This window comes from Pseudomonas arcuscaelestis (assembly GCF_016881005.1).
GTDB lineage: Bacteria > Pseudomonadota > Gammaproteobacteria > Pseudomonadales > Pseudomonadaceae > Aquipseudomonas > Aquipseudomonas arcuscaelestis.
Window position 1 is genome coordinate 1 of record NZ_JACOPV010000006.1, and the last position, 56,355, is coordinate 56,355.

A 56,355-nucleotide genomic window follows, 5' to 3' on the forward strand; every position below is an offset into this window, starting at 1 on the left:
CCCTGAAGGGCCGTCGAAGACTACGACGTTGATAGGTTGGGTGTGTAAGCGCTGTGAGGCGTTGAGCTAACCAATACTAATTGCCCGTGAGGCTTGACCATATAACACCCAAGCAATTTGCGTCGAATGACCAGATTGCGGTGTTGTGAAGACGAAACGAACCGAAAGTTTGCAACTCACAAACATCACATACCCGATTCGCTGGAGTGTCTAACAAGACCTTCTGGCAACAGAATTTCTTGACGACCATAGAGCATTGGAACCACCTGATCCCATCCCGAACTCAGTAGTGAAACGATGCATCGCCGATGGTAGTGTGGGGTTTCCCCATGTGAGAGTAGGTCATCGTCAAGATTAAATTCCGAAACCCCTATCTGCGCATGCAGGTAGGGGTTTTGTCTTTTCCGCGATCGAAAGTCCCGCCACTGTGGCGGCGGGCGTGCCCGCGATACCCACCAAATCAGCGCCTCTAACCTCATCTGTTTTCTATGCAATCCCCACCTGCATGGCTATCATGCCAGCCTCATCACGAGTCGAGATTGGCATGCTGAAGTTGTTAGAGCTCCTCAAGGATGGCCGATTCCATTCCGGGCAGGATCTGGGGGTTGCCCTTGGCATAAGTCGCAGTGCTGTCTGGAAACAGTTACAGCACCTTGAGGCCGAGTTGAATCTACCTATTCATAAGGTGCGCGGCCGTGGCTATCAGTTAGCCTCGCCCCTGGTTCTACTGCAAGAGCAAGCGATAGCTGAGCACTCGCAGGGCGAACCGTGGCCAGTGATGGTCTATGAGTCCATCGACTCAACAAATGCTGAAGCCTTGCGTGCAATTGCTGTAGGGCGACGAGCGCCCTTCCTGGTGGTCGCCGAGCGTCAAACTGCAGGGCGGGGTAGACGCGGGCGCCAGTGGGTAAGTCCATTTGCAGACAACCTCTACTACAGCCTGGTTTTACGTATCGAGGGTGGCATGCGCCAGCTCGAGGGCTTGAGCCTGGTCGTAGGGCTTGCGGTCATGCGGGCGCTGCAGTCATTTGGTGTTTCGAATGCCGGTTTGAAGTGGCCAAACGATGTGCTGGTCAATAATCAGAAAATTGCCGGGATTTTGTTGGAGTTGGTTGGTGACCCAGCTGATGTCTGTCATGTGGTGCTGGGTATAGGTATCAACGTCAACATGCAGGCGGCCAAGGAGGTTGATCAGCCGTGGACCTCCGTACGCCGTGAGGTAGGGGGTTCAATTGACCGCAACTTGCTAGTGGCCAGGTTGAACCACAATCTGCAGGTAGACATGGAGCGCCACCGTGAAACCGGCTTCGCAGGATTTCAGGCCCAGTGGGAGCAAGCGCACCTGTGGCAAGGTCGGGCTGTATCGCTGATTGCCGGGGCCAACAAGGTCGACGGTACTGTTTTGGGGGTCGATGGCCAAGGTGCATTGCGCCTTGAGGTCGATGGAGTAGAGAAGAGCTTCAGTGGTGGTGAGCTCAGTTTGAGGTTGCGTGATGATTCTTGAGCTCGATTGCGGTAACAGCTTTATCAAGTGGCGCGTAATTCGTGACACAGACTTGTTTATTGTCGGTAGCGGCGTGGTCGATTCCGACATGGCCCTGGTCAATGCGGTCAGTGCGCTTGCAGTGCCGCCTAAGCAGTGTCGTTTGGTCAGTGTGCGTAGTGAGGAGGAAACGATAAGTTTGTCCGCACTGTTGCATCAGCACTTCGGGCTTCAGGTGCTAGTCGCGCAGCCGGCCAAAGAGGTTGCAGGTGTGCGCAACGGGTATGAAGACTATCAGCGTCTCGGCTTGGATCGCTGGCTCGCTGTATTGGGTGCATATCGTCTGTCGGGTGGAGCGTGTCTGGTCATGGACTTCGGTACTGCGGCCAAGGCGGACTTTGTGGCGGCGGATGGAGAGCACCTGGGTGGCTTTATCTGTCCGGGAATGCCATTGATGCGCAGCCAGTTGCGTACCCACACTCGCAGGATTCGATACGACGATGTGTCGGCAGAACGAGCGCTGTCGAGCATGTCTCCTGGTCGCTCTACGGTCGAAGCGGTTGAGCGTGGGTGTGTGCATATGCTTCAAGGTTTCGTGCGTTCCCAGCTCGACCATGCAAAAGAATTGTGGGGTGAAGATTTTTCGGTGTTGCTGACCGGCGGTGATGCACCGCTGGTGCAGGAAGCTGCGCCAACTGCACGGGTAGTGCCTGATTTGGTGTTTGTCGGCCTGGCGATGGCCTGCCCCCTGGACTGAGGTGACTATGCGTTGGTTGTTTCTGTTGTTGGTGGTGCTAAATGGTGTCTATTACGTGTGGCATCAGCAGGAGGCTCCTTTAAGGGTCAAGGAGGTCGCGCCACTTTCGCTTTATAAGGGCAACCAGCAAGGCATACGACTGTTGAGAGAGTCGCATCAGAATGCGCAGGTTCCATCGGGTGGTCGTGAATGTCTTTACGTAGGCGGGCTGAGCGGTCAAGAGCAGCTCGGCGCCTTGCGTCAACGGCTCTTGAGTTTGGACGTAGCCTCGGTTCCTGTGACTGGCAGACTTGGGGATGAAACTGGGCTTTGGTTGCAAATTCAGCCTGATAGCCAGCGTTTGCTTGATCAATCCCTGCTTGGAGCACTTTCTCGAGATTTCAAAGACTTAAAACATAAAATAAAGTTGTGCGAGGGTATTGCAACTGGTGAATAGCTTGATAGAATGGCGCCCGCTTCACAGGGATGACCACTAAGTGGCGACACTGTGAAGTAGCTGTCAAATTAGCTAACCTCAAGATTTTAATGAGAAAAAGCTTGACAGTAGGACGGCAAGAGTTGAAAATGCCGCCCAGCTCAGGAGGGGTTCCCGAGCGGCCAAAGGGATCAGACTGTAAATCTGACGTCTACGACTTCGAAGGTTCGAATCCTTCCCCCTCCACCATTTTAGCGAGAGCTGCAAGCTCCGCGGGTATAGTTTAGTGGTAGAACCTCAGCCTTCCAAGCTGATGATGCGGGTTCGATTCCCGCTACCCGCTCCAAGTTTGCTGTTGTTGCACGGTGTTACGCTCTTGTAGCTCAGTTGGTAGAGCACACCCTTGGTAAGGGTGAGGTCAGCGGTTCAAATCCGCTCAAGAGCTCCATATAACAAGGCAGATATGAAAATATCTGCCTTTGTTTTAATGGTCGTATTAACTTGCTTGTTTCTTCTTGCTGAGGATTGTCTCGATGGCTAAGGAAAAGTTCGATCGTAGTCTGCCGCACGTTAACGTCGGCACCATTGGTCACGTTGACCATGGTAAGACCACTCTGACTGCTGCTCTGACTCGCGTCTGTTCCGAAGTGTTCGGTTCGGCTGTTGTTGACTTCGACAAGATCGACAGCGCCCCGGAAGAAAAGGCTCGTGGTATCACCATTAATACCGCACACGTCGAGTACAACTCGAAGATCCGTCACTACGCTCACGTTGACTGCCCAGGTCACGCTGACTATGTGAAGAACATGATCACCGGTGCTGCCCAGATGGACGGCGCAATCCTGGTTTGTTCGGCCGCTGATGGTCCGATGCCACAAACCCGTGAGCACATCCTGCTGTCCCGTCAGGTTGGCGTTCCGTACATTGTGGTCTTCCTGAACAAGGCTGACCTGGTAGACGACGCTGAGCTGCTGGAACTGGTTGAGATGGAAGTTCGCGACCTGCTGTCCACCTACGATTTCCCAGGCGACGACACTCCGATCATCATCGGTTCTGCTCGTATGGCTCTGGAAGGCAAAGACGACAACGAGATGGGCACCACTGCCGTCAAGAAACTGGTTGAAACTCTGGACAGCTACATCCCAGAGCCGGAGCGCGCTATCGACAAGCCGTTCCTGATGCCAATCGAAGACGTATTCTCGATCTCGGGTCGTGGTACCGTTGTTACCGGTCGTATCGAGCGTGGTATCGTCCGCGTTCAGGATCCACTGGAAATCGTTGGTCTGCGTGACACCACCACCACTACCTGTACTGGTGTTGAGATGTTCCGTAAGCTGCTCGACGAAGGCCGTGCTGGCGAGAACTGCGGCGTTCTGCTGCGTGGTACCAAGCGTGACGACGTTGAGCGTGGTCAGGTTCTGGTTAAGCCAGGTTCGGTTAAGCCGCACACCAAGTTCACCGCAGAAGTTTACGTTCTGAGCAAGGAAGAAGGCGGCCGTCATACTCCGTTCTTCAAAGGCTATCGTCCACAGTTCTACTTCCGTACTACTGACGTGACTGGTAACTGCCAGCTGCCAGAAGGCGTAGAAATGGTAATGCCAGGTGACAACATCCAGATGGAAGTTACCCTGATCAAGACCATCGCGATGGAAGACGGTCTGCGTTTCGCTATCCGTGAAGGCGGTCGTACCGTCGGCGCCGGTGTAGTAGCGAAGATTATCGAATAAGTAGTTGATTTTTCTCGATCAGGCCGGCATAATGGCCGGCCTGATAAGCTTTTAGGTCAGTAGCTCAATTGGCAGAGCGACGGTCTCCAAAACCGTAGGTTGGGGGTTCGATTCCCTCCTGACCTGCCAGATTCACCTCGTGTGTCTGGCTTTCTTTTCACAGGATCTTCCTAGATGACTCCCAAGGCTGAAGCCCAAGACTCTCGTTTTGATCTGCTCAAGTGGCTGGCTGTTGTCGCTTTGGTGGTTGTAGGTGTTGTAGGTAATCTTTATTACTCTGCTTCGCCGATTCTGTATCGCGTACTCGCATTGCTTGCTCTTGCTGCAGTTGCTGGCTTTATCGCTCTGCAAACTGCTAAAGGCAAGTCGTTCTTTACGCTGGTAAAGGAAGCGCGCACTGAGATTCGTAAAGTCGTATGGCCAACCCGCCAAGAAACCATGCAGACCACGCTCATCGTAGTGGCGGTTGTTCTGGTTATGGCGTTGCTGCTGTGGGGTCTCGACTCCCTGCTCGGTTGGTTGATTTCCTTGATTGTTGGCTAAGGGTGTCCCGTGGCTAAGCGTTGGTACGTTGTGCATGCTTACTCGGGTTACGAGAAGCATGTAATGCGCTCGCTGATCGAGCGCGTAAAGCTGGCTGGCATGGAAGACGGGTTCGGCGAGATTCTGGTCCCCACTGAAGAAGTGGTTGAGATGCGCAATGGCCAGAAGCGCAAAAGCGAACGCAAGTTCTTTCCAGGCTATGTGCTGGTGCAGATGGAAATGAACGAAGGGACTTGGCACTTAGTCAAGGATACCCCTCGCGTCATGGGCTTCATTGGTGGTACCGCAGATAAGCCTGCGCCTATCACTGACAAAGAAGCCGAGGCTATCCTGCGTCGCGTTGCTGATGGCAGTGATAAGCCCAAGCCAAAAACTCTATTCGAGCCGGGCGAAGTCGTCCGTGTTACAGATGGTCCGTTTGCTGATTTCAACGGCACTGTCGAAGAAGTTAACTACGAGAAGAGTCGGATCCAAGTGGCCGTGCTCATTTTCGGTCGCTCTACTCCGGTGGAGCTCGAGTTCAGCCAGGTCGAAAAGGTCTAGCCGAACAACGCATCCCATTACCCCGCAGCCCTATGTGCTGCGGGGTTTTGTCGTCACTGGGATAAAACGCAAGTAATCCGGGGAGCCTTTTTGGCGTTCGTACCCGATATTGGAGTAGCTCATGGCTAAGAAGATTCAGGCTTACATCAAGCTGCAAGTAAAGGCCGGCCAGGCCAACCCAAGCCCACCCGTTGGTCCAGCTCTGGGTCAACATGGTGTGAACATCATGGAATTCTGCAAGGCCTTCAACGCCCGTACTCAGGGTCAAGAAGCCGGCCTGCCGACTCCTGTGATCATCACTGTTTACAGTGACCGCAGCTTCACCTTCGAAACCAAAAGCACCCCAGCTTCGGTTCTGCTGAAGAAAGCAGCTGGCCTGACCAGCGGTTCTGCGCGTCCGAACACCGTTAAAGTCGGTACTGTGACTCGTGCTCAGCTGGAAGAGATCGCAAAAACCAAAAATGCTGATCTGACCGCTGCTGACATGGATGCAGCCGTGCGTACCATCGCCGGTTCTGCTCGCAGCATGGGCCTCAACGTGGAGGGTGTGTAATGGCTAAGCTGACCAAGCGCCAAAAGGCCATTGCTTCGAAAATTGAAGCTGGCAAAGTCTACAACTTCGAAGAAGCAGCAGTGCTGCTGGCCGAACTGTCCACCGTGAAGTTCAGCGAATCCTTCGACGTTGCTGTCAACCTCGGCGTTGACCCACGTAAATCTGACCAGGTTGTTCGTAGCGCTACCGTGCTGCCACACGGCACTGGCAAGACCGTACGTGTTGCTGTCTTCACCCAGGGCCCAGCTGCTGAGGCCGCTCTGGCTGCCGGCGCTGACCGTGTTGGTATGGACGACCTGGCTGCTGAAATGAAAGCCGGCGACCTGAACTATGACGTCGTTATTGCTTCCCCGGATGCAATGCGTGTTGTAGGTCAGTTGGGTCAGGTTCTGGGTCCTCGCGGCCTTATGCCTAACCCGAAAGTTGGTACCGTAACTCCAGACGTAGCCACCGCGGTGAAAAACGCCAAGGCTGGTCAGGTTCGTTATCGCACCGACAAAAACGGCATCATTCACACCTCCGTTGGCAAAATCGGCTTTGAAGCCGGCAAGCTGAAGGAAAACGTTGAAGCCCTGATCGCTGATCTGAAGCGTATCAAGCCAGCTTCTTCGAAAGGTATCTACGTTAAGCGCGTTACCCTGAGCACCACCATGGGTCCAGGTCTGGTCATCGACCAAGGCTCGCTGAACGCGTAAGACAAAAATCGACGCGAGCGATCGCGTCGGTTTAAAAAAATTGGGGTCCCTGCCTGGCGGGGGCTATCCAAGACCGTAGGCGACGAAAGTCTTAAACCACAAGCCTACGCAGATGGTGCCCCTGGTTCTTCACCGAACCAGACACCAAAACGACATTCAGTCTCGGCTGAATGAAACGGTAACAAGCAGGAGTTTTACCCGTGGCAATTAAACTCGAAGACAAGAAGGCCATCGTCGCTGAAGTCAACGAGGCTGCCAAAGTCGCTCTGTCTGCTGTCGTGGCTGATGCCCGTGGCGTGACTGTAGGCGCAATGACCGGACTCCGTAAAGAGGCTCGTGAAGCTGGCGTTTACGTACGTGTTGTACGTAACACCCTGCTCAAGCGCGCCGTTGCTGACACTGAATTCAGTGTTCTCAACGACGTGTTCACCGGCCCTACCCTGATCGCGTTCTCTAACGAACACCCGGGCGCTGCTGCCCGTCTGTTCGCTGAATTCGCCAAGGGTCAGAGCAAGTTCGAGATCAAGGCAGCTGCGTTCGACGGCAAGTTCCTTGCCGCAAACCAGATCGACGTGTTGGCTTCTCTGCCGACCCGCGACGAGGCCATTGCGAAGCTGATGAGCGTGATCCAAGGCGCTACCAGCAAGCTGGCTCGTACTTTGGCAGCCGTTCGCGACCAGAAAGAAGCCGCTGCTGCCTAAGGCACAGAAAGCTCTTTCGAAATCATATGTTTAATTTGATGGCTGCGTAGGCTGTCACCCCAATACAGGATTTAAGTCATGTCTCTGACTAACGAGCAAATCATCGAAGCAATCGGCCAGAAAACCGTTCTGGAAGTTGTTGAGCTGATCAAAGCAATGGAAGAAACCTTCGGCGTTACCGCTGCTGTTGCCGCTGCTGGCCCAGCTGCTGCTGCTGCCGTTGTTGAAGAACAAACCGAGTTCAACGTTGTTCTGGTTGCTGCTGGCGACAAGAAAGTAAACGTGATCAAGGCTGTTCGTGAACTGACCGGCCTGGGCCTGAAAGAAGCCAAGGAAAAGGTTGATACCGCTCCTCAAGTCGTTGCTGAAGGCGTTTCGAAAGAAGCTGCTGACAAAGCCAAGGCTGACCTGGAAGCAGCAGGCGCTACTGTCGAACTGAAGTAATTTCGACTGTGCGTCTCCAGCCCGAGCGATAAGCGAAAGGCTGATGGCTGGTGGCTCTTGCCACCGGCCTTTTTCCGTTATTGGTTGCCGACCAGGTCGGGGCCAGTGACGAGCGGTAACCACCGATGACGGTGGCGCAAACCAAGGGGTTTGCACGATTTTCTGGCTGCTCCCGTCGGGAGAAGCCAAACAAGCAGGTGACCAAGCTGGGGAACGCTGATGGCTTACTCATACACTGAGAAAAAACGTATCCGCAAGGACTTTAGCAAGTTGCCGGACGTCATGGATGTGCCTTACCTCCTGGCCATCCAGCTGGATTCGTATCGTGAATTCTTGCAAGCGGGAGCGACCAAAGATCAGTTCCGCGACGTGGGCCTGCATGCGGCCTTCAAATCGGTTTTCCCGATCATCAGCTACTCCGGCAATGCTGCCTTGGAGTACGTTGGCTATCGTCTGGGCGAACCGGCTTTTGATGTCAAAGAATGCGTATTGCGTGGCGTGACCTATGCGGTTCCGCTGCGGGTAAAGGTCCGCCTGATCATTTTCGACAAAGAATCGTCGAATAAAGCGATCAAGGACATCAAAGAGCAAGAAGTCTACATGGGTGAAATTCCCCTGATGACGGAAAACGGTACCTTCGTAATCAACGGTACCGAGCGTGTTATCGTTTCCCAACTGCACCGTTCGCCGGGCGTGTTCTTCGATCACGACCGTGGCAAGACGCACAGCTCTGGCAAACTGTTGTACTCGGCGCGGATCATTCCTTACCGTGGCTCGTGGTTGGACTTCGAATTCGATCCGAAAGACTGTGTATTCGTCCGTATCGACCGTCGTCGCAAGCTGCCTGCATCGGTATTGCTGCGTGCGCTTGGTTACAGCACAGAAGAAGTACTGAACGCTTTCTATACCACCAACGTATTCCATGTCTCGGGCGAGAGCCTCAGTCTGGAGCTGGTGCCTCAGCGCCTGCGTGGTGAGATCGCGGTCATGGATATCCATGACGAAACCGGCAAGGTTATTGTCGAGCAGGGTCGTCGTATCACCGCTCGTCATATCAATCAGCTGGAAAAAGCCGGCGTCAAGCAACTGGACGTTCCGCTGGAATACGTCCTGGGTCGCACTACCGCCAAGGCGATTGTGCACCCGGCCACTGGTGAAATCCTGGCTGAATGCAACACTGAGCTGACTACCGATGTCCTGGTCAAGATCGCCAAGGCTCAAGTTGTTCGCATCGAGACGCTGTACACCAACGACATCGACTGCGGTCCGTTCATTTCGGATACCCTGAAGATCGATTCCACCAGCAACCAACTGGAAGCGCTGGTCGAGATCTATCGCATGATGCGTCCTGGCGAGCCGCCAACCAAGGATGCCGCTGAGACCCTGTTCAACAACCTGTTCTTCAGTGCCGAGCGCTACGATCTGTCCGCTGTAGGCCGTATGAAGTTCAACCGTCGTATCGGTCGTACCGAAATCGAAGGTTCGGGTGTGCTGAGCAAGGAAGATATCGTCGAGGTTCTGAAGACCCTCGTGGATATCCGTAACGGCAAAGGCATCGTCGACGACATCGACCACTTGGGTAACCGCCGTGTACGTTGCGTCGGTGAAATGGCCGAAAACCAGTTCCGTGTGGGCCTGGTGCGTGTTGAGCGCGCGGTCAAAGAGCGTCTGTCGATGGCGGAAAGCGAAGGCCTGATGCCTCAGGACCTGATCAACGCCAAGCCGGTTGCGGCGGCGGTGAAAGAGTTCTTCGGTTCCAGCCAGCTTTCGCAGTTCATGGACCAGAACAACCCGCTGTCCGAGATTACCCACAAGCGCCGTGTTTCTGCACTTGGCCCTGGTGGTTTGACTCGTGAGCGTGCCGGCTTCGAAGTCCGTGACGTACACCCGACCCATTACGGCCGTGTGTGCCCGATCGAGACGCCTGAAGGTCCGAACATCGGTCTGATCAACTCCCTTGCTGCATACGCTCGCACTAACCAGTACGGCTTCCTGGAAAGCCCGTACCGAGTAGTGAAAGAGGGTGTGGTTACCGACGATATCGTATTCCTTTCTGCGATCGAAGAAGCTGATCACGTCATCGCTCAGGCTTCGGCCACGATGGACGAGAAAAAGCACCTGATCGACGAATTGGTAGCTGTTCGTCATCTGAACGAATTCACCGTCAAGGCGCCAGAAGACGTCACCTTGATGGACGTATCGCCGAAGCAGGTAGTTTCGGTTGCAGCGTCGCTGATTCCGTTCCTCGAGCACGACGACGCCAACCGTGCGTTGATGGGTTCGAACATGCAGCGTCAGGCTGTACCAACCCTGCGTGCTGATAAGCCGCTGGTCGGTACTGGTATGGAGCGCAACGTAGCGCGTGACTCCGGCGTTTGCGTCGTGGCTCGTCGTGGCGGTGTGATCGATTCCGTCGATGCCAGCCGTATCGTTGTTCGTGTTGCTGATGACGAAGTTGAAACTGGCGAAGCCGGTGTCGACATCTACAACCTGACCAAATACACCCGTTCGAACCAGAACACCTGCATTAACCAGCGTCCGCTGGTGAGCAAAGGTGATGTGGTTCAACGTAGTGACATCATGGCTGACGGCCCGTCCACCGACATGGGTGAATTGGCGCTGGGTCAGAACATGCGCATCGCGTTCATGGCGTGGAACGGCTTCAACTTCGAAGACTCCATCTGCCTGTCTGAGCGTGTAGTTCAGGAAGATCGTTTCACCACGATCCACATTCAGGAACTGACCTGTGTGGCTCGTGACACCAAGCTTGGCCCAGAGGAAATCACCGCGGACATCCCGAACGTCGGTGAAGCTGCGCTGAACAAGCTGGACGAGGCAGGTATTGTCTATGTAGGCGCTGAAGTCTGTGCGGGTGACATTCTGGTCGGCAAGGTCACGCCAAAAGGCGAAACCCAGCTCACTCCAGAAGAGAAACTGTTGCGTGCGATCTTCGGTGAGAAGGCGAGCGACGTCAAAGACACCTCCCTGCGCGTGCCTACCGGCACCAAGGGTACTGTCATCGACGTACAAGTCTTCACTCGTGACGGCGTTGAGCGCGACAGCCGTGCTCTGTCCATCGAGAAAATGCAGCTCGACGAGATCCGTAAGGATCTGAACGAAGAGTTCCGTATCGTTGAAGGCGCAACCTTCGAGCGTCTGCGTTCTGCCTTGAACGGCCAGGTCGTCGATGGTGGTGCAGGCCTGAAGAAAGGCACTGTAATCACCAACGAAGTACTGGACGGTCTGGAGCACGGTCAGTGGTTCAAGCTGCGCATGGCCGAGGACGCGCTGAACGAGCAACTTGAGAAGGCTCAGGCCTACATCGTTGATCGTCGCCGTCTGCTGGACGACAAGTTCGAAGATAAGAAGCGCAAGCTGCAGCAGGGCGATGACCTGGCACCGGGCGTACTGAAAATCGTCAAGGTTTACCTGGCAATCCGTCGTCGCATCCAGCCGGGCGACAAGATGGCCGGTCGTCACGGTAACAAAGGTGTCGTCTCGGTAATCATGCCGGTTGAAGACATGCCGCACGACGCCAACGGTACTCCGGTCGACGTAGTGCTCAACCCGCTGGGCGTACCATCGCGTATGAACGTTGGTCAGATCCTCGAAACCCACCTGGGCCTCGCGGCCAAAGGTTTGGGTGAGAAGATCAACCGCATGCTCGAAGAGCAGCGCAAAGTCATCGAGCTGCGCAAGTTCCTCACTGAGATCTACAACGAGATTGGTGGCCGCCAGGAGAGCCTGGAAGACTTCTCCGACCAGGAAATTCTGGATTTGGCGAAGAACCTCAAAGGTGGTGTGCCAATGGCTACTCCAGTCTTCGATGGTGCCAAGGAAAGCGAGATCAAGGCCATGCTGAAACTGGCAGACATGCCAGAAAGCGGTCAGATGCAGCTGTTCGACGGCCGTACCGGTAACAAGTTCGAGCGTCCAGTGACCGTTGGTTACATGTACATGCTCAAGCTGAACCACTTGGTGGACGACAAGATGCACGCGCGTTCCACTGGTTCTTACAGCCTGGTTACCCAGCAGCCGCTGGGTGGTAAGGCGCAGTTCGGTGGTCAGCGTTTCGGGGAGATGGAAGTGTGGGCGCTGGAAGCATACGGCGCGGCATACACCCTGCAAGAAATGCTCACAGTGAAGTCGGACGATGTGAACGGTCGGACCAAGATGTACAAAAACATCGTGGACGGCGATCACCGTATGGAGCCGGGCATGCCCGAGTCCTTCAACGTGTTGATCAAAGAGATTCGTTCGCTCGGTATCGATATCGATCTGGAAACCGAATAACACGTGACGCGAATCGGGAGCGTGGCTGAAAAGCCCGCTCCCTGCTCCGCCAGGAGGAAAGGCCTTGAAAGACCTACTGAATTTGCTGAAAAACCAGGGTCAAGTCGAAGAGTTCGACGCCATCCGTATCGGACTGGCCTCGCCTGAGATGATCCGTTCGTGGTCGTTCGGTGAAGTAAAAAAGCCGGAAACCATCAACTACCGTACGTTCAAGCCTGAGCGTGACGGCCTGTTCTGCGCCAAAATCTTTGGCCCAGTCAAGGATTACGAGTGCCTGTGCGGTAAGTACAAGCGCCTGAAGCACCGTGGTGTCATCTGCGAGAAGTGTGGCGTTGAAGTCGCCCTGGCCAAGGTTCGTCGTGAGCGCATGGCGCACATTGAACTGGCCTCTCCGGTTGCCCACATCTGGTTCCTGAAATCGCTGCCGTCCCGTATCGGCCTGCTGATGGACATGACCCTGCGTGATATCGAACGTGTTCTCTATTTCGAGAGCTATGTCGTTATCGATCCGGGCATGACCACTCTGGAAAAAGGCCAGCTGCTCAACGACGAACAGTACTTCGAAGCGCTGGAAGAGTTCGGTGATGACTTTGATGCCCGTATGGGTGCCGAGGCTGTCCGTGAGCTGCTGCACGCTATCGACCTGGAGCACGAGATCGGTCGCCTGCGTGAAGAAATTCCGCAGACCAACTCGGAAACCAAGATCAAGAAGCTGTCCAAGCGTCTGAAGTTGATGGAAGCCTTCCAGGGCTCGGGCAACCTGCCTGAGTGGATGGTTCTGACGGTTCTGCCGGTTCTGCCGCCAGATCTGCGTCCATTGGTTCCGCTGGATGGTGGTCGCTTCGCGACTTCCGACCTGAACGATCTGTATCGTCGGGTAATCAACCGTAACAACCGTCTGAAGCGCCTGCTCGATCTGTCCGCTCCGGACATCATCGTGCGCAACGAAAAGCGCATGCTGCAAGAAGCGGTCGACGCCTTGCTGGACAACGGCCGTCGCGGACGTGCCATCACTGGCTCGAACAAGCGTCCTCTGAAATCCTTGGCCGATATGATCAAGGGTAAGCAGGGTCGTTTCCGTCAGAACTTGCTCGGTAAGCGTGTTGACTATTCTGGCCGTTCGGTAATTACCGTAGGTCCGACCCTGCGTCTGCACCAGTGCGGTCTGCCGAAGAAGATGGCTCTCGAATTGTTCAAGCCGTTCATTTTCGGCAAGCTGGAAATGCGTGGTCTGGCGACCACCATCAAGGCTGCCAAGAAGATGGTCGAGCGCGAGCTGCCAGAGGTTTGGGACGTTCTCGCCGAAGTAATTCGCGAACACCCAGTGCTGCTCAACCGTGCACCGACCCTTCACCGTCTGGGTATCCAGGCTTTTGAACCGGTACTGATCGAAGGTAAAGCTATTCAGCTGCACCCGCTGGTCTGTGCTGCGTACAACGCCGACTTTGACGGTGACCAAATGGCCGTTCACGTGCCGCTGACGCTGGAAGCCCAGCTCGAAGCGCGCGCGCTGATGATGTCGACCAACAACATTCTGTCGCCAGCCAACGGTGAGCCAATCATCGTTCCGTCGCAGGACGTTGTACTGGGTCTGTACTACATGACCCGTGAAGCCATCAATGCTAAGGGTGAGGGTCGTGTATTTGCCGACCTGCAGGAAGTCGACCGCGTGTTCCGCGCTGGCGAGGCTGCACTGCATGCCAAGATCAAGGTTCGTATCAACGAAACCGTTAACGATCGTGATGGTGGCAGCGTCAAGAATACCCGTATCGTCGACACCACTGTCGGACGTGCGTTGCTGTTCCAGGTTGTTCCACCAGGTCTGTCGTACGACGTGGTCAACCAGCCAATGAAGAAAAAGGCGATCTCCAAGCTGATCAACCAGTGCTATCGCGTGGTTGGTTTGAAAGAGACCGTGATCTTCGCTGACCAGCTGATGTACACCGGTTTTGCCTACTCGACCATCTCTGGTGTTTCCATCGGTGTTAACGACTTCGTTATCCCGGACGAGAAAGCCCGCATCATCGGTACTGCTACCGACGAAGTGAAAGAGATCGAGAGCCAGTACGCCTCCGGCCTGGTAACCCAGGGCGAGAAGTACAACAAAGTTATCGACTTGTGGTCCAAGGCGAACGACGAAGTTTCCAAGGCGATGATGACCAACCTCTCGAAAGAGAAGGTCATTGACCGCGATGGTAACGAAGTCGAGCAAGAGTCCTTCAACTCGATGTACATGATGGCTGACTCCGGTGCTCGGGGTTCGGCAGCTCAGATTCGTCAGTTGGCCGGTATGCGTGGTCTGATGGCCAAGCCGGACGGCTCGATCATCGAGACGCCGATCACCGCGAACTTCCGTGAAGGTCTGAGCGTACTGCAGTACTTCATCTCGACTCACGGTGCTCGTAAGGGTCTTGCGGATACCGCGTTGAAAACTGCGAACTCCGGTTACCTGACTCGTCGTCTGGTAGACGTTGCCCAAGATCTGGTTGTGACCGAGATCGACTGTGGCACCGAGCAAGGCCTGCTGATGACGCCGCACATTGAAGGTGGCGATGTTGTTGAGCCGCTGGGTGAGCGTGTTCTGGGTCGAGTTATTGCCCGTGACGTATTCAAGCCAGGCACCGACGACGTTATCGTGCCGGCTGGCACCCTGGTCGACGAGAAGTGGGTTGAGTTCATCGAGCTGAACAGCATCGACGAAGTTATCGTGCGTTCGCCGATCAGCTGTGAAACTCGCTTCGGTATCTGCGCCAAGTGCTACGGCCGTGACCTGGCTCGTGGTCACCAGGTGAACATCGGTGAGGCAGTTGGCGTTATCGCGGCTCAGTCCATCGGTGAGCCGGGTACCCAGCTGACCATGCGTACGTTCCACATTGGTGGTGCTGCAAGCCGTACTTCGGCCGCCGACAGTGTCCAGGTGAAGAACGGCGGTATGGTCCGTCTGCACAACCTGAAGCAGGTTGTACGTGCCGACGGTAACCTGGTTGCCGTGTCGCGTTCCGGTGAATTGGCTATTGCCGACGAATTCGGTCGTGAGCGTGAGCGCTACAAGCTGCCGTACGGCGCCGTGATTTCGGTGAAAGAAGGTGACAAGGTCGACGCTGGCGCTATCGTGGCCAAGTGGGATCCGCACACCCACCCGATCGTTACCGAAATGAAAGGTACCGTGACCTTCGTGGGCATGGAAGAAGGCATCACGATCAAGCGTCAAACCGACGAATTGACCGGCCTGACCAACATTGAGGTTCTGGACGTCAAAGATCGTCCGGCTGCAGGCAAGGAAATCCGTCCTGCAATCAAGATGGTCGATGCCAGTGGCAAGGATCTGTTGCTGCCAGGTACCGACGTACCTGCTCAGTACTTCCTGCCGGCTAACGCCCTGGTTGGCGTGGCTGACGGTGCGCAGATCGGTGTTGGTGACGTTATCGCACGTATTCCGCAAGAAACGTCGAAGACTCGCGACATCACCGGTGGTCTGCCGCGGGTTGCTGACTTGTTCGAAGCCCGTCGTCCGAAAGAAGCCTCGATTCTGGCTGAAGTCAGCGGCACCATCGCGTTCGGTAAAGAGACCAAAGGCAAGCGTCGCTTGGTCATTACCCCGAACGACGGTACTGACCCGTACGAGGAGCTGATTCCGAAGTGGCGTCACCTGAACGTCTTCGAAGGCGAACAAGTGAACCGCGGCGAAGTTATCTCTGACGGTCCAAGCGATCCGCACGACATCCTGCGTCTGCTGGGTGTAAGCGCATTGGCCAAGTACATCGTCAACGAGATTCAAGACGTTTACCGTCTGCAAGGCGTGAAGATCAACGACAAGCACATCGAAACCATTCTGCGTCAGATGCTGCGTAAGGTTGAGATCTCCGAGTCGGGCGATTCCAGCTTCATCAAGGGCGACCAGATGGAACTGACCCACGTACTGGTAGAGAACGAGCGCCTGGGCGCTGAAGACAAGTTTGTCTCCAAGTTCACTCGTGTATTGCTGGGTATCACCAAGGCCTCGCTGTCCACCGAATCGTTCATCTCGGCGGCTTCCTTCCAGGAAACCACTCGAGTACTGACCGAGGCGGCGGTAACCGGCAAGCGCGATTACTTGCGCGGCCTGAAAGAAAACGTGGTTGTGGGTCGTCTGATCCCAGCCGGTACTGGTCTGGCATACCACAGCGAGCGCAAGCGTCGCCGTGATGCAGACAAGCCGCTGCGCGTAAGTGCCAGTGAGGTGGAAGCCGCACTGACTGAAGCGCTGAATTCCAGCGGTAACTGAAAGTAGGGCAGGGCCCCGGCTGACCCGATCTGATCATTGGCGACATACATTGTTGCCGATGACTGGAGAGGGGAGGCTGGGGCCTCGTCTTGACTGGGGGCAAGATCCTCTTTAGACTCTTGTACCCCTAAATTTGGTGGGACTTCGTCCTGCCAATTTTTGCTTTTCTTGCAAGACAATAGCGTCGCAAGACAACAGTGGAGCTAGTAGATGGCAACTATCAACCAGCTGGTACGTCAGCCGCGTAAGCGTATCGTCGAGAAATCCGACGTTCCTGCGCTGCAGAACTGCCCGCAACGTCGTGGCGTGTGCACCCGTGTGTACACTACTACGCCGAAAAAACCTAACTCGGCACTGCGTAAAGTATGCCGTGTGCGTCTGACCAACGGTTTCGAGGTTTCCTCGTACATCGGTGGTGAAGGCCACAACCTGCAAGAGCACAGCGTCGTACTGATCCGTGGCGGTCGTGTAAAAGACTTGCCAGGTGTTCGTTACCACACCGTTCGCGGTTCCCTGGATACCTCCGGCGTTAAAGGTCGTAACCAAGGTCGTTCGAAGTACGGTACCAAGCGTCCGAAGTAATCGGTCGTTTGTAGCAGTTTGCAGTTATTCATTTTATTGAGTCGATAAGAGTAAGGTCGGGCACGAACCCTGTGGGTTCACTGTCCCGGGCTAACCTGAAGACCGTTTGAGGGCTTATCAATGCCAAGACGTCGTGTAGCAGCCAAGCGTGAGATTCTGGACGATCCAAAATACGGAAGCCAGATCCTCGCCAAGTTCATGAACCACGTGATGGAAAGCGGCAAGAAGGCCGTTGCCGAGCGTATCGTTTACGGTGCGCTGGACAAGGTCAAAGAACGCAAGAACAGCGACCCCCTGGAAATCTTCGAGAAAGCTCTCGACGCCATCGCTCCGCTGGTCGAAGTTAAGTCGCGCCGTGTTGGCGGTGCCACTTACCAGGTTCCTGTTGAAGTTCGTCCATCCCGTCGTAACGCCCTGGCAATGCGCTGGTTGGTAGACTACGCCCGTAAGCGTGGCGAGAAGTCCATGGCTCTGCGCCTGGCTGGCGAGCTGCTGGATGCCGCTGAAGGCAAAGGTGCTGCAGTCAAGAAGCGTGAAGACGTACACCGTATGGCCGAAGCCAACAAAGCGTTCTCGCACTACCGCTTCTAATTCAAGCATCAATCTTTTTGCGAGGGCTCTATGGCTCGTACTACACCAATCAACCGCTACCGTAACATCGGTATTTGCGCGCACGTTGACGCGGGCAAAACTACCACTACCGAGCGGATCCTGTTTTACACAGGCCTGAGCCACAAAATGGGCGAGGTGCATGACGGCGCCGCGACCACCGACTGGATGGTGCAGGAGCAGGAGCGGGGTATTACCATTACCTCCGCTGCTGTTACTACCTTCTGGGAAGGCTCCCGTGGCCAGTATGGCAAATACCGCGTAAACGTCATCGATACTCCGGGCCACGTTGACTTCACCATTGAAGTAGAACGTTCGCTGCGCGTACTCGATGGCGCTGTCGTTGTATTCTGCGGTACTTCTGGCGTTGAGCCGCAGTCCGAAACCGTATGGCGTCAAGCCAACAAGTACGGTGTTCCACGTGTTGTCTACGTGAACAAGATGGACCGTGCTGGCGCTGACTTCCTGCGCGTTGTTGGTCAGATCAAGAACCGCCTGGGTCACACCCCGGTTCCTGTTCAGCTGGCCATCGGTTCGGAAGATAACTTCCAGGGTCAGGTCGACCTGATCAAGATGAAGGCTATCTACTGGAACGACGACGACAAGGGCACAACATATCGCGAGGAAGAAATTCCTGCTGAAATGCTGAGCCTGGCTGAAGAGTGGCGCGCCAATATGGTCGAAGCCGCTGCAGAAGCCAACGAAGAGCTGATGAACAAGTACCTTGAAGAAGGTGAGCTGAGCGTCGACGAAATCAAGGCAGGCCTGCGCGCGCGCACCCTGGCCAGCGAGATCGTTCCGGCTGTCTGCGGTTCTTCCTTCAAGAACAAGGGCGTTCCACTGGTTCTCGATGCTGTTATCGACTTCCTGCCTGCTCCTACCGAGATTCCTGCGATCAAGGGTATCCACCCTGACTTGATCGAGAAGCCGAAGGAAGAGCTGACCGAAGGCGACTACGACGAGCGTCATGCTGACGACAATGAGCCGTTCTCGGCTCTGGCGTTCAAAATTGCTACTGACCCGTTCGTGGGTACCCTGACTTTCGTGCGCGTTTACTCGGGCATGCTGCAGTCTGGCGACTCCGTGATCAACTCGGTCAAGGGCAAGAAAGAGCGCGTTGGTCGTATGGTGCAGATGCACGCCAACCAGCGTGAAGAAATCAAAGAAGTACTGGCAGGCGATATCGCTGCTCTGATCGGCATGAAGGACGTCACCACCGGTGACACCCTGTGCAACGCCGACAAGCCGATCATCCTTGAGCGTATGGACTTCCCGGAGCCTGTGATCTCGGTAGCTGTTGAGCCGAAGACCAAGCAAGACCAGGAAAAGATGGGTATCGCACTGGGCAAACTCGCTCAGGAAGACCCGTCGTTCCGCGTCAAGACCGACGAAGAAACCGGCCAGACCATCATCTCCGGTATGGGTGAGCTTCACCTGGACATCCTCGTTGACCGTATGAAGCGAGAGTTCAACGTCGAAGCCAACATCGGTAAGCCGCAGGTTTCCTACCGCGAGCAGATCACCAAAGACAACGTCGAAATCGAAGGTAAGTTCGTTCGTCAGTCTGGTGGTCGTGGTCAGTTCGGTCACTGCTGGATTCGCTTCTCGCAGCCGTCCGTGGATGCGCAAGGCAACATCACCGAAGGTCTGGAATTCACCAACGAAGTTGTTGGTGGTGTGGTTCCTAAGGAATACATCCCGGCGATCCAGAAGGGTATCGAAGAGCAGATGAAGAACGGCATTGTTGCCGGCTATCCGCTGATCGGCCTGAAGGCTACCGTGTTTGATGGTTCTTACCACGACGTCGACTCCAACGAGATGGCGTTCAAGGTGGCGGCCTCCATGGCGACTAAGCAACTGGCTGCCAAAGGCGGCGGTAAAGTGCTTGAGCCGATCATGAAGGTAGAAGTTGTGACCCCTGAGGACTACATGGGTGACGTGATGGGTGACCTGAACCGTCGTCGTGGTCTGATCCAGGGTATGGAAGATTCGGTGTCCGGCAAGGTTGTCCGTGCTGAAGTTCCGCTCGGAGAAATGTTCGGTTATGCGACCGACGTTCGTTCCATGTCTCAGGGTCGCGCGAGCTACTCCATGGAATTCTCCAAATACGCCGAAGCTCCGTCGAATATCGTCGAAGCGCTCGTTAAAAAACAAGGCTGATTCAGCCCCTTTAGGCTAGGAGTTCACTGTCGTGGCTAAAGAAAAATTTGATCGTTCCCTCCCGCACGTCAACGTTGGCACCATCGGTCACGTTGACCACGGTAAAACCACTCTGACTGCAGCTCTGACTCGCGTCTGCTCCGAAGTTTTCGGTTCGGCCGTTGTTGACTTCGACAAGATCGACAGCGCTCCAGAAGAGAAAGCTCGTGGTATTACCATCAACACCGCGCACGTCGAGTACAACTCGAAGATCCGTCACTACGCTCACGTTGACTGCCCAGGTCACGCTGACTATGTGAAGAACATGATCACCGGTGCTGCCCAGATGGACGGCGCAATCCTGGTTTGTTCGGCCGCTGATGGTCCGATGCCACAAACCCGTGAGCACATCCTGCTGTCCCGTCAGGTTGGCGTTCCGTACATCGTGGTCTTCCTGAACAAGGCTGACCTGGTAGACGACGCTGAGCTGCTGGAACTGGTTGAGATGGAAGTTCGCGACCTGCTGTCCACCTACGACTTCCCAGGCGACGACACTCCGATCATCATCGGTTCTGCTCGTATGGCTCTGGAAGGCAAAGACGACAACGAGATGGGCACCACTGCCGTCAAGAAACTGGTTGAAACTCTGGACAGCTACATCCCAGAGCCAGAGCGCGCTATCGACAAGCCGTTCCTGATGCCAATCGAAGACGTATTCTCGATCTCGGGTCGTGGTACCGTTGTTACCGGTCGTATCGAGCGTGGTATCGTCCGCGTTCAGGATCCACTGGAAATCGTTGGTCTGCGTGACACCACCACCACTACCTGTACTGGTGTTGAGATGTTCCGTAAGCTGCTGGACGAAGGCCGTGCTGGCGAGAACTGCGGCGTTCTGCTGCGTGGTACCAAGCGTGACGACGTTGAGCGTGGTCAGGTTCTGGTTAAGCCAGGTTCGGTTAAGCCGCACACCAAGTTCACCGCAGAAGTTTACGTTCTGAGCAAGGAAGAAGGCGGCCGTCATACTCCGTTCTTCAAAGGCTACCGTCCACAGTTCTACTTCCGTACTACTGACGTGACTGGTAACTGCCAGCTGCCAGAAGGCGTAGAAATGGTAATGCCAGGTGACAACATCCAGATGGAAGTTACCCTGATCAAGACCATCGCGATGGAAGACGGTCTGCGTTTCGCTATCCGTGAAGGCGGTCGTACCGTCGGCGCCGGCGTCGTAGCCAAAATCATCGAGTAATCGTTGATCGCTTAAAAAGGCCCCCGCTCAGCGGGGGCTTTTTTATTGGGTTGACACTCAGTGGGGGCCTCTATAGAATCACGCCTCCTTTTAACGGGCGTAGTGCGCCCGGTGGGAATAGCAGCCTGGAGTCTGAAATCCAATGCAAAATCAGCAAATCCGTATCAGGTTGAAGGCTTTTGACCATCGCCTGATCGACCAATCCACCCAGGAAATCGTGGAAACCGCGAAACGTACTGGTGCTCAAGTGCGTGGTCCAATTCCACTGCCTACCCGTAAAGAGCGGTTCACCGTTCTGGTCTCCCCGCACGTCAACAAAGACGCGCGTGACCAGTACGAGATCCGTACTCATAAGCGCGTTCTGGACATCGTCCAGCCAACGGATAAAACCGTTGATGCTCTTATGAAGCTTGATCTTGCGGCCGGTGTGGAAGTGCAGATCAGCCTCGGCTAAGACACGGTCTTAGTCGTGTAACGCTCTGAAATGGGCGGCCATAGCGGGTGAAAGCCCCGTACACTCATGAGGTTTACAACATGACTATTGGTGTAGTCGGTCGTAAATGCGGTATGACCCGTATTTTCACCGAAGAAGGTGTCTCCATTCCGGTCACGGTCATTGAGATCGAGCCGAATCGCGTCACCCAGTTCAAAACTGAAGAAACCGATGGCTATCGTGCAGTGCAAGTCACTGTCGGCGAGCGTCGTGCTTCGCGTGTGACTGCTGCTCAAGCAGGTCACTTCGCTAAAGCGAACGTTGCCGCGGGTCGCGGTGTCTGGGAATTCCGTCTTGAAGAAGGCGAGTACCAGGCTGGCGACTTGATCAACGCTGAAATCTTCGCTGCTGGCCAAATGGTAGATGTTACCGGCCAGTCCAAGGGTAAAGGCTTTGCCGGTACCATCAAGCGTTGGAATTTCCGCGGTCAAGATAACACCCACGGTAACTCCGTCTCCCACCGCGTCCCGGGCTCTATCGGCCAGTGCCAGACTCCTGGTCGTGTATTCAAGGGCAAGAAAATGTCCGGTCACATGGGCGCCGAGCGCGTGACCGTTCAGTCCCTGGAAGTAGTGCGCGTCGACGCTGAACGCAATCTGTTGCTGGTCAAGGGTGCCGTTCCTGGCGCTACTGGCGGCAATCTGGTTGTGCGTCCGGCTGCCAAGGCTCGCGGTTAAGGGGAAGCTGACATGCAACTAAATGTAAATGACGCTCAAGCGATCGAAGTTTCCGAACTGACTTTCGGCGGCGAATTCAACGAGACGCTGGTTCACCAAGCAGTCGTGGCCTACATGGCCGGCGGCCGTCAGGGCACCAAGCAGCAGAAAACCCGCTCCGACGTTGCTGGTGGCGGTAAGCGCCCATGGCGTCAGAAAGGTACTGGTCGTGCTCGTGCCGGTACTATCCGTAGCCCAATCTGGCGTGGCGGCGGTACCACTTTCGCAGCTCGTCCGCAGGATCACTCGCAGAAGCTCAACAAGAAGATGTACCGCGCAGCAATGCGTTCCATCCTCGCTGAGCTGGTGCGTACCGACCGTCTGGTCGTGGTTCAGGACTTCGCTGTCGAAGCGCCGAAAACCAAAGATCTGCTGAACAAGCTGAATGGCATGGGTCTGAGCGACGTACTGATCGTTTCTGACGCTGTTGATCAGAATCTGTACCTGGCTGCTCGTAACCTGCCGCACGTCGACGTACGTGACGTACAGGGTTCCGATCCGGTCAGTCTGATCGCATACGACAAAGTGTTGATCACTGTGTCGGCCGTGAAGAAATTCGAGGAGCTGCTGGGATGAACCAGGAACGCGTATTTAAAGTCCTCCTTGGCCCGCACGTTTCCGAGAAGGCTACCGTTCTGGCTGAGAAAAAAGGCCAGTTCGTATTCAAGGTTGCTACTGATGCAACCAAGCTGGAAATCAAGAAAGCTGTCGAAGGCCTGTTCGGCGTAAAAGTCGAAAACGTGTCGACCGTAAACGTTCTGGGTAAAACCAAGCGTACCGCACGTGGTCTGGGCAAGCGTAATGACTGGAAGAAAGCGATCGTTTCGCTTCAGCCAGGCCAAGATCTCGATTTCAGCAGCAGTGCTGAGTAAGGAAGGGGTGCATCATGGCAATCGTTAAATGCAAACCGACTTCCCCTGGCCGCCGTTTCGTGGTCAAGGTGGTCAACAAGGAGCTGCATAAAGGCGCTCCTCACGCACCGCTGCTCGAGAAAAAATCGAAGTCTGGTGGTCGTAACAACAATGGCCGCATCACTACTCGTCACGTAGGTGGTGGTCATAAGCAGCATTACCGTATGGTCGATTTCCGTCGCAACGACAAAGATGGCATCATCGCCACTGTCGAGCGCATTGAATACGATCCAAACCGTACTGCTCACATCGCACTGCTGTGCTACGCAGACGGCGAGCGCCGCTACATCATTGCCCCTAAAGGCGTGAGTGCTGGCGACCAGCTGATCGCAGGCGCACTGGCTCCAATCAAGCCAGGCAACTCCCTGCAACTGCGCAACATCCCAGTGGGTAGCACCATTCACGGCATCGAACTGAAGCCGGGCAAAGGTGCACAAATCGCTCGTTCCGCTGGTGCTTCGGCTCAGCTGATCGCTCGCGAAGGTGTCTACGTGACCGTGCGTCTGCGCTCTGGTGAGATGCGTAAAGTCCTGGCTGAATGCCGTGCGACCCTGGGTGAAGTCTCGAACTCCGAGCACAGCCTGCGTTCGCTGGGTAAAGCTGGTGCTAAACGCTGGCGTGGCGTTCGCCCAACCGTTCGTGGTGTTGCCATGAACCCGGTTGACCACCCACATGGTGGTGGTGAAGGTCGTACCTCCGGTGGTCGTCATCCGGTATCGCCATGGGGCTTCCCGACTAAGGGCGCGAAGACTCGTGGTAATAAGCGTACCGACAATATGATCGTCCGTCGTCGCAAGTAAATAGAGGGATACGACAGTGCCACGTTCTCTGAAAAAAGGTCCTTTTATCGATCTTCACCTACTGAAGAAGATCGAAGTGGCGGCGGAGAAGAACGATCGCAAACCAGTTAAAACCTGGTCGCGTCGTTCGATGATCCTGCCACAAATGGTCGGTCTGACCATCGCGGTACATAACGGTCGCCAACACGTCCCAGTTCTCGTGAACGAAGACATGGTCGGCCATAAACTGGGCGAGTTTGCCGGTACCCGCACTTATCGTGGGCACGTGGCTGACAAGAAAGCCAAGCGTTAAGGGGTAAGGAAATGGAAGTAGCCGCTAAGTTGTCGGGCGCTCGAATCTCCGCCCAGAAAGCCCGCTTGGTCGCCGACCAGATCCGCGGGAAGAAGGTGGGCGAAGCGCTCAACCTGTTGGCTTTCAGCAGCAAAAAAGCCGCTGAAATCATGAAGAAAGTCCTCGAGTCGGCCGTAGCCAACGCCGAGCATAACGAAGGCGCAGACGTTGATGACCTGAAGGTCTCCACCGTTTTCGTCAACGAAGGGCGTTCGCTGAAGCGCATCATGCCGCGTGCCAAAGGCCGCGCTGATCGCATCGTCAAGCGGTCTTGCCATATCACTGTCAAGGTTGCGGACAAGTAACGGAGTCGATCAGATGGGTCAGAAAGTACATCCCACTGGCATTCGCCTGGGAATCGTCAAGGAGCACACCTCCGTCTGGTACGCAGACGGTCGGACTTATGCGGACTATTTGCTCGCAGATCTGAATGTGCGTGAGTACCTCCAAGACAAACTAAAAAGCGCGTCCGTTAGCCGTATCGATATCCATCGTCCGGCTCAAACTGCACGCATCACCATCCACACCGCTCGTCCAGGTATCGTTATCGGGAAGAAAGGTGAAGATGTTGAGAAACTGCGTCAGGACCTGACCAAGCAAATGGGTGTGCCTGTGCACATCAATATCGAAGAGATCCGCAAGCCGGAACTCGACGGTATGCTGGTAGCTCAGAGCGTAGCTCAGCAGCTGGAGCGTCGTGTTATGTTCCGTCGCGCCATGAAGCGCGCCGTACAGAACGCCATGCGTATTGGTGCCAAGGGCATCAAGATCCAGGTGAGCGGTCGTCTCGGCGGTGCTGAAATCGCACGTACTGAATGGTATCGCGAAGGTCGTGTGCCACTGCACACCCTGCGTGCTGACATCGACTATGCCACTTACGAAGCTCACACCACTTACGGTGTGATCGGTGTGAAGGTTTGGATTTTCAAAGGCGAAGTTATTGGTGGTCGCCAAGAAGAACTGAAACCACAAGCACCAGCGCCTCGTAAAAAAGCTGCTAAGTAAGGGGTACGCCAAATGTTGCAACCAAAGCGTACAAAATTCCGTAAGCAGATGACTGGCCACAACCGTGGTCTGGCACTGCGCGGTAGCAAAGTCAGCTTCGGCGAGTTTGCTCTTAAAGCTGTTGCTCGCGGTCGTCTCACCGCTCGCCAGATCGAATCGGCACGTCGTGCCCTGACTCGTCACGTAAAACGTGGCGGCAAGATCTGGATCCGTGTATTCCCGGACAAGCCGATCTCCAAGAAGCCTCTCGAAGTGCGGATGGGTAAAGGTAAGGGTTCCGTGGAGTACTGGGTTGCCCAGATCCAGCCAGGCAAAGTCCTGTATGAGATCGAGGGTGTTTCTGAAGAGCTGGCGCGTGAGGCTTTCGCCTTGGCGGCTGCAAAGCTGCCTCTCGCCACCTCCTTTGTTAAGCGGACGGTGATGTGATGAAAGCGAATGAACTTCGTGAAAAATCAGCACAGCAGCTGAACGAGCAACTGCTCGGCCTGCTGCGCGACCAGTTCAATCTGCGTATGCAGAAAGCAACTGGCCAGTTGGGGCAGTCGCACCTGCTCTCGCAAGTTAAGCGTGACATCGCTCGCGTGAAAACTGTGCTCAACCAGCAGGCAGGTAAGTAATCATGGCTGAAGTTGAAAAAACTGTCCGTACGCTGACTGGCCGTGTCGTCAGCGACAAGATGGACAAAACCATCACCGTATTGATCGAGCGTCGCGTAAAGCACCCGATCTACGGTAAATACGTTAAGCGTTCGACTAAGCTGCACGCGCACGACGAAACCAATCAGTGCCACATCGGCGACAAGGTCTCCATCCGCGAGACTCGTCCGCTGGCCAAGACCAAAGCTTGGGCACTGGTTGAAGTTCTCGAACGCGCTGTTGAAGTCTAAGGGCTAGGGGTCGGAGAAATTTTATGATTCAGACTCAATCCATGCTCGATGTGGCCGATAACAGCGGCGCTCGTCGCGTCATGTGTATCAAGGTGCTCGGCGGTTCCCACCGCCGTTACGCCGGTATCGGTGACATCATCAAGGTAACCGTTAAGGAAGCAATTCCTCGCGGTAAAGTGAAGAAAGGCCAAGTGATGACTGCTGTTGTAGTCCGCACTCGCCACGGTGTCCGTCGCGCTGACGGCTCCATCATCCGCTTTGATGGCAATGCTGCTGTTCTGCTGAACAACAAGCAAGAGCCGATCGGCACCCGTATCTTTGGGCCAGTGACCCGTGAACTTCGTACTGAGAAGTTCATGAAGATCGTCTCGCTCGCCCCAGAAGTGCTGTAAGGAGATCCGACATGCAAAAGATTCGTCGTGACGACGAGATCATCGTGATCGCCGGCAAAGACAAAGGTAAGCGCGGTAAGGTGCTCAAGGTTCTCGCTGACGACCGTCTGGTCGTTGGTGGGATCAACCTGGTGAAGCGTCATACCAAGCCTAACCCGATGTCGGGCGTACAAGGCGGTATCGTCGAGAAAGAAGCGCCACTGCACGCTTCCAACGTCGCCATTTTCAACGGCGAAACCAACAAGGCTGACCGCGTTGGTTTCAAAGTAGAAGAAGGCAAAAAAATTCGTGTCTTCAAGTCGACCCAAAAAGCGGTTGATGCTTGAACACTGCTAGGTAGAAGACCATGGCACGACTGAAAGAGATTTATCGGAAGGAAATTGCTCCTAAGCTTAAGGAAGAACTTAAGCTTGCGAACGTGATGGAAGTTCCGCGCGTTACCAAGATCACCCTGAACATGGGTCTGGGCGAAGCTGTCGGCGACAAAAAAGTCATCGAACACGCTGTTGCTGACCTGGAGAAAATCACCGGTCAGAAAGCCGTTGTGACTTTCGCTCGGAAATCCATCGCGGGCTTTAAAGTCCGTGAGGGCTGGCCGATCGGCGTTAAAGTTACTCTGCGCCGTGATCGTATGTATGAATTCCTGGACCGCCTGCTGGCGATCTCCCTGCCTCGGGTTCGCGACTTCCGCGGCCTGAATGCCAAGTCCTTCGATGGTCGTGGTAACTACAGCATGGGCGTGAAAGAGCAGATCATCTTCCCGGAAATCGACTACGACAAGATCGATGCTCTGCGCGGTCTGGACATTACCCTGACCACCACTGCCAAGAACGATGACGAAGGCCGCGCTCTGCTGCGTGCTTTCAAATTCCCGTTCCGCAACTGATTGGAGTAGGAAAATGGCCAAGAAGAGCATGAAAAACCGTGAGCTGAAGCGTCAGCTCACTGTTGCCAAGTACGCCAAGAAGCGTGCTGAGCTGAAAGCGATCATCGTTAATCTGGAAGCAACTCCAGAAGAGCGTTTTGCCGCTGTCGTAGCTCTGCAGAAGCAGCCACGTGACGCTAGCGCCTCGCGCATGCGTAACCGCTGCCGCATCACCGGTCGTCCACACGGCGTTTACCGCAAGTTCGGCCTCGGCCGTAACAAGCTGCGTGAAGCAGCAATGCGCGGTGACGTTCCAGGTCTGGTTAAAGCCAGCTGGTAAGACGTACCGGCAGCGTCCAGGTGGCGGAAGAGCAATCTTCCGACCACCGGTGACATTGCATCGAAACAAGCCCCTTCTGGGGCTTGTTTCGTTTCCGGGATCTGTCTAGAATGACCGGCTCTCCTGAGCCCGGGTTTTTTCGCCTGGATCGCTTGGGAGACTGTAGTAGCCGAGAGGCTAATTTTTCTTGTATCAGGAGCGTCTAGCCCATGAGTATGCAGGACCCGTTAGCGGACATGCTAACTCGCATCCGTAATGCCCAGATGGCTGAAAAGTCCGTCGTAAGCATGCCTTCGTCGACTTTGAAGGTTGCGGTTGCCAAAGTTCTGAAAGACGAAGGTTACATCGCTGGCTACCAAGTCAGCAGCGAAGTGAAACCATCGCTTTCTATCGAGCTTAAATACTTCGAAGGCCGTCCGGTCATCGAGGAAGTCAAGCGCGTAAGTCGTCCAGGCCTGCGTCAGTACAAGTCCGTCGAAGAACTGCCGAAAGTACGTGGCGGTCTGGGCGTGTCTATCGTCTCCACCAACAAAGGTGTGATGACTGATCGTGCTGCGCGCGCTGCCGGTGTCGGCGGCGAAGTTCTCTGCACAGTGTTCTAAGGGGGGATAAGCATGTCTCGCGTCGCTAAGAACCCCGTTAAGCTGCCAGCTGGCGTCGAAGTTAAATTCGTCGGCCAACAGCTTTCGGTGAAGGGTGCCAAGGGCACTCTCGAACTGAACGTTCACTCGTCCGTAGAAGTCGTTGAAGAAGCTGGTGAGCTGCGTTTTGCTGCTCGCAATGGCGATCAACAAACTCGCGCTATGGCCGGTACTACCCGTGCCCTGGTTAACAACATGGTCCAAGGCGTAAGCCAAGGCTTCGAGCGTAAGCTCCAGCTGGTCGGTGTTGGTTACAAAGCTCAGGCTAAAGGCACTGTGCTGAACCTGGCGCTGGGCTTCTCGCATCCAGTGGATTACGAATTGCCTGAGGGCATCACCGCTGAGACCCCAAGCCAGACCGATATCCTGATCAAGGGTATCGATAAGCAGCTGGTAGGTCAGGTGGCCGCTGAAATCCGCGACTTCCGTCCACCAGAGCCGTACAAAGGCAAGGGTGTGCGTTACGCGGACGAAGTCGTCCGTCGTAAAGAAGCCAAGAAGAAGTAGGGCCTAGCAAATGACCGACAAAAAAGTTACTCGACTGCGTCGCGCTCGCAAAGCACGCCTGAAAATGCACGAACTCGAAGTCGTGCGTCTCTGCGTGTATCGCTCCTCGCAGCACATCTATGCCCAGGTCCTTTCGGCCGACGGCAGCAAAGTCCTGGCCAGCGCCTCGACTTTGGACAAAGAACTGCGTGATGGCGCCACTGGCAACATCGACGCGGCAACTAAGGTTGGCAAGCTGGTAGCTGAGCGCGCGAAAGCCGCCGGTGTATCTCAAGTTGCCTTTGACCGTTCTGGCTTCAAGTATCACGGCCGCGTCAAGGCGCTGGCTGATGCTGCTCGTGAAGGCGGACTGGAGTTCTAAGTTATGTCAAATAACGATCAAAAGCGCGACGAAGGTTACATCGAGAAGCTGGTTCAAGTTAACCGCGTTGCCAAAACCGTAAAAGGCGGCCGTATCTTCACCTTCACCGCGTTGACCGTGGTTGGTGATGGTAAAGGTCGTGTTGGTTTCGGCCGCGGCAAGTCGCGCGAAGTACCAGCCGCGATCCAGAAAGCCATGGAAGCTGCTCGTCGCAACATGATTCAGGTTGACCTGAACGGCACCACTCTGCAGTACGCCACCAAGTCCGCCCATGGCGCGTCGAAGGTGTACATGCAGCCTGCCTCTGAAGGTACCGGTATCATCGCTGGTGGCGCAATGCGTGCTGTCCTGGAAGTTGCTGGTGTTCAGAACGTCCTGGCCAAGTGCTACGGCTCGACTAACCCTGTAAACGTGGTTCACGCCACTTTCAAGGGTCTGAAGGCTATGCAATCTCCTGAATCCATTGCTGCCAAGCGCGGCAAGAGCGTCGAGGAGATCCGCTGATCATGGCTACCGTTAAAGTAACGCTGATCAAAAGCACCGCCGGCCGTCTCCCTAACCACAAACTGTGTGTTAAGGGTCTGGGTCTGCGCCGCATCGGTCACACTGTAGAAGTCCTGGATACTCCCGAGAATCGCGGGATGATCAACAAGGCTTACTACATGCTGCGCGTCGAGGGTTAATCGATGAAACTCAATGATCTGAGTCCAGCGCCGGGTTCCCGTCGCGAGAAGCATCGTCCGGGTCGTGGTATCGGTAGTGGTTTGGGTAAGACTGGTGGCCGTGGTCACAAAGGTCAAACCTCCCGCTCCGGTGGCACCATCGCTCCAGGCTTTGAAGGCGGTCAACAGCCGCTGCACCGTCGTCTGCCGAAGTTCGGCTTCGTTTCGCTGAAAGCCATGGATCGCGCCGAAGTGCGTCTGTCCGAGCTGGCTAAAGTGGAAGGCGACGTTGTCACCGTGCAATCCTTGAAGGATGCCAACGTGATTAACCAGAACGTTCAGCGTGTGAAAATCATGCTGTCGGGCGAAGTTACTCGCGCAGTCACCATCAAGGGTATCGCAGCCACCAAAGGTGCGCGTGCGGCTATCGAAGCAGCTGGCGGCAAGTTCGAGGAATAAATGGCTAAGCAAGGTGCTCTCTCTTCGCTCGGCAAAGGCGGGATGTCTGAACTTTGGGCTCGTCTGCGTTTTCTGTTCCTGGCGATCATCGTCTATCGGATAGGCGCACACATCCCAGTTCCAGGTATCAACCCGGACCGGCTGGCGGAACTGTTTCGACAGAATGAGGGGACCATTCTTAGCTTGTTCAACATGTTTTCCGGCGGCGCGCTGGAACGGATGAGCATCTTTGCACTGGGGATCATGCCGTACATTTCGGCATCGATCATCATGCAACTGATGACCGCCGTAAGCCCGCAGCTGGAGCAGTTGAAGAAGGAAGGTGAAGCTGGCCGTCGTAAGATTAGCCAGTACACCCGCTACGGCACCGTAGTCCTGGCGCTGGTCCAGGCCATTGGCATGTCCATTGGTCTGGCCGGTCAGGGCGTTGCGTTTTCTGCTGACTTTGGCTTCCATTTCGTTGCAGTGTCCACTTTTGTGGCCGGTGCGATGTTCATGATGTGGCTGGGTGAGCAGATCACTGAGCGCGGTGTAGGCAACGGTATCTCGATGTTGATCTTCGCAGGTATCGTCGCCGGTCTTCCGAGAGCAATCGGACAGTCTTTCGAGTCTGCACGTACGGGCGATATCAATATTTTCGCTCTGGTTGCTATCGGTTTGCTGGCAGTAGCGATTATCGGTTTTGTGGTGTTCATTGAGCGTGGTCAGCGTCGTATCGCCGTTCACTACGCCAAGCGTCAGCAGGGCCGTAAGGTTTTTGCTGCGCAGACCAGCCACTTGCCGCTGAAAGTGAACATGGCGGGCGTTATTCCTGCCATTTTCGCGAGCAGCATCTTGCTGTTCCCGGCTTCGCTGGGTGCCTGGTTCGGTCAGTCCGAAGGTATGGGCTGGTTGCAGGACATCTCGCAGTCGATCGCTCCTGGTCAGCCGTTGAATATTCTGCTGTTTAGTGCAGGGATTATTTTCTTCTGCTTCTTCTATACGGCGTTGATGTTCAATCCGAAAGACGTAGCGGAGAACCTGAAGAAGTCCGGTGCCTTTATTCCGGGTATCCGTCCTGGTGAGCAGTCTGCGCGCTACATTGATGGCGTTCTGACTCGTTTGACCATGTTCGGTGCTCTTTATATGACGGCCGTCTGTCTGCTTCCCCAGTTCCTGGTGGTTGCGGCAAACGTTCCGTTCTACCTTGGCGGGACCTCGTTGCTGATTGTGGTAGTGGTTGTGATGGACTTCATGTCCCAAGTACAATCGCACCTCGTTTCGCACCAGTACGAATCCCTGATGAAGAAAGCCAACCTGAAAGGCTACGGCGGCAGCGGTTTGCTGCGCTGATAGACCCTTAAGGTTCGAGGAGTTGGTGATGAAAGTTCGTGCATCGGTGAAAAAGCTGTGCCGTAACTGCAAAATTATTCGCCGCGAAGGTGTCGTTCGAGTAATTTGCAGCGCGGAACCACGTCACAAGCAGCGCCAAGGCTGAGTGTGATCTGCGCTACAAGCCCAGCAGCTAGTGCGCTGCTGGGTTGATTAATTGTTTCTACAGCGATATTATCTCGCGCCCTATTTCTTGGCTTCCGGGGCGTAGGTAGCTGTCAATTGGAGTCCCACTGAATGGCCCGTATTGCAGGCGTCAACATTCCAGATAACAAGCACACTGTTATCTCGCTGACCTACATCTATGGTGTTGGTCGCACTACTGCACAGAAAATCTGTGTAGAGACTGGGGTAAACCCAGCCGCAAAGATCAAGGATCTGAGCGACGAGCAGGTTGAATCGCTGCGTACTGAAGTTGCGAAGTACATCACCGAAGGTGATCTGCGTCGTGACGTCAACATGAAAATCAAGCGGTTGATGGACCTGGGTTGCTACCGCGGCCTGCGTCATCGTCGGGGTCTGCCAGTACGCGGTCAGCGTACCAAGACCAATGCGCGTACCCGAAAGGGCCCGCGTAAGCCGATCCGCAAGTAATCGCACCAGCGAATCGACAGGAATTTAGAAATGGCAAAACCTGCTGCTCGTCCTCGTAAAAAAGTCAAAAAGACAGTGGTTGATGGCATCGCCCACATCCATGCGTCTTTTAACAACACCATCGTGACCATCACCGATCGTCAAGGTAACGCTCTGTCCTGGGCTACCTCCGGCGGTTCGGGTTTCCGCGGTTCTCGCAAGTCCACCCCGTTCGCTGCTCAAGTAGCTGCTGAGCGTGCTGGTCAAGCTGCGCTGGAATATGGTCTGAAGAACCTCGACGTTAACGTCAAGGGTCCAGGTCCAGGTCGTGAGTCCGCTGTTCGTGCTTTGAACGGTTGTGGCTATAAGATCGCCAGCATCACCGACGTGACGCCAATCCCGCATAACGGGTGCCGTCCGCCGAAGAAGCGCCGCGTGTAATCAGGAGACAGATAAATGGCACGTTACATTGGTCCAAAATGCAAACTGTCTCGTCGTGAAGGCACCGATCTGTTCCTGAAGAGCGGCGTTCGCGCTCTGGAATCGAAGTGCAACATCGAAGCAGCCCCAGGTATCCACGGCCAGCGCCGTGGCCGTCAGTCCGACTACGGCACCCAGCTGCGTGAGAAACAAAAAGTACGTCGCATCTATGGCGTTCTCGAACGTCAGTTCAGCGGTTACTACAAGGAAGCAGCCTCCAAGAAGGGTGCTACCGGCGAGAACCTGCTGCAACTGCTCGAGTGCCGTCTGGATAACGTCGTTTATCGTATGGGCTTTGGCGCTACTCGTGCCGAATCCCGTCAGCTGGTTTCGCATAAAGCGATCAGCGTTAACGGCAAGACTGTAAACATTCCGTCCTACCAAGTTCGTCCGGGTGACGTGGTCGCGGTTCGCGAGAAGTCGCTGAACCAGCTGCGCATTGTTCAAGCCCTTGAACTTTGCGCCCAGCGTGGCCGCGTTGAGTGGGTAGATGTGGATACTGCCAAGAAGTCGGGCGTTTTCAAGAACGTTCCAGCTCGCAGTGACCTCTCCGCCGACATCAACGAAAGCCTGATTGTCGAGCTCTACTCCAAGTAAGGGCTAGAAAATAGGTGCATCCATGCAGATTTCGGTAAATGAGTTCCTGACGCCCCGCCATATTGATGTGCAGGTCGTCAGTCCAACCCGCGCTAAAATCACGCTCGAGCCTCTCGAGCGTGGCTTTGGCCATACCCTGGGCAACGCGCTGCGACGCATCCTGTTGTCCTCAATGCCCGGCTGTGCAGTAGTCGAGGCCGAGATTGACGGTGTACTCCATGAGTACTCGGCAATCGAAGGTGTACAGGAAGACGTCATTGAAATCCTGTTGAACCTGAAAGGCCTGGCTATCAAACTGCACGGTCGTGACGAAGTTACGCTGACCTTGTCGAAAAAGGGTTCGGGGGTGGTTACCGCTGCCGATATTCAGCTGGATCATGATGTCGAGATCGTTAATCCCGATCACGTAATCGCTAACCTGGCGTCTAACGGCGCCCTGAACATGAAGCTCACCGTAGCTCGTGGTCGTGGTTATGAACCGGCCGATTCGCGTCAGAGCGATGAAGACGAAAGCCGCAGCATTGGTCGCTTGCAGCTTGACTCTTCGTTCAGCCCGGTTCGCCGTATCGCATACGTGGTGGAAAACGCCCGTGTCGAGCAGCGTACCAACCTGGACAAGCTGGTTATTGATCTGGAAACCAACGGTACCCTGGATCCTGAAGAGGCTATCCGTCGTGCCGCAACCATTCTGCAACAGCAGTTGGCTGCGTTCGTCGACCTCAAAGGTGACAGTGAGCCAGTGGTAGTCGAACAGGAAGACGAGATCGATCCGATCCTGCTTCGTCCGGTTGACGATCTGGAATTGACCGTGCGTTCGGCCAACTGCCTTAAGGCGGAGAACATTTACTACATCGGCGATCTGATTCAGCGCACCGAAGTAGAACTGTTGAAGACTCCGAACCTGGGCAAGAAGTCCCTGACTGAAATCAAGGACGTTCTGGCCTCCCGTGGTCTGTCCCTCGGCATGCGCCTCGACAACTGGCCGCCTGCAAGTCTTAAGAAAGACGACAAGGCGACTGCCTGATCGTCGTAATCACCGAACGTAGTGTTTGGTAAGGAATGAATCATGCGTCATCGTAAAAGTGGACGTCACCTGAGCCGTACCAGCTCTCACCGCAAGGCCATGTTCCAGAACATGGCGGTGTCGCTGTTCGAGCACGAGCTGATCAAAACTACCCTGCCGAAAGCCAAGGAACTGCGCCGCGTTGCCGAGCCGCTGATCACCCTGGCCAAGGAAGACAGCGTAGCTAACCGTCGTCTGGCTTTCGACCGTACTCGTTCGAAAGAAATCGTCGGTAAGCTGTTCAACGATCTGGGCAAGCGCTATGCCACCCGTCAGGGCGGCTACCTGCGTATCCTCAAGTGCGGCTTCCGCGCTGGCGATAACGCACCAATGGCGTACGTCGAGCTGGTTGATCGTCCTGTCGGTGGCTCGGTAGAAGCTGCTGAGTAAGGCGACAGTCTGAAACAAGAAACCGGGCCTCGTGCCCGGTTTTTTGTGTCTTCATACATTGAAACAATCTATTGATCTGAGTCAGTTAATGAATTTGTTGCTGTCATAGTTCTGGTCGATACTCACTCCAAGCCGATTAGCCGGCAGTTTGAGACCGATAGGGAGATAGCGCATGAGCCAGACTAAAATACTGACCACCGCCAGCGGTGCACCAGTAGCAGACAACCAGAACTCACGCTCTGCTGGGCCGCGAGGGCCGTTGTTGCTGGATGACTTTCACCTGATTGAGAAACTCGCTCACTTCAATCGCGAGAACATTCCTGAGCGGCGCGTGCATGCCAAGGGCTCGGGTGCCTACGGTACTTTTACTGTATCCAAGGATGTCTCGCAGTACAGCTGTGCCAAGCTGTTCAACACCATTGGCAAGCAGACCGAGACCTTCCTGCGCTTTTCAACTGTCGGTGGCGAGCGTGGTTCGGCTGACACCGAGCGCGACCCGCGCGGTTTCGCCCTGAAGTTCTACACCGAAGAGGGCAACTGGGACATCGTCGGCAACAACACTCCGGTGTTCTTCATCCGTGACCCACTGAAGTTTCCTGACTTTATCCACACCCAAAAACGTCTGCCGCAAAGCAACCTGAAAAGTGCGCAAGCGATGTGGGACTTCTGGTCGCATTCGCCTGAAGCACTGCACCAAGTGACCATCCTGTTCTCCGACCGCGGTATTCCTGATGGCTACCGTCATATGCACGGCTTCGGCAGTCATACCTACAGCCTGATCAACGCCCAAGGCCAGCGTACGTGGGTGAAGTGGCACTTCAAGACCAAGCAAGGCATCAAGAACCTGGCGCCCGCCGATGCAGCTCGCCTGGCCGGTACCGATCCTGACTACGCCCAGCGTGACCTGTTCGAGGCCATCGAGCGTGGTGACTTCCCTAAATGGGCGGTGTGCATTCAGGTAATGAGCGAAGAAGAAGCGGCAAGCCGCGACGAGAACCCTTTTGATGTGACCAAGACCTGGTCGCAGAAAGATTATCCGTTGATTGAAATTGGCGAACTGGAGCTCAACCGCAACCCACTCAACTACTTCGCCGAAGTTGAGCAAGCTGCGTTTGGTCCGAGCAACATGGTTCCAGGCGTAGGGCTTTCGCCTGACCGTATGCTCCAGGGGCGCGTATTCGCTTACGCAGACGCTCATCGGTATCGAGTCGGGACCAACCATCAACACTTGCCGGTAAATGCGCCACGCAGCCCGGTAAACACCTACCAGCGTGATGGCGCCATGGCATTTGGCAGCAACGGTGGAGCGGCGCCTAACTATGAGCCTAACAGCTACGGCAGTGCTCCAAAGCAGGCGCCGGCGTTTGCCGAACCGGCATTGGCCCTTGATGGTGTGGCTGATCGTTACGACCATCGTGAAGACACTGACTACTACAGTCATGCCGGCGCGCTGTTCCGCTTGATGAATGGCGACCAGAAGGCGTTGCTCATCAGCAACATCGCCGGTGCGATGGCGGGCGTATCAGAAGAGGTCGTACAGCGGCAACTGCAGCACTTCTTTAAGGCTGATCAGGCCTATGGAGAGGGCATAGCCAAGGCTTTGGGCATAAATCTCGCTTAAGTCGAAGTGATAAGAAGAACCGCCCTCATTTGGGCGGTTTTTCAATGAATATCACTACCGTTTACGGGCTTTTTTGCACTTTTTTGCCTAATTCCAAGTGACCTGTCGGCGATCCTGGTTCAAACTATGACTTTCACACAGGGAGAGGCAGGACGATGCAAGGTCACCCCGACGTAATCGATTATCTCAACACGTTGCTGACGGGCGAACTGGCGGCGCGTGATCAGTACTTCATTCACTCGCGGATGTACGAAGACTGGGGCTTGAGCAAGCTCTACGAGCGTATTAACCACGAGATGGAGGAAGAGACCCAACACGCTGATGCCCTGATGCGTCGTATCCTCATGCTCGAAGGTACTCCGCGCATGCGTCCTGAAGATTTGGACGTGGGCACGACTGTTCCGGAAATGATCGCTGCCGATCTTCGCCTTGAGTACAAGGTCCGTGCTGCGCTGTGCAAAGGCATCGAGCTGTGCGAACTGCATAAGGATTACATCAGCCGCGATATTCTGCGCGTGCAACTGGCCGACACCGAGGAAGATCACACCTACTGGCTGGAGAAGCAGCAGGGTCTGATCAAGTCGATCGGTCTGGAGAATTACCTGCAATCGCAGATGTAATTTTCCTGCGTATAAAAAAGCCCCGCCAGTGCGGGGCTTTTTGCATCTGCAGGGTCGGCGAATCGCTATGGATTCGCCGTTCCGGCAGACAGGTTTCAGGCGCGATCACGCTCCAGCAGTGGCTTGAGGTAGTGACCGGTGTGAGACTGTTTCATCCCAGCCACCTCTTCAGGTGTACCGAAGGCGATAATCTGGCCGCCTTTGGAGCCTCCCTCGGGCCCCAGGTCGACGATCCAGTCGGCTGTCTTGATCACGTCCAGGTTGTGCTCGATCACCACCACAGTGTTGCCGTGGTCGCGCAGGCGGTGAAGGACGTCAAGCAACTGCTGGATATCGGCGAAGTGTAGGCCAGTGGTCGGCTCGTCGAGGATATACAGAGTTTTGCCGGTATCGCGCTTGGATAGCTCACGGGAAAGCTTCACCCGCTGCGCTTCGCCGCCGGAGAGCGTCGTTGCCGATTGCCCCAGCTTGATATAAGACAGGCCGACATCCATCAAGGTCTGTAGTTTGCGCGCCAGGGCCGGCACCGCGTCGAAGAACTCGCGGGCTTCCTCGATGGTCATTTCCAGCACTTCGTGGATATTCTTGCCCTTGTATTTGATCTCCAGGGTTTCGCGGTTGTAGCGCTTACTCTTGCACACGTCGCAGGGTACGTAGATATCCGGCAAGAAGTGCATTTCAACCTTGATCAGCCCGTCACCCTGGCAGGCCTCGCAGCGCCCACCTTTGACGTTGAACGAGAAGCGGCCAGGGCCGTAGCCACGGGAACGGGACTCTGGCACCCCAGAGAACAGTTCGCGGATGGGGGTGAACAGACCTGTGTAGGTTGCGGGGTTCGAGCGCGGGGTGCGGCCGATCGGGCTCTGATCGATATCCACCACTTTGTCCAGATGCTGCAAACCATCACAACTGTCGTGTGCTGCTGCCTCCAGGGTACTGGCGCCGTTGAGGGCGGTAGCACTGAGGGGGAACAAGGTGTTGTTGATCAGGGTCGACTTGCCCGAGCCGGACACGCCGGTCACACAGGTCAGCAGGCCGATCGGGATCTCCAGATCGACATTCTGCAGATTGTTGCCGCGTGCACCTTTAAGTTTGAGCGAAAGCTTCTTGTTGCGCGGTGTGCGTTTGGCCGGTACGGCGATCTTCACGCGCCCCGACAGGTACTTGCCCGTCAGTGAGTCCGGATGGGCCATGACCTCGGCGGGAGTACCCTCAGCGACAATCTGGCCACCATGCACGCCAGCACCCGGGCCGATGTCGACCACGTAGTCGGCAAGGCGGATAGCGTCCTCGTCGTGCTCTACCACGATGACCGTATTACCAATATCACGCAGGTGATTAAGGGTTGCCAGCAAGCGGTCATTATCACGCTGATGCAGGCCGATGGACGGCTCGTCGAGGATATACATCACCCCTACCAAGCCGGCACCGATCTGGCTGGCCAGGCGGATGCGCTGGGCTTCGCCACCCGACAAAGTGTCGGCGCTACGGTCCAAGGTCAGGTAATCGAGGCCGACATTGACCAGAAACTGCAAGCGCTCACAAATTTCCTTGAGAATCTTGTCGGCAATTTCGCCACGGCGCCCCGTCAGTTTCAGGCTACCAAAATAAGTGCTGGCATCACCGATGGGCAGGTTGGTCACTGCAGGCAGGGTTTTCTCGCCAACCCACACGTGGCGCGCTTCACGGCGCAAGCGCGTGCCGCGGCAGTCCGGGCATGGTTGGGTGCTGAGAAATTTGGCCAGCTCTTCGCGTACGGTTGCCGATTCGGTCTCGCGGTAGCGACGCTCCAGGTTCGGCACTATGCCTTCGAACGGGTGCGAACGTTTAACGATATCGCCCCGATCGTTCAGGTACTTGAAGTCGACGTTTTGCTTGCCACTGCCGTGCAGGATGACTTTCTGTTGATCGGCAGGCAGCTCGCCGAAGGGCACTTCGAGGCTGAAGTCGTAGTGCGCGGCCAGTGAACCGAGCATCTGGAAATAATAAACGTTGCGCCGGTCCCAGCCGCGGATTGCTCCTTCCGCGAGGGTCAGTTCGCTATTGACCAAGCGTTTTATGTCGAAGAACTGTTTAACGCCCAGCCCGTCACACGTCGGACATGCACCGGCTGGGTTGTTGAAAGAAAACAGCTTGGGTTCCAGTTCACTGATGGCATGCCCGCAGATCGGACAAGCAAAGCGAGCCGAGAAAATCATCTCTTCAAATGGCTCGTCGTCCATCGAAGCAACCAGAGCGATACCGTCGGCCAGTTTCAGCGCGGTCTCGAAGGATTCGGCCAGGCGCTGCTGAAGATCGTCGCGAACCTTGAAGCGATCGACCACTACTTCGATGGTGTGCTTTTTCTGCTTATCCAGTTTTGGCAGCTCATCGAGCTCGAACAACTTGCCATTGACCCGGGCACGCACGAAGCCTTGGGCGCGTAGCTCTTCGAATACAGCCAGGTGTTCCCCTTTACGCTCACGAATCACCGGGGCCAGCAGCATCAGCTTGCTGCCCTCGGACTGCGCCAGCACCAGGTCAACCATCTGACTGACCGTTTGCGCTTCCAGGGGAATATCGTGGTCCGGGCAGCGCGGCATACCTACGCGGGCGTAGAGCAACCGCAGGTAATCGTAGATTTCGGTAATGGTGCCGACGGTCGAGCGCGGGTTGTGCGAGGTTGATTTCTGTTCGATGGAGATGGCCGGAGAAAGGCCTTCGATGGTGTCGACATCAGGTTTTTCCATCATCGACAGGAACTGTCGCGCATACGCCGACAACGATTCGACGTAGCGGCGCTGGCCTTCGGCGTAAAGAGTGTCGAACGCTAGCGAAGACTTGCCGGAACCGGACAAGCCGGTGATAACGATCAGCTTGTCCCGGGGCAGGGTCAGGTCGATGTTTTTCAGGTTGTGGGTCCGTGCCCCACGAATCAGGATCTTGTCCACTGCGGCCTCGCTTGGCGGGCGTAACATAAACGGTTGAGTATACGGCTCCATGCCATTACGCGGCAAAGCGTCACGTATATGCCGTTAAGCGATGGGACTGGTAGAATCGCCGCCGGTTCACACGAGGTTTATCCATGCACGATCCCCACAGCGAACGCATGAGTGCTAGCGAAACCCGCGCCGCAGGTGGCCTGGCTCTGGTGTTCGCCTTCCGTATGCTAGGCATGTTCATGGTTTTGCCGGTACTGGCGACCTATGGCATGGACCTGGCGGGCGCCACACCGGCGCTGATCGGTCTGGCCATTGGTGCCTACGGCCTGACCCAGGCTTTTCTGCAGATACCGTTCGGGATCATTTCCGATCGCATTGGTCGTCGTCCGGTGATTTACCTGGGCCTGGTGATCTTTGCCCTGGGCAGCGTGCTCGCGGCGCAGGCTGATTCGATCTGGGGCGTGATCGCCGGCCGTATCCTGCAAGGTGCCGGAGCGATTTCCGCAGCGGTGATGGCGCTGTTGTCGGACCTGACCCGTGAGCAGCACCGCACCAAGGCCATGGCCATGATCGGCATGAGCATTGGTTTGTCGTTCGCCGTGGCCATGGTCGTTGGCCCGTTGCTGACGCGTGCTTTTGGCTTGTCCGGGCTTTTCCTGGCCACTGCCGCCATGGCGGTAGTCGGTATCGCGCTGATCGCTTTCCTCGTGCCGGCGTCCCACGGTGCTTTGCAGCATCGTGAGTCAGGCGTCGCCAAGCAGGCCCTGGGTCCGACCTTGCGTCACCCGGACCTGTTGCGTCTGGATGTGGGTATTTTCGTCCTGCATGCAATCCTGATGGCCAGCTTCGTTGCCTTACCACTGGCTTTCGTCGAGCGTGGCGGGTTGCCCAAGGAAGAGCACTGGTGGGTATATCTCACTGCTTTGCTGATCTCATTTTTTGCAATGATCCCGTTCATCATCTACGGCGAAAAAAAGCGCAAGATGAAACGTGTTCTGCTTGGCGCGGTCAGTGTTTTGGTGCTTACCGAGCTGTACTTCTGGCTGTCAGCAGACAACTTGCGCGAACTGGTGATCGGCACCGTGATATTCTTTACTGCCTTCAACCTGCTGGAGGCATCCTTGCCTTCGCTGGTGAGCAAGGTATCGCCCGCCGGCGGCAAGGGCACGGCCATGGGGGTTTATTCCACCAGCCAATTCCTTGGGGCCGCGATGGGAGGAATTCTCGGTGGCTGGTTGTTCCAGCACGGTGGCTTGAGTACGGTGTTCCTGGGCTGCGCAGTATTGTGTGCAGTGTGGTGGATCGTTGCGCTGAGCATGCGTGAGCCGCCGTACGTGACCAGCCTGCGCATGCCGTTGTCGGCCGAGGCGGTCCGCGAGGCGGGACTGACCGAAAGGCTGTTGGCCGTACCGGGTGTGACCGACGCAGTGGTGGTGGTCGATGAAGCCGCCATCTATATCAAACTTGATACACAAATTTTGGATCGCACGACCCTGGAGCGTCTGGTAAACCCGACCTCCGCAGCGTGCGAAGCCTAGGAGAACGTTATGGCCCGTGGGGTTAACAAAGTCATTCTGGTCGGTACTTGCGGTCAGGATCCAGAAGTCCGCTACCTGCCCAACGGTAATGCCGTGACCAACCTGAGCCTGGCTACCAGTGAGCAGTGGACCGACAAGCAGACCGGTCAGAAGGTAGAGAAAACCGAGTGGCACCGCGTGTCGATGTTCGGCAAGGTCGCGGAAATCGCTGGCGAGTACCTGCGTAAAGGTTCGCAAGTCTACATCGAAGGCAAGCTGCAGACCCGCGAGTGGGAAAAAGACGGTATCAAGCGCTACACCACTGAAATCGTTGTCGACATGCAGGGCACCATGCAACTGCTGGGCGGTCGTCCACAGAATCAGGACGGTGGCAACCAGTACAACCAGGGTGGCAATCAAGGCGGCAACCAGGGTGGCAACTACAACCAGGCGCCACGCCAGCAGGCTCAGCGCCCTCAGCAGTCGGCCCCTCAGCAGCGTCCAGCGCCGCAACAGGCCGCGCCGCAGCCAGCTCCAGACTTCGACAGCTTCGATGACGATATTCCGTTCTGATTCGTAGCGCAGAGCGCTGTATCTTCAAAACGCCCGGCGCAATGCACCGGGCGTTTTTTTATGCCTGATCAGATATGGCTATGTGCCGGTAGTCCGCTTTCATCGTACATCCTGAAATCTTGACTACAGTATCAACTGGTGACTGCTACATATGTCGCCACCGTGATCGTTCAAGAGGCGCCGGCAACGTCCCGTGCGTCCACCACCTGATCAGGAGCGCACGATGGATCTCAACCGTCGGCAGTTCTTCAAGGTCGCCGCGATTGGCCTTGGAGGCTCGAGCTTGGCTGCGTTGGGCATGGCCCCGACACCGGCTTTCGCCGAGCAGGTGCGTCACTTCAAACTGGCGCATACCAAAGAAGCCCGTAACACCTGTCCCTATTGTTCCGTCGGCTGTGGCTTGATTATGTACAGCCAAGGGGACGCGGCCAAGAACGTGGCCCAGAACATCATCCACATCGAAGGCGACGCCGACCATCCGGTGAACCGCGGCACGTTGTGCCCGAAAGGTGCCGGCCTGCTCGACTTTATCCACAGCCCCAATCGGCTGCAGTATCCACAAGTGCGCAAGCCGGGCAGCCAGGAATGGACCCGGGTGTCGTGGGATGAGGCGCTGGATCGCATCGCAGATCTGATGAAAACCGATCGTGACGCCAACTTCATCGAGAAGAACGCCCAAGGCCAGACCGTCAATCGCTGGTTGAGCGTAGGCTTTTTGGCCGCGTCGGCGTCGTCCAACGAAGCGGGCTACATGACCCACAAAGTTATTCGCAGTCTTGGCATGCTGGGGTTCGATAACCAGGCACGTGTCTGACATGGCCCGACGGTGGCAAGTCTTGCCCCGACGTACGGCCGTGGAGCCATGACCAACCACTGGACTGATATCGCTAACGCGAATCTGGTTCTGGTGATGGGTGGCAACGCTGCAGAAGCCCATCCATGTGGCTTCAAATGGGTAACCGAGGCCAAGGCCCATAACAAGGCACGGCTGATTGTGGTCGACCCGCGTTTTACCCGAACCGCGTCGGTGGCTGACTATTACGCGCCTATCCGCACCGGTACCGATATCGCCTTTATGGGCGGGCTGATCAATTACCTGCTGACTGAAGACAAGATTCAGCACGAGTACGTGCGTAACTACACCGACGTGTCGTTCATCGTAAAAGCCGGTTATGGCTTTGAAGATGGCCTGTTCAGTGGCTATGACGCGGACAAGCGCAGCTACACCGACAAGTCCGGTTGGGGCTACGAGCTGGGTGAAGACGGCTTTGCCAAGGTCGACCCGACCCTGCAAGACCCGCGCTGCGTGTTCCAGTTGATGAAGCAGCATTACAGCCGCTACACGCCAGAGTTGGCCAGTCAGATCTGCGGGATGCCGCTCGAGAATATGCGCAAGGTCTGGGAAGAGATCGCCACCTGCTCGCAACCGGGCAAGACCATGACGATCCTCTATGCCCTGGGCTGGACCCAGCACTCGATAGGCTCGCAAATTATTCGCAGTGCCGCCATGGTGCAGTTGCTGCTGGGTAACGTCGGTATGCCCGGAGGTGGTGTCAATGCCTTGCGCGGTCACTCCAACATTCAAGGGCTGACGGATCTGGGACTGCTGTCCAACCTGCTGCCGGGTTACCTGACCCTGCCAGGGGATGCCGAGCAGGATTACGCCACCTACATTGCCAAACGTGCGCCCAAGCCACTGCGACCTGGGCAGTTGTCCTATTGGCAGAACTACGGCAAGTTCCATGTCAGCTTGATGAAGGCCTGGTATGGCGCTAACGCCACGGCCGAGAACAACTGGGCTTATGATTACCTGCCCAAGCTGGACATCCCCGGCTACGACGTGTTGAAGATGTTCGACATGATGGCCAAGGAAGAGGTCAACGGTTACTTCTGTCAGGGCTTCAACCCAATTGCTGCCTTGCCTGACAAAAACCGCGTCACCGCCGCACTGAGCAAGCTCAAATGGCTGGTGGTGATGGACCCTCTGGCTACCGAAACTTCAGAGTTCTGGCGCAATGCCGGGCCGTTCAACGATGTCGATTCTGCGAATGTGCAAACTGAAGTCATTCGCTTGCCCACCACCTGCTTTGCCGAAGAAGACGGCTCGTTGGTCAACAGTAGCCGCTGGCTGCAATGGCACTGGAAGGGCGCTGAAGGCCCAGGGCAGGCGCGTACCGACGTGTGGATCATGAGCGCGCTGTTCCTGCGTCTGCGCGAGCGCTACCAGCGCGAGGGCGGCGCCTGGGCCGAGTCGATCCTGAAACTCAGTTGGCCGTACAAGGTGCCTCACGAACCATCGCCGGAAGAGATCGCCAAGGAGTTCAATGGCTATGCCGTCACAGATGTGACGGATGCCACCGGGGCGACGATCAAGGCTGGGCAACAGCTATCCGCCTTCGCCCAGCTCAAGGACGATGGCAGCACCGCTTCCGGTTGCTGGATTTTCTGCGGCAGTTGGACCGAGCAGGGCAACCAGATGGCCCGGCGCGATAATGCCGATCCGTTTGGTATGAAGCAGAACCTGGGTTGGGCCTGGGCCTGGCCGGCCAATCGGCGGATTCTCTACAACCGTGCCTCGGCAGACGTACAGGGTAATCCCTGGTCGCCAAACAAGCGCCTGGTCTGGTGGAACGGCAAGGCGTGGGGCGGTACCGACGTGCCGGACTTCAAGGCAGATGTTGCACCGGAAATGGGGATGAACCCGTTCATCATGAACCCTGAAGGTGTGGCGCGATTCTTCGCCCTCGACAAGATGGCCGAAGGGCCGTTCCCGGAGCATTACGAACCGTTCGAGACGCCGATTGGGGTCAACCCGTTGCACCCCACCAACAAAAAGGCGACCAGCAATCCGGCCGCTCGGGTGTTCGATTCGGTATGGGACACGCTGGGGCAGGCCAAGGAATTCCCTTATGCCGCCACGACCTACCGACTGACCGAGCACTTCCACTTCTGGACCAAGCACTGTCCGATTAACGCGGTGACTCAGCCGGAGCAGTTCGTCGAGATCGGTGAGGTGCTGGCCAAAGAGAAGGGCATCGCCGCTGGAGACCGGGTGCGTGTCACCTGCAAGCGTGGCCACATTGAGGCTGTGGCCGTGGTGACCAAGCGGATTCGTCCGCTACAGGTCAACAACCAGACCGTGCACCAGATCGGCATTCCGTTGCACTGGGGTTTTACCGGGGTCACCCGGCACGGTTACTTGACCAACACCCTGGTGCCGTTCCTCGGTGACGGCAACACCCAAACGCCGGAATCGAAGTCGTTCCTGGTCAACGTGGAGAAAATCTGATGGCTAGCCAAGACATCATCGCCCGTTCGGCCACTACCACAACGCCTTCTTCGATCCGCCACCAGGAGGAAGTGGCCAAGCTCATCGATACCACCAAGTGCATCGGCTGCAAGGCCTGCCAAGTGGCATGCTCGGAGTGGAACGAGCTGCGTGACGAGGTAGGTCACAGCTATGGCACTTACGATAACCCCCATGACCTCAGCGCACAGACCTGGACGTTGATGCGCTTCACCGAGCATGAAAACACCGAGGGCAATCTGGAGTGGCTCATCCGCAAGGATGGCTGTATGCACTGCGCCGATCCTGGCTGCTTGAAGGCGTGTCCGAGCCCGGGCGCGATCATTAAACACGCCAATGGCATCGTCGACTTCAACCAGGATCATTGCATCGGTTGCGGCTATTGCATTACGGGTTGCCCGTTCAACATCCCGCGTATTTCGCAGAAGGACCACAAGGCCTACAAATGCACGCTGTGTTCGGACCGGGTGTCGGTAGGGCTGGAGCCGGCCTGCGTGAAAACCTGTCCGACCGGGGCGATTGTGTTCGGCACCAAGGAAGACATGAAAGAGCATGCCGCCGAGCGCATCGTCGACCTCAAGTCGCGGGGCTTCGACAAGGCTGGTTTGTATGACCCCGATGGTGTCGGCGGCACCCATGTGATGTATGTGCTGCACCATGCCGATCAACCGAAGCTGTATGCCGGCCTACCGGACCAGCCGGTGATCAGCTCGCTGGTGGGGCTGTGGAAAGGCGTGAGCAAGCCGCTGGCGCTACTGGCAATGGGGGCTGCGGTGCTGGCCGGCTTTTTCCACTATGTGCGTATCGGCCCGCAACGCGTCGAGGAGGATGAGCATCCGACTGTGCCGGATGCCAGCGTGCACGTCGTCGACCCAGCAGTGCATGTGTATGACCCGAATAAACCGGGTGCGCAAGGGGAGGAACGGCCATGAAAGACAAACCCATCCTGCGCTACAACGCCAACGAGCGGACCAACCATTGGCTGGTGGCGATCCTGTTCGTCATGGCTGCGCTGTCGGGGCTGGCGCTGTTCCACCCGGCGCTGTTCTGGCTTAGTCATTTGTTCGGTGGCGGGCCGTGGACGCGCATCCTGCATCCATTCATGGGTGTATTAATGTTCGTGTTCTTTCTTGGTCTGGTGCTGCGTTTCTGGCGGGCCAACTACTTCATTGCCAATGACCGCCTGTGGCTCAGGCGTATAGACCGGGTAATGCTAAACGAGGAGGAGGGTGTTCCACCGATAGGCAAGTACAACCCCGGGCAGAAACTGCTGTTCTGGACCCTGCTGTTATGCATGTTGGTGCTGCTGATCAGTGGCGTGGTGATCTGGCGAGCCTGGTTCAGCCAATACTTCGACATTGGCGCAATTCGCCTGGCCACCTTGTTGCACGCACTGGCGGCTTTTGTGCTGGTGCTGAGCATCATTGTGCATATCTATGCCGGGATCTGGATCAAAGGCTCGGTCAGTGCCATGTTGCATGGTTGGGTCAGTCGCGCCTGGGCGAAAAAACACCATGAGCTATGGTATCGGGAAGTGACGCGCGAGGATCCGCCGGACTCGCAGATCAGTAAAAAAGGATGACCACTTGAGCACCATTCTTGAACCTGGGCAGATTGAAGCGGCGGCCACCACGCCGCCGTTTCTCTACCTGCCACCTGCCAATATCTTCGCCTTGCGTGCCGCCCGCCTGGATGCGCTCGCCGAGGGGAACGCGCTAGGTGATTACCTACGCCTGATCGCTGGGTTGTGCCGAACCCAGCAAAGCCTGCTTGACCAACCACCTGTTGCCGCGCCTGCCGAGACCGAGCGCCAGCGCTTGTGTGTGGAGCATGGATTGCCACCGCTGGCTGCCGACAGTCTGGTGCGCGAGGGGCATTGGCTGGCGTATCTCGATGCCTTGCTGCAGCGTTATCAGAGCCCTGGCAGCGCCGAGCTAAACGCCGCGCTTAGTACTTTGGGTGCATCCAGTGCCGAGCAGCGCAAGCTGTGGGGTATCGCCTTGCTGACCGGTCAGTTCAGTGCCGTGCCGGCAGCGCTGGTGCCGTTTCTTGGCGCTGCGTTACAGGCTGCCTGGAGCCATTGGTTGCTGAATTTGCCGAGCACCGGTCTCAAAGGTGGCGACAGCCTTTGCCAATGCCCTGCCTGCGGATCGCCGCCAATGGCGGGCGTGATTCGCCATCGCGGCAAGTACAACGGCCTGCGCTATCTGGTGTGTTCGCTCTGCGCATGTGAGTGGCATGTGGTGCGGGTCAAGTGTGTCTACTGCGAGCAAACCAAGGGGTTGACCTACTTCAACCTTGAAGATGATCGCCATGCGCCGGGCAAGGAACCGCTACGTGCGGAATGCTGCCCTGGGTGCAAGAGTTATCTGAAGCAGGTTTATCTGGAGTGCGCGCCTGATGCCGAAGCATTGTCGGCAGATCTGGCAAGCCTGGCCCTGGATCTGCGTCTGGATCAGGAGGGGTACCAGCGGCTGGCGCCGAACCTGATGCTGGCACCCGGAGGCGAGTGAGCCTAGCGTCTACACTCAGGTTTTGCGTCGCCGCCAGCGCGGGGTAAGTCTGCTCCTTCACTTTAGGAGCAGGCATGTTCCGCGATGTGGCCCACACTGCCGAAGGTAACCTCTTCAATGCCCTCGAATCTTGCCCAGCTCCCGAATCGCCTGCCTTCCATCGACACCTTGCTTCGTCATCCCGCCTGCCAAGCCTTGATCGATCGATATGGCCGTGATGCTGTATTAGCCACCTTGCGCCAGTTGCTCGATGATCTGCGCGACCCGGCCAGGCACGGTCAGCTTGATGCGGTAGAAATGGCGCCTGCAGTGCTCGCTGGCCGCGCCGGGGAACGCCTGGTTGCCCAGCACCAAAGCCAGGTACGGCGGGTGTTCAATCTCACCGGCACGGTGTTGCATACCAACCTGGGGAGGGCGCTGTTGCCCGAAGAAGCGATCGAGGCTGTGCAACGCGCTGCGCGCTACCCGCTGAACCTTGAATTTGATCTGGCCACCGGCAAGCGTGGCGATCGCGATGACCTGATTGAAGGCCTCATTCGTGAGTTGACGGGAGCCGAGGCAGTCACGGTGGTCAACAACAATGCCGCTGCGGTGTTGCTGGCGCTCAACAGCCTGGGGGCGCGCAAGGAAGGCATTATTTCCCGGGGCGAACTGATCGAGATCGGCGGGGCCTTTCGGATCCCCGACATCATGGCCAGGGCAGGGGTCAAATTGCATGAGGTGGGCACCACCAATCGCACTCACGCCCGCGACTATGAAGCGGCCATCGGACCGCGCAGTGGACTCTTGATGCGGGTGCATTGCAGCAATTACAGCATCCAAGGCTTCACCACGCAGGTGCCCACCGCAGAGCTTGCGCAACTGGCGCACAAACATAACCTGCCGCTGCTCGAAGACCTGGGCAGTGGCAGCTTGCTCGACCTGACCCGCTGGGGGCTGCCTGCAGAGCCTACAGTGCGCCAGGCATTAGCCGAGGGAGCGGACATTGTCACGTTCAGTGGCGACAAGTTGCTTGGCGGTCCGCAGGCCGGGATTATCGTTGGTAGCAAAGCGCTGATTTCCAGAATCAAGAAGAACCCACTGAAGCGAGCGCTCAGGGTCGACAAGCTGACACTCGCCGCGCTGGAAGCGGTTTTAGGGCTGTACCGTAACCCGGACCTGCTGGCCGAGCGTTTGCCCAGCCTGCGCTTACTGACGCGCGCGCAGACAGAAATCCTTGCCCAGGCCGAACGCCTTGCACCCCAACTCAGAAAGGTCATGGGCGATCACTGGGAGGTTGTTGCGGTACCTGCATTGAGCATGATTGGCAGCGGCAGTCAGCCCGTTGCCCGTTTGCCCAGCGCCGCCTTGTGCTTGCGTCCGCAGTTATCCAAGCGTTTGCGCGGACGCAGCCTGCTCGGCTTGGAGGAGGCCCTGCGCAAGCTGCCGATTCCTGTGCTTGGGCGTATTGATGACGATGCCCTGTGGTTGGACTTGCGCCAATTGGATGACGAGGCTGGTTGGCTGGCGCAACTGCCCGAGCTGCAACGGATGGAGACGGTGAGGTGATTGTCGGGACGGCAGGGCACATTGATCATGGCAAGACGTCGTTGCTTGAGGCGCTTACCGGGCAGGCGGGCGATCAGCGCCGGGAAGAACGTGAACGGGGCATGACCATCGACCTGGGTTATCGCTACGCGAGCCTGGAACCGGGCGCGCCGTTAACGGGTTTCATCGATGTGCCCGGCCATGAGCGGTTTATCCACAATATGCTGGCCGGGGCGCAAGGCATCGATCTGGTATTGCTGGTGGTGGCTGCTGATGATGGGGTCATGCCGCAAACTCGTGAGCACCTCGCCATTGTGCAACTGCTGGGTATTCCCCGAGCGTTGGTGGCGATCAGCAAGTGCGACCGGGTAGAGGCGAACAGGGTTCGCGAAGTGCAAGCGCAGATCAAGGTGTTGCTGGCAGCCGGGCCCTATGCTGGCGCCGCACAATATCCGCTGTCGAGCGTGACCGGTGACGGAGTCGATGCGTTGTGCCAAGCCTTGATCGAGGCTCAAGGAGAAATTCGCGAACGTGGTCGTCGCGGTGGTTTTCGACTGGCCATCGACCGCGCCTTCGCAGTCCCGGGCGCGGGTATTGTCGTTACCGGTACGGCCCTCGATGGCCAGGTTCAGTTGGGCGATACCTTGGCGCTGGGCAAGCTCGGTAAAGCGGTGCGGGTACGGGGGCTGCACGCGCAGAATCAAGCAGTGACCGAGGCGTGGGCGGGTCAGCGGGTGGCCTTGAATATCAGCGCCGAGCGTCTGGAGCTGGCGCAGATTCATCGGGGTGACTGGCTGCTCGCCGAGTGGCTGCATGGACCCACGCAACGGGTAGATATCGAACTGCAGTTGCTTGCCAGCGAGATCCGCAGTTTCTCCCATTTCAGTCCGGTTCATGTGCACTTGGGCACCCAGGATGTCAGCGCTCGAGTCGCTTTGTTGCAGGGGGAACAACTGCTTCCCGGCGCACGCATGTTCGCCCAGCTGCAACTCAACGCGCCTTTGCAGGCGGTACACGGTGACTGCCTGGTACTGCGCGATCACAGTGCGCAACGCACCCTCGGCGGTGGACGGGTACTGGACCCTTATGCCCCGGCCCGGCAGCGTCGTAGCGAGACACGCCTGGCACAGTTGCAGGCTTTGGCCAGTGCCTCCAGCCTGGAGCAAGCCTTGCCTGCTTTGTTGGCCAACGACGAAGTCGGCCTCGACCCACAACGTTTGGAGCGTCAGTTCAACCGCTTGCGCAGTAGCTGGACGTTACCCACAGATGTGCAGGTGATCGCGACGCGTCAGGGGCCGCTGATGTTCACCGCACTACGATGGCAGGCCTTGAAAAAGACGGTGTTGACTCAGCTGGCGCTTTTTCATGAACAAGAGCCTGATCAACTTGGCCCTGACCGTGACCGCCTGCGTCGTTTCGCCGCCCTGGCGCTGGAGCGTCCGGCCTTTATCAGTCTGCTCGACGAGTTGTTGGCCAATACGGCGATCATCGGCAGCGGTCCATGGTTGCATTTACCCGAACATCAGATTCGCCTGAGCGAAGCCGATGACGCACTGTGGCACCAGCTGCAGCCGTTGCTGGCACAAGGGCAATTCGACCCGCCCTGGGTGCGTGACCTGGCAAGGGTGGTGGGGCAAGAGGAGGCGCAGGTGCGTTTGTTACTGCGCAAGCTGGCGCGTTTGGGGCAAGTGCATCAAGTGGTGCGTGATCTGTTCTATCCTGAGGGCACAATCCGACAAATGGCAGCTATGCTCTTGCAGCTGGCCAGTGACGATCCAGTGGTGCAGGTAACCGCCTTTCGGGATGTATTGGGCATTGGCCGCAAGCGCAGTATTCAGGTGCTGGAGTATTTTGATCGGATAGGCCTGACCAGGCGCATGGGTGACCGGCGTCAGGTACGTGCCGACAATGCCCTGGCACAATCATCCGGGCACTGATTTCAAGGAAGGCAATCGCGCCCGGTGGCGCGGCCGGGCTTCAAACCCGGTTGGGGACGGCAGCCGTTCCCGGGCAGGTTCGACTCCCGCTGCCTTCCGCCATTTTCGCCTATGCGCGCTCGCCGCACAGGTCCAGAGCAAACCAGTGCTGTGCTGTCTCGGCATCCAGCCCGGCACCCAGAAGTGCAAACAGCTTGCCCAGCGCCGCCTCGCGGGTCATGCCGCCTGCAGACACCAGCCCGGCATCGCGCAATCGACTGCCTGCGGCGTAGGTATCGAACACCACGCTGCCTTGCGGGCATTGGCTGATAGCAACGATCAACACACCGCGTCGGCGCGCATTCGCCAGCACGTCGAGCAAGGCTTCGTCGTCGGATGGCCCGGTTCCGCTGCCGTAGCACTCCAGCAACAAGCCTTTGACGCCGCTGTCGATCAGTGCGCGCACATGCGCAGCCTGCAGCCCCGGAAAAACCGGGAGCACAGCAAGGTTCACCGCAATACGAGGCTGACAGTAAGTGAGCACCGCAGGTATCTGTTTTGCCTGGGGGCCGCTGCGATGCCGCGGGAATGCGATAAAGGCGTCGAACGCTTCGCTACGCAACTTGCTGGCGCGGGCGCCGTGCAACAGCTGCCCTGCAAAAAACAGATGCACGCCGTTCTCGACGCCCTCTTCGAACAAGCTCAAGGCTGCGCACAGGTTGCCCCAGGCATCGCTGCCTGGGGCTCCGGCAGGCAGCATCGAACCGGTCAGAACCACCGGCACCTGCAGCCCAAGCAACAGAAACGATAACGCCGCTGCGCTATAGGCGAGGGTGTCGGTGCCATGCAAGACCAGGACGCCATCGTGGCCGTCCTGTTTCACTGCACGAGCGATTGTTTCGCACATCGACAGCCAGTTGGCCTGCTGCATGTTTGCGCTGTCGAGCAAAGGCGACAGCTCGCGCAGGGTCCAGCCGATAGTGGGCGATTGTGGATGAGCGGCCAGGTAGTCGCGCATGCGCGCCTCGAAGCCACCGGCGGGCGCCAGGCCGTTCGGTGTTTCGAGCATGCCAATGGTGCCTCCGGTGTAGAGCACCAGCAGATTGTTGACGCTGCGCATTTCAGTTCTGCGGCTGCGCAACGGCAGTGATGACTTCATCCTTGACCGCGGGCTTTGCAGGCCATGCTTGCAGGTCAAGGTCCAGGTCACTGAACTTCGAGGCATCGAACACCGGCTGCTTGATCCCCGCTTTGCGCTGCGCGTCGTAGTCGCGCATCACTCGCAGGCCGACCTTGAACAACAGCGCCAGGGCGATCAGGTTAACGAAGGCAAGACATGTCATGGTGATGTCGGCGAAGGCAAACACTGTGGACAGGTTTTGCACCGAGCCCCAGACAATCAGCGCCAGGACCAGGCCGCGGTAAGCCAGCAGCACCAGACGGTTACGGGTCAGGAACTGCAGGCTGGTTTCGCCCAGGTAGTAGTTGTAGAGGATGCAGGTGAACACAAACAGAGACAGCGCCACACTGACGAACAAACGGCCCCAGTCACCGACAACAGCAGCCAGGGAGTTCTGGGTCAGGACGATGCCATCGCCTTCAAAACCTGGAGTGTAGAAGCCAGAAAGCAGAATCAGCAGTGCGGTGCAGGTGCAGATAACGAAGGTATCGAGGAACACACTGAACGCCTGGACCACGCCTTGTGCGCCCGGGTGACGCACGGCTGCCACGGCGGCGACGTTGGGCGCACTGCCCAGGCCCGCTTCGTTGGCAAACACACCACGCTTCACGCCCATAACAATCGCACTGCCGAGCAAGCCGCCGAAGGCGGGATCAAGACCGAAAGCGCTTTTGAAGATGGTTTCCAGCATCGCCGGCACGTGTTCGATCTGGCTGCCGATCACATACAAGGTGACACCGATGTAAGCCAAGGTCTTGACCGGCACCAGCAGGTCGGAAACCGCGGCGATACGCTTGATGCCGCCAATGAATACGATGGCCAGCAACACTGCCAGAGCAATACCGGTACGCTCAGGGGCAAAGCCGAAAGCGTTCTGCAGCGAGTGAGTCACGGTATAGGACTGCAGGCCGTTGAAGGCAAAGCCGTAGGTCACCAGCAGCAGGCGAGAACACCACCGCCATGGTCTTGAGTTTCAGGCCGTGCTGGATGTAGTAGGCCGGGCCGCCGCGATACAGGCCGTCGCCATCACTGCGCTTGTAGACCTGGGCCAGGGTGCATTCAAAGAAGCTGCTGGACATACCGACCAGCGCCGTCACCCACATCCAGAACACTGCGCCAGGGCCACCGAGGGTCACGGCAATACCAACACCTGCAATGTTACCGGCGCCGACGCGGCCGGCCAGGCTCAACATCAGCGCCTGGAACGAACTCAGCTGGCCAGCCTGGCCATGCAAGGATTCCTTGAACACGCTGAACATGTGGACGAAATGGCGAAACTGAACGAACCGGGAGCGGATGGTGAAATAACTGCCCAGTCCGACGATGAGTACGATGAGCAGTTTCCCCGAGAGGAAATCATTGAGCGCTTCGAGCATGGAGTAACCTCGATTCTTATTCTTTGCATGAAAGACAACTGACGCGACGTCGATGAGCCGCATCCTTGGCGCGCATGGTTGGCCAAGATAAATATGGTTACAATTTCGCTGGTTGCTCTGAATTGATGCGACTTGATGCTAAACTGGCATCTAGCGCATCACCTGGAATGGCTCGAATGAGCGAAAATCTCGGCATCAACCTGAAACTGGCCTGCAGTCATTACCGCTCTATCTCGGAGGTTTGCCGCCAGCTTTCGATCAACAGGGCGCAGTTCAATAAATACCTGAGCGGCCAAAGCCAGCCGACATCCTTCAACCTCAAGCGCATCGGTGATTTCTTCGGTGTGGAGGGTTATGAGCTGGGCCTGCCGCCCGAACAGTTCGCGCGTTTGATCGGGGTGCGCAATCCGGCCACCGTCACCGCAATCCAGGAAGACCCGCTGAGCGAACTGCTGCGACCGTTACGCGAGCAAAGCGGCAATCTGTCGCGCTATTGCGGTTACTACTTCGAATACTCCAATTGCATGTCGGTGCCAGGCACGATCCTGCTATCGCTGGTTCATCTGCGCGAGGAGCGAGGCACGTTCCTGTTCGAGCGCCAGGAGCGTCAGGAGCGTTCCAGCAGCACCGATGTGCAGGCCGAAGACTGGGTGCGGTGTCGTTATCTGGGCGCGGCATTCCAATTGCAGGACCGCCTGTTTCTCATGGATTACGAGTCGTTGACCGTAAACGAGATGAGCCAGACCATCCTGATTCCCAGCTTCAAGAGTCGCATCACCCGCCTGAACGGCTTGAAGACCGGCGTGTCCAGCGGCGATCGGCGCACCCCGGCCTGTACCCGGGTGGTCTGGGAATTTCTCGGTACAGAGATCAACCGCATCAACGCGTATCGCCAGGTGAAACTGTACCGACCTGACGATCCGCGTATCGATGATGATGTGCGTGAACGCCTCAGTGTCGGGCCGATCAGCAATGGCCTGTTCGAGATCGAGTGATCAGGCGACGCCGATGAATTCTGCGATTGTCTGAGCCACCTGATCCGCGACCATCGGTGCGGCGCGTAAATGTGCCGCAATCCCGTGATCGCAGTTCGACAGTAACAGGCATTCCAGGTGCGGTGGAGGCACCGACTTGAGCAACGTGCGGGTGACTTCTTCCGGGATGGGGCTGTAGCGTTGCGCGCCCGCCAGCCATTGGGTTCCTGCCGAAGTACCGGCGCCTTGCCCGAAAGTTTGTGAATTCAGACCGTCGAACTCACCCATCACCAGCAGCACCCGGCCCTGGAACTGGCGTAGAAACTCGAAACTGTCGCAATCGAGAAAACCATAGGGCTTGCTGATGGCGGCCTTGAATGCCGGGCCGAAAGGGGCGTCATGCGCGTTGTCGGGATAGACGGCAGGGCAGATCAGCACCAACTTATCCACAGCAGGTTGCCGAGCTGCCAGCTTCAAGGCGATGGAAGCCCCGAGGCTGTGGCCAATGATGGTCTGGCAGCGCGCAGCAATATGGCGGTGAAAACGCAGCGCTTCTTCACGGTTGGTAAGCAGTGACGGGTTGCCCGCCCCCGGCTCGCTGGCCACGCTGTGGCCGGACAGATTGGCAGTCAACGAGCCAATACCCATCGCCTGTAACCGGTACAGCAAGGGGTTGAGACGGGTGAAGTCCGATTGCGCACCACCGACGACGAACAGCGCCGGCGCCCGCTCGACCTCGGGCAGCAACAGTCGAGCCTGTTGCTGATAGTGATCGAAGTGTTCGGTGATGAAGCGTTCCGCACCGGGGCTGGGCTCGTTGAATTGCCAGGTAGAGCGTTGCTTCGAAGCTGCTTCAAGTTCCATGGACACCGCCTTGAGAAGCGAAGAATGCGCGTATCTGGCCGATTATATGCCGTTTGCGGATTTGTGTCGGCGCCAACCCAATGACCGCAAATCGGCACGTAAACGCTGTGTAACCTAGGCTGGCGTTGGACTTCCCTTGCCGGAGAACGCAAAATGTGTCCTTTATCTCAATCACTCTGCTCGGATCTGCTGACTCTATGCGAATGCGCCTGATGCTGTTGGGTGGTGGAAATGCCCTCGGGCAAGCGCTGATTCGACTCGGGGCCGAGGAAGATATCGGCTTTCTGGCACCGCGTCCGCCAGATAACGGCTGGGATCCGGCCAGCTTGACCCAGTTGCTGGATGACACTCGCCCCGACGCGTTGGTGAATCTGGCCTATTACTTTGACTGGTTTCAGGCTGAGTCGGTCAGCGAAAAGCGCTTGGCTCAGCAAGAGCGCTCGGTGGAGCGCCTGGCGGAGCTGTGTCAGCACCACAACATAATTTTGATTCAGCCTTCGAGCTACCGGGTATTCGATGGTTCGCGCGCCACGGCCTACAGCGAAAAGGATGAGCCGGTGCCTTTGGGGCTGCGTGGTCAGGCACTGTGGCGAATCGAGCAAAGCGTGC

General features: G+C 56.7%; 59 protein-coding genes, 5 tRNA genes, 2 rRNA genes and 1 pseudogene (1 of these 67 only partly in view). 63 read left to right on the forward strand and 4 right to left on the reverse strand.

Features of this window, described 5'->3' with window-relative positions; genetic code table 11:
* The 52 genes from H8F21_RS10345 to bfr form a co-directional block, all read left to right on the forward strand.
* Positions 1-101, forward strand: a 23S ribosomal RNA gene (locus tag H8F21_RS10345); the annotation flags it as partial.
* 137 nt (positions 102-238) lie between these two features.
* Positions 239-354, forward strand: a 5S ribosomal RNA gene (gene rrf, locus H8F21_RS10350).
* Between the two features lie 190 nt (positions 355-544).
* The gene (gene birA, locus H8F21_RS10355; RefSeq protein WP_203479700.1) at positions 545-1,504 is read left to right on the forward strand and encodes a bifunctional biotin--[acetyl-CoA-carboxylase] ligase/biotin operon repressor BirA; all 960 of its coding nucleotides are present in this window, start codon (positions 545-547) and stop codon (positions 1,502-1,504) included.
* Entirely contained in the window at positions 1,494-2,240 is a 747-nt protein-coding gene (locus H8F21_RS10360; RefSeq protein WP_203479701.1) for a pantothenate kinase, read from the forward strand. The genes birA and H8F21_RS10360 overlap by 11 nt, the downstream gene beginning before the upstream one ends.
* Before the next feature lie 7 nt (positions 2,241-2,247).
* A complete protein-coding gene (locus H8F21_RS10365) occupies positions 2,248-2,676 on the forward strand; it encodes a hypothetical protein (protein WP_203479702.1) in 429 nt (142 codons plus the stop codon).
* A gap of 143 nt (positions 2,677-2,819) precedes the next feature.
* Positions 2,820-2,904, forward strand: a tRNA-Tyr gene (locus H8F21_RS10370).
* Between the two features lie 23 nt (positions 2,905-2,927).
* A tRNA-Gly gene (locus tag H8F21_RS10375) sits at positions 2,928-3,001 on the forward strand.
* A 26-nt stretch (positions 3,002-3,027) separates the two neighbouring features.
* Positions 3,028-3,103 (forward strand) — tRNA-Thr (locus tag H8F21_RS10380).
* Positions 3,104-3,188: 85 nt separating this feature from the next.
* Positions 3,189-4,382, forward strand: coding sequence for an elongation factor Tu (gene tuf / locus H8F21_RS10385; protein ID WP_186519348.1), 1,194 nt, complete (start codon positions 3,189-3,191; stop codon positions 4,380-4,382).
* Between the two features lie 53 nt (positions 4,383-4,435).
* A tRNA-Trp gene (locus tag H8F21_RS10390) sits at positions 4,436-4,511 on the forward strand.
* A gap of 45 nt (positions 4,512-4,556) precedes the next feature.
* The gene (secE, locus tag H8F21_RS10395; RefSeq protein ID WP_128321421.1) at positions 4,557-4,925 is read left to right on the forward strand and encodes a preprotein translocase subunit SecE; all 369 of its coding nucleotides are present in this window, start codon (positions 4,557-4,559) and stop codon (positions 4,923-4,925) included.
* Between the two features lie 9 nt (positions 4,926-4,934).
* Positions 4,935-5,468 carry a transcription termination/antitermination protein NusG gene (gene nusG / locus H8F21_RS10400; protein WP_108240418.1) on the forward strand — a complete coding sequence of 178 codons (534 nt, stop codon included), beginning with the start codon at positions 4,935-4,937 and terminating at the stop codon, positions 5,466-5,468.
* A 121-nt stretch (positions 5,469-5,589) separates the two neighbouring features.
* On the forward strand, positions 5,590-6,021 hold the full coding sequence (rplK, locus tag H8F21_RS10405; protein ID WP_010220295.1) for a 50S ribosomal protein L11: 432 nt from the start codon (positions 5,590-5,592) through the stop codon (positions 6,019-6,021).
* A complete protein-coding gene (gene rplA / locus H8F21_RS10410) occupies positions 6,021-6,716 on the forward strand; it encodes a 50S ribosomal protein L1 (protein ID WP_203479704.1) in 696 nt (231 codons plus the stop codon). The genes rplK and rplA overlap by 1 nt, the downstream gene beginning before the upstream one ends.
* Positions 6,717-6,916: 200 nt before the next feature.
* Entirely contained in the window at positions 6,917-7,417 is a 501-nt protein-coding gene (gene rplJ, locus H8F21_RS10415; protein WP_043861937.1) for a 50S ribosomal protein L10, read from the forward strand.
* A 78-nt stretch (positions 7,418-7,495) separates the two neighbouring features.
* Complete coding sequence (gene rplL / locus H8F21_RS10420) at positions 7,496-7,861, forward strand: 50S ribosomal protein L7/L12 (protein ID WP_043861936.1); 366 nt, start codon at positions 7,496-7,498, stop codon at positions 7,859-7,861.
* Positions 7,862-8,080: 219 nt separating this feature from the next.
* Entirely contained in the window at positions 8,081-12,154 is a 4,074-nt protein-coding gene (gene rpoB / locus H8F21_RS10425) for a DNA-directed RNA polymerase subunit beta (RefSeq protein WP_203479705.1), read from the forward strand.
* A 64-nt stretch (positions 12,155-12,218) separates the two neighbouring features.
* On the forward strand, positions 12,219-16,418 hold the full coding sequence (gene rpoC, locus H8F21_RS10430) for a DNA-directed RNA polymerase subunit beta' (RefSeq protein WP_203479706.1): 4,200 nt from the start codon (positions 12,219-12,221) through the stop codon (positions 16,416-16,418).
* A 210-nt stretch (positions 16,419-16,628) separates the two neighbouring features.
* Positions 16,629-17,000 carry a 30S ribosomal protein S12 gene (gene rpsL / locus H8F21_RS10435; RefSeq protein WP_003186084.1) on the forward strand — a complete coding sequence of 124 codons (372 nt, stop codon included), beginning with the start codon at positions 16,629-16,631 and terminating at the stop codon, positions 16,998-17,000.
* A gap of 120 nt (positions 17,001-17,120) precedes the next feature.
* Positions 17,121-17,591 (forward strand): 30S ribosomal protein S7, encoded by a 471-nt coding sequence (rpsG, locus tag H8F21_RS10440; protein ID WP_008089143.1) that lies wholly within the window; start codon positions 17,121-17,123, stop codon positions 17,589-17,591.
* A 30-nt stretch (positions 17,592-17,621) separates the two neighbouring features.
* Positions 17,622-19,769: an elongation factor G gene (gene fusA / locus H8F21_RS10445; RefSeq protein ID WP_203584327.1), complete on the forward strand. Its 2,148-nt coding sequence runs from the start codon at positions 17,622-17,624 to the stop codon at positions 19,767-19,769.
* A gap of 31 nt (positions 19,770-19,800) precedes the next feature.
* A complete protein-coding gene (gene tuf / locus H8F21_RS10450; RefSeq protein WP_186519348.1) occupies positions 19,801-20,994 on the forward strand; it encodes an elongation factor Tu in 1,194 nt (397 codons plus the stop codon).
* A gap of 142 nt (positions 20,995-21,136) precedes the next feature.
* Entirely contained in the window at positions 21,137-21,448 is a 312-nt protein-coding gene (gene rpsJ, locus H8F21_RS10455) for a 30S ribosomal protein S10 (RefSeq protein ID WP_003186070.1), read from the forward strand.
* Between the two features lie 80 nt (positions 21,449-21,528).
* Positions 21,529-22,164 (forward strand): 50S ribosomal protein L3, encoded by a 636-nt coding sequence (gene rplC / locus H8F21_RS10460; RefSeq protein WP_043861931.1) that lies wholly within the window; start codon positions 21,529-21,531, stop codon positions 22,162-22,164.
* Positions 22,165-22,176: 12 nt separating this feature from the next.
* Positions 22,177-22,779 carry a 50S ribosomal protein L4 gene (gene rplD / locus H8F21_RS10465; RefSeq protein WP_010220305.1) on the forward strand — a complete coding sequence of 201 codons (603 nt, stop codon included), beginning with the start codon at positions 22,177-22,179 and terminating at the stop codon, positions 22,777-22,779.
* On the forward strand, positions 22,776-23,075 hold the full coding sequence (gene rplW / locus H8F21_RS10470) for a 50S ribosomal protein L23 (RefSeq protein WP_010220306.1): 300 nt from the start codon (positions 22,776-22,778) through the stop codon (positions 23,073-23,075). The genes rplD and rplW overlap by 4 nt, the downstream gene beginning before the upstream one ends.
* A 14-nt stretch (positions 23,076-23,089) precedes the next feature.
* Positions 23,090-23,914 carry a 50S ribosomal protein L2 gene (gene rplB, locus H8F21_RS10475; RefSeq protein ID WP_136474255.1) on the forward strand — a complete coding sequence of 275 codons (825 nt, stop codon included), beginning with the start codon at positions 23,090-23,092 and terminating at the stop codon, positions 23,912-23,914.
* A gap of 16 nt (positions 23,915-23,930) precedes the next feature.
* Entirely contained in the window at positions 23,931-24,206 is a 276-nt protein-coding gene (gene rpsS / locus H8F21_RS10480) for a 30S ribosomal protein S19 (RefSeq protein WP_002555486.1), read from the forward strand.
* Between the two features lie 11 nt (positions 24,207-24,217).
* Positions 24,218-24,550, forward strand: a complete 333-nt coding sequence (rplV, locus tag H8F21_RS10485; RefSeq protein WP_003103908.1) for a 50S ribosomal protein L22 — start codon at positions 24,218-24,220, stop codon at positions 24,548-24,550.
* Between the two features lie 13 nt (positions 24,551-24,563).
* Complete coding sequence (gene rpsC, locus H8F21_RS10490; RefSeq protein WP_010220308.1) at positions 24,564-25,250, forward strand: 30S ribosomal protein S3; 687 nt, start codon at positions 24,564-24,566, stop codon at positions 25,248-25,250.
* Between the two features lie 12 nt (positions 25,251-25,262).
* The gene (rplP, locus tag H8F21_RS10495; protein ID WP_003255479.1) at positions 25,263-25,676 is read left to right on the forward strand and encodes a 50S ribosomal protein L16; all 414 of its coding nucleotides are present in this window, start codon (positions 25,263-25,265) and stop codon (positions 25,674-25,676) included.
* Positions 25,676-25,867, forward strand: a complete 192-nt coding sequence (gene rpmC, locus H8F21_RS10500; protein WP_002555481.1) for a 50S ribosomal protein L29 — start codon at positions 25,676-25,678, stop codon at positions 25,865-25,867. Before rplP ends, rpmC begins: the two co-directional genes overlap by 1 nt.
* 2 nt (positions 25,868-25,869) lie before the next feature.
* Entirely contained in the window at positions 25,870-26,136 is a 267-nt protein-coding gene (gene rpsQ / locus H8F21_RS10505) for a 30S ribosomal protein S17 (RefSeq protein ID WP_203479708.1), read from the forward strand.
* Between the two features lie 23 nt (positions 26,137-26,159).
* Positions 26,160-26,528 (forward strand): 50S ribosomal protein L14, encoded by a 369-nt coding sequence (rplN, locus tag H8F21_RS10510; RefSeq protein WP_002555479.1) that lies wholly within the window; start codon positions 26,160-26,162, stop codon positions 26,526-26,528.
* A gap of 11 nt (positions 26,529-26,539) precedes the next feature.
* Positions 26,540-26,854, forward strand: coding sequence for a 50S ribosomal protein L24 (gene rplX / locus H8F21_RS10515; RefSeq protein ID WP_008374158.1), 315 nt, complete (start codon positions 26,540-26,542; stop codon positions 26,852-26,854).
* A gap of 20 nt (positions 26,855-26,874) precedes the next feature.
* The gene (gene rplE, locus H8F21_RS10520) at positions 26,875-27,414 is read left to right on the forward strand and encodes a 50S ribosomal protein L5 (protein WP_028944480.1); all 540 of its coding nucleotides are present in this window, start codon (positions 26,875-26,877) and stop codon (positions 27,412-27,414) included.
* Between the two features lie 13 nt (positions 27,415-27,427).
* A complete protein-coding gene (gene rpsN / locus H8F21_RS10525; RefSeq protein WP_203479709.1) occupies positions 27,428-27,733 on the forward strand; it encodes a 30S ribosomal protein S14 in 306 nt (101 codons plus the stop codon).
* Between the two features lie 209 nt (positions 27,734-27,942).
* Complete coding sequence (rpsH, locus tag H8F21_RS10530) at positions 27,943-28,335, forward strand: 30S ribosomal protein S8 (RefSeq protein ID WP_010220313.1); 393 nt, start codon at positions 27,943-27,945, stop codon at positions 28,333-28,335.
* Between the two features lie 12 nt (positions 28,336-28,347).
* Positions 28,348-28,881, forward strand: coding sequence for a 50S ribosomal protein L6 (gene rplF, locus H8F21_RS10535; protein WP_043861928.1), 534 nt, complete (start codon positions 28,348-28,350; stop codon positions 28,879-28,881).
* Positions 28,882-28,891: 10 nt separating this feature from the next.
* A complete protein-coding gene (rplR, locus tag H8F21_RS10540) occupies positions 28,892-29,242 on the forward strand; it encodes a 50S ribosomal protein L18 (protein WP_203479710.1) in 351 nt (116 codons plus the stop codon).
* Positions 29,243-29,245: 3 nt separating this feature from the next.
* Positions 29,246-29,746 carry a 30S ribosomal protein S5 gene (gene rpsE, locus H8F21_RS10545; RefSeq protein WP_128323184.1) on the forward strand — a complete coding sequence of 167 codons (501 nt, stop codon included), beginning with the start codon at positions 29,246-29,248 and terminating at the stop codon, positions 29,744-29,746.
* Positions 29,747-29,748: 2 nt separating this feature from the next.
* A complete protein-coding gene (rpmD, locus tag H8F21_RS10550) occupies positions 29,749-29,925 on the forward strand; it encodes a 50S ribosomal protein L30 (protein ID WP_010220317.1) in 177 nt (58 codons plus the stop codon).
* 3 nt (positions 29,926-29,928) lie between these two features.
* Positions 29,929-30,363, forward strand: a complete 435-nt coding sequence (gene rplO / locus H8F21_RS10555; protein WP_010220318.1) for a 50S ribosomal protein L15 — start codon at positions 29,929-29,931, stop codon at positions 30,361-30,363.
* Positions 30,364-31,695 carry a preprotein translocase subunit SecY gene (gene secY / locus H8F21_RS10560; RefSeq protein ID WP_133210696.1) on the forward strand — a complete coding sequence of 444 codons (1,332 nt, stop codon included), beginning with the start codon at positions 30,364-30,366 and terminating at the stop codon, positions 31,693-31,695. It begins immediately after the preceding gene.
* A gap of 28 nt (positions 31,696-31,723) precedes the next feature.
* Complete coding sequence (rpmJ, locus tag H8F21_RS10565) at positions 31,724-31,840, forward strand: 50S ribosomal protein L36 (protein ID WP_002555468.1); 117 nt, start codon at positions 31,724-31,726, stop codon at positions 31,838-31,840.
* Positions 31,841-31,971: 131 nt separating this feature from the next.
* Entirely contained in the window at positions 31,972-32,328 is a 357-nt protein-coding gene (gene rpsM / locus H8F21_RS10570) for a 30S ribosomal protein S13 (RefSeq protein ID WP_203479711.1), read from the forward strand.
* A gap of 30 nt (positions 32,329-32,358) precedes the next feature.
* On the forward strand, positions 32,359-32,748 hold the full coding sequence (gene rpsK / locus H8F21_RS10575) for a 30S ribosomal protein S11 (RefSeq protein WP_002555466.1): 390 nt from the start codon (positions 32,359-32,361) through the stop codon (positions 32,746-32,748).
* 15 nt (positions 32,749-32,763) lie between these two features.
* Positions 32,764-33,384 (forward strand): 30S ribosomal protein S4, encoded by a 621-nt coding sequence (gene rpsD, locus H8F21_RS10580; RefSeq protein WP_136474260.1) that lies wholly within the window; start codon positions 32,764-32,766, stop codon positions 33,382-33,384.
* A gap of 22 nt (positions 33,385-33,406) precedes the next feature.
* Positions 33,407-34,408: a DNA-directed RNA polymerase subunit alpha gene (locus H8F21_RS10585; protein ID WP_003186012.1), complete on the forward strand. Its 1,002-nt coding sequence runs from the start codon at positions 33,407-33,409 to the stop codon at positions 34,406-34,408.
* Positions 34,409-34,450: 42 nt separating this feature from the next.
* Positions 34,451-34,837 (forward strand): 50S ribosomal protein L17, encoded by a 387-nt coding sequence (rplQ, locus tag H8F21_RS10590; RefSeq protein ID WP_002555463.1) that lies wholly within the window; start codon positions 34,451-34,453, stop codon positions 34,835-34,837.
* A gap of 172 nt (positions 34,838-35,009) precedes the next feature.
* The gene (locus tag H8F21_RS10595) at positions 35,010-36,458 is read left to right on the forward strand and encodes a catalase (RefSeq protein WP_203479712.1); all 1,449 of its coding nucleotides are present in this window, start codon (positions 35,010-35,012) and stop codon (positions 36,456-36,458) included.
* 155 nt (positions 36,459-36,613) lie between these two features.
* Positions 36,614-37,078 carry a bacterioferritin gene (gene bfr, locus H8F21_RS10600; RefSeq protein WP_136474262.1) on the forward strand — a complete coding sequence of 155 codons (465 nt, stop codon included), beginning with the start codon at positions 36,614-36,616 and terminating at the stop codon, positions 37,076-37,078.
* Positions 37,079-37,173: 95 nt separating this feature from the next.
* On the opposite strand, the gene uvrA is transcribed toward bfr, so the two are convergent.
* A complete protein-coding gene (uvrA, locus tag H8F21_RS10605) occupies positions 37,174-40,008 on the reverse strand; it encodes an excinuclease ABC subunit UvrA (RefSeq protein WP_203479713.1) in 2,835 nt (944 codons plus the stop codon).
* Positions 40,009-40,142: 134 nt separating this feature from the next.
* On the opposite strand from uvrA, the gene H8F21_RS10610 reads away from it, so the two are divergent.
* From H8F21_RS10610 to H8F21_RS10650, 9 genes are all read left to right on the forward strand, one after another.
* Positions 40,143-41,537 (forward strand): MFS transporter, encoded by a 1,395-nt coding sequence (locus tag H8F21_RS10610; protein ID WP_203479714.1) that lies wholly within the window; start codon positions 40,143-40,145, stop codon positions 41,535-41,537.
* A gap of 9 nt (positions 41,538-41,546) precedes the next feature.
* The gene (locus H8F21_RS10615) at positions 41,547-42,089 is read left to right on the forward strand and encodes a single-stranded DNA-binding protein (RefSeq protein WP_136474265.1); all 543 of its coding nucleotides are present in this window, start codon (positions 41,547-41,549) and stop codon (positions 42,087-42,089) included.
* A 223-nt stretch (positions 42,090-42,312) separates the two neighbouring features.
* Complete coding sequence (gene fdnG / locus H8F21_RS10620) at positions 42,313-45,378, forward strand: formate dehydrogenase-N subunit alpha (protein ID WP_203479715.1); 3,066 nt, start codon at positions 42,313-42,315, stop codon at positions 45,376-45,378.
* Positions 45,378-46,328 (forward strand): formate dehydrogenase subunit beta, encoded by a 951-nt coding sequence (fdxH, locus tag H8F21_RS10625; protein WP_203479716.1) that lies wholly within the window; start codon positions 45,378-45,380, stop codon positions 46,326-46,328. The genes fdnG and fdxH overlap by 1 nt, the downstream gene beginning before the upstream one ends.
* On the forward strand, positions 46,325-46,978 hold the full coding sequence (locus H8F21_RS10630; protein ID WP_203479717.1) for a formate dehydrogenase subunit gamma: 654 nt from the start codon (positions 46,325-46,327) through the stop codon (positions 46,976-46,978). The genes fdxH and H8F21_RS10630 overlap by 4 nt, the downstream gene beginning before the upstream one ends.
* A 4-nt stretch (positions 46,979-46,982) precedes the next feature.
* Positions 46,983-47,909 carry a formate dehydrogenase accessory protein FdhE gene (fdhE, locus tag H8F21_RS10635; protein ID WP_203479718.1) on the forward strand — a complete coding sequence of 309 codons (927 nt, stop codon included), beginning with the start codon at positions 46,983-46,985 and terminating at the stop codon, positions 47,907-47,909.
* A gap of 117 nt (positions 47,910-48,026) precedes the next feature.
* Positions 48,027-49,457 carry an L-seryl-tRNA(Sec) selenium transferase gene (selA, locus tag H8F21_RS10640; protein ID WP_203479719.1) on the forward strand — a complete coding sequence of 477 codons (1,431 nt, stop codon included), beginning with the start codon at positions 48,027-48,029 and terminating at the stop codon, positions 49,455-49,457.
* Positions 49,454-51,373, forward strand: coding sequence for a selenocysteine-specific translation elongation factor (selB, locus tag H8F21_RS10645; RefSeq protein WP_203479720.1), 1,920 nt, complete (start codon positions 49,454-49,456; stop codon positions 51,371-51,373). Before selA ends, selB begins: the two co-directional genes overlap by 4 nt.
* A 6-nt stretch (positions 51,374-51,379) precedes the next feature.
* A tRNA-Sec gene (locus H8F21_RS10650) sits at positions 51,380-51,475 on the forward strand.
* 7 nt (positions 51,476-51,482) lie between these two features.
* On the opposite strand, the gene H8F21_RS10655 is transcribed toward H8F21_RS10650, so the two are convergent.
* Together H8F21_RS10655 and H8F21_RS10660 are read right to left on the reverse strand one after the other, a co-directional pair.
* Entirely contained in the window at positions 51,483-52,472 is a 990-nt protein-coding gene (locus H8F21_RS10655) for an asparaginase (protein ID WP_203479721.1), read from the reverse strand.
* Between the two features lies 1 nt (position 52,473).
* Positions 52,474-53,908: pseudogene (locus H8F21_RS10660) on the reverse strand (alanine/glycine:cation symporter family protein).
* 176 nt (positions 53,909-54,084) lie between these two features.
* Between H8F21_RS10660 and H8F21_RS10665 the strand changes: the two are divergent.
* The gene (locus tag H8F21_RS10665) at positions 54,085-54,903 is read left to right on the forward strand and encodes a helix-turn-helix domain-containing protein (protein ID WP_203479722.1); all 819 of its coding nucleotides are present in this window, start codon (positions 54,085-54,087) and stop codon (positions 54,901-54,903) included.
* On the opposite strand, the gene H8F21_RS10670 is transcribed toward H8F21_RS10665, so the two are convergent.
* Entirely contained in the window at positions 54,904-55,746 is an 843-nt protein-coding gene (locus tag H8F21_RS10670) for an alpha/beta hydrolase (RefSeq protein WP_203479723.1), read from the reverse strand. It lies immediately after the preceding gene.
* Between the two features lie 197 nt (positions 55,747-55,943).
* On the opposite strand from H8F21_RS10670, the gene H8F21_RS10675 reads away from it, so the two are divergent.
* Positions 55,944-56,355, forward strand: the 5' portion of a protein-coding gene (locus H8F21_RS10675) for a sugar nucleotide-binding protein (protein ID WP_203479724.1). Its footprint extends 473 nt past the window's final position; only the first 412 of its 885 coding nucleotides appear in the window; the start codon lies at positions 55,944-55,946; the stop codon falls past the right edge of the window.

Bases quoted from the DNA above. Each gene is read 5' to 3' on its own strand.
- rpsG (WP_008089143.1), top strand. From the start codon at position 17,121: ATGCCAAGACGTCGTGTAGCAGCCAAGCGTGAGATTCTGGACGATCCA.
- H8F21_RS10610 (WP_203479714.1), top strand. From the start codon at position 40,143: ATGCACGATCCCCACAGCGAACGCATGAGTGCTAGCGAAACCCGCGCC.
- rplB (WP_136474255.1), top strand. From the start codon at position 23,090: ATGGCAATCGTTAAATGCAAACCGACTTCCCCTGGCCGCCGTTTCGTG.
- rplR (WP_203479710.1), top strand. From the start codon at position 28,892: ATGACCGACAAAAAAGTTACTCGACTGCGTCGCGCTCGCAAAGCACGC.
- rplP (WP_003255479.1), top strand. From the start codon at position 25,263: ATGTTGCAACCAAAGCGTACAAAATTCCGTAAGCAGATGACTGGCCAC.
- rpsC (WP_010220308.1), top strand. From the start codon at position 24,564: ATGGGTCAGAAAGTACATCCCACTGGCATTCGCCTGGGAATCGTCAAG.
- rplL (WP_043861936.1), top strand. From the start codon at position 7,496: ATGTCTCTGACTAACGAGCAAATCATCGAAGCAATCGGCCAGAAAACC.
- secE (WP_128321421.1), top strand. From the start codon at position 4,557: ATGACTCCCAAGGCTGAAGCCCAAGACTCTCGTTTTGATCTGCTCAAG.
- H8F21_RS10365 (WP_203479702.1), top strand. From the start codon at position 2,248: ATGCGTTGGTTGTTTCTGTTGTTGGTGGTGCTAAATGGTGTCTATTAC.
- selA (WP_203479719.1), top strand. From the start codon at position 48,027: ATGCCCTCGAATCTTGCCCAGCTCCCGAATCGCCTGCCTTCCATCGAC.
- H8F21_RS10655 (WP_203479721.1), bottom strand. From the start codon at position 52,472: ATGCGCAGCGTCAACAATCTGCTGGTGCTCTACACCGGAGGCACCATT.
- rpmJ (WP_002555468.1), top strand. From the start codon at position 31,724: ATGAAAGTTCGTGCATCGGTGAAAAAGCTGTGCCGTAACTGCAAAATT.
- rpmC (WP_002555481.1), top strand. From the start codon at position 25,676: ATGAAAGCGAATGAACTTCGTGAAAAATCAGCACAGCAGCTGAACGAG.
- rpsN (WP_203479709.1), top strand. From the start codon at position 27,428: ATGGCCAAGAAGAGCATGAAAAACCGTGAGCTGAAGCGTCAGCTCACT.
- rplX (WP_008374158.1), top strand. From the start codon at position 26,540: ATGCAAAAGATTCGTCGTGACGACGAGATCATCGTGATCGCCGGCAAA.
- fdxH (WP_203479716.1), top strand. From the start codon at position 45,378: ATGGCTAGCCAAGACATCATCGCCCGTTCGGCCACTACCACAACGCCT.
- H8F21_RS10595 (WP_203479712.1), top strand. From the start codon at position 35,010: ATGAGCCAGACTAAAATACTGACCACCGCCAGCGGTGCACCAGTAGCA.
- rpsL (WP_003186084.1), top strand. From the start codon at position 16,629: ATGGCAACTATCAACCAGCTGGTACGTCAGCCGCGTAAGCGTATCGTC.
- rplF (WP_043861928.1), top strand. From the start codon at position 28,348: ATGTCTCGCGTCGCTAAGAACCCCGTTAAGCTGCCAGCTGGCGTCGAA.
- rplW (WP_010220306.1), top strand. From the start codon at position 22,776: ATGAACCAGGAACGCGTATTTAAAGTCCTCCTTGGCCCGCACGTTTCC.
- H8F21_RS10670 (WP_203479723.1), bottom strand. From the start codon at position 55,746: ATGGAACTTGAAGCAGCTTCGAAGCAACGCTCTACCTGGCAATTCAAC.
- rpsM (WP_203479711.1), top strand. From the start codon at position 31,972: ATGGCCCGTATTGCAGGCGTCAACATTCCAGATAACAAGCACACTGTT.
- rplD (WP_010220305.1), top strand. From the start codon at position 22,177: ATGCAACTAAATGTAAATGACGCTCAAGCGATCGAAGTTTCCGAACTG.
- rplV (WP_003103908.1), top strand. From the start codon at position 24,218: ATGGAAGTAGCCGCTAAGTTGTCGGGCGCTCGAATCTCCGCCCAGAAA.
- H8F21_RS10585 (WP_003186012.1), top strand. From the start codon at position 33,407: ATGCAGATTTCGGTAAATGAGTTCCTGACGCCCCGCCATATTGATGTG.
- rpsH (WP_010220313.1), top strand. From the start codon at position 27,943: ATGAGTATGCAGGACCCGTTAGCGGACATGCTAACTCGCATCCGTAAT.
- H8F21_RS10360 (WP_203479701.1), top strand. From the start codon at position 1,494: ATGATTCTTGAGCTCGATTGCGGTAACAGCTTTATCAAGTGGCGCGTA.
- fusA (WP_203584327.1), top strand. From the start codon at position 17,622: ATGGCTCGTACTACACCAATCAACCGCTACCGTAACATCGGTATTTGC.
- secY (WP_133210696.1), top strand. From the start codon at position 30,364: ATGGCTAAGCAAGGTGCTCTCTCTTCGCTCGGCAAAGGCGGGATGTCT.
- rplQ (WP_002555463.1), top strand. From the start codon at position 34,451: ATGCGTCATCGTAAAAGTGGACGTCACCTGAGCCGTACCAGCTCTCAC.
- rpmD (WP_010220317.1), top strand. From the start codon at position 29,749: ATGGCTACCGTTAAAGTAACGCTGATCAAAAGCACCGCCGGCCGTCTC.
- rplK (WP_010220295.1), top strand. From the start codon at position 5,590: ATGGCTAAGAAGATTCAGGCTTACATCAAGCTGCAAGTAAAGGCCGGC.
- rplA (WP_203479704.1), top strand. From the start codon at position 6,021: ATGGCTAAGCTGACCAAGCGCCAAAAGGCCATTGCTTCGAAAATTGAA.
- rplO (WP_010220318.1), top strand. From the start codon at position 29,929: ATGAAACTCAATGATCTGAGTCCAGCGCCGGGTTCCCGTCGCGAGAAG.
- tuf (WP_186519348.1), top strand. From the start codon at position 3,189: ATGGCTAAGGAAAAGTTCGATCGTAGTCTGCCGCACGTTAACGTCGGC.
- rplE (WP_028944480.1), top strand. From the start codon at position 26,875: ATGGCACGACTGAAAGAGATTTATCGGAAGGAAATTGCTCCTAAGCTT.
- birA (WP_203479700.1), top strand. From the start codon at position 545: ATGCTGAAGTTGTTAGAGCTCCTCAAGGATGGCCGATTCCATTCCGGG.
- rpsJ (WP_003186070.1), top strand. From the start codon at position 21,137: ATGCAAAATCAGCAAATCCGTATCAGGTTGAAGGCTTTTGACCATCGC.
- rpsQ (WP_203479708.1), top strand. From the start codon at position 25,870: ATGGCTGAAGTTGAAAAAACTGTCCGTACGCTGACTGGCCGTGTCGTC.
- H8F21_RS10665 (WP_203479722.1), top strand. From the start codon at position 54,085: ATGAGCGAAAATCTCGGCATCAACCTGAAACTGGCCTGCAGTCATTAC.
- rpoB (WP_203479705.1), top strand. From the start codon at position 8,081: ATGGCTTACTCATACACTGAGAAAAAACGTATCCGCAAGGACTTTAGC.
- rplC (WP_043861931.1), top strand. From the start codon at position 21,529: ATGACTATTGGTGTAGTCGGTCGTAAATGCGGTATGACCCGTATTTTC.
- rpsK (WP_002555466.1), top strand. From the start codon at position 32,359: ATGGCAAAACCTGCTGCTCGTCCTCGTAAAAAAGTCAAAAAGACAGTG.
- H8F21_RS10630 (WP_203479717.1), top strand. From the start codon at position 46,325: ATGAAAGACAAACCCATCCTGCGCTACAACGCCAACGAGCGGACCAAC.
- rpsD (WP_136474260.1), top strand. From the start codon at position 32,764: ATGGCACGTTACATTGGTCCAAAATGCAAACTGTCTCGTCGTGAAGGC.
- rpsE (WP_128323184.1), top strand. From the start codon at position 29,246: ATGTCAAATAACGATCAAAAGCGCGACGAAGGTTACATCGAGAAGCTG.
- rplN (WP_002555479.1), top strand. From the start codon at position 26,160: ATGATTCAGACTCAATCCATGCTCGATGTGGCCGATAACAGCGGCGCT.
- H8F21_RS10615 (WP_136474265.1), top strand. From the start codon at position 41,547: ATGGCCCGTGGGGTTAACAAAGTCATTCTGGTCGGTACTTGCGGTCAG.
- bfr (WP_136474262.1), top strand. From the start codon at position 36,614: ATGCAAGGTCACCCCGACGTAATCGATTATCTCAACACGTTGCTGACG.